The organism is Sphingomonas sp. Leaf4 (genome assembly GCF_920939515.1).
GTDB lineage: Bacteria > Pseudomonadota > Alphaproteobacteria > Sphingomonadales > Sphingomonadaceae > Sphingomonas.
Window position 1 is genome coordinate 276,821 of the sequence record NZ_CAKLBB010000006.1, and the last position, 55,433, is coordinate 332,253.

Sequence of the window (55,433 nt, forward strand, 5' to 3'; positions counted from 1 at the left end):
CCGCTCTACCGCCGCAACCCGTCGAGCACCTGATCGGGCGGGCGGTGGCCGTCGGCCCAGACGCGGATGTTGGTGATGACCTTTTCGCCCATCGCGATTCGGCCCTCTAATGTCGCCGACCCCATGTGCGGCGTCATCATGACGTTGGGCAGCGCCAGCAGCCGCGGATCGATCCGCGGTTCATGCGCCCATACGTCGAGCCCCGCGCCCGCCAGCCGCCCGGCCTCCAGCGCGTCGACCAGCGCCTCCTCGTCGACGATCCCGCCGCGCGAGGCGTTGATGAGATAGACATGGGCACCCAGCAGCGCGATCCGCCGCGCGTCGATCAGGTTCTCGCTGTCGGCGTTGCGCGGCGTGTGGATCGTCAGCAGGTCGACCGTGCGCAGCATCGCGTCGAGATCGTCGTGCCATATCGCGCCGAGGTCCGCCTCGACGACGGCGGGCAGGCGGTGGCGGTTGTGATAATGGATCGACAGGCCGAACGCGCGCGCCCGCCTGGCCACCGCCTGGCCGATGCGACCCATGCCGACGATGCCCAGCGCCTTGCCGCCGATGCGGTGGCCGAGCATGCCGCCGGGGCTCCACCCCTTCCACTCGCCCGATCGCACCAGCTTCTCGCCCTCGGCCAGCCGGCGCGGCACGGCGAGGATCAGCGCCATCACCATGTCGGCGGTGTCCTCGCTCAGCACGCCCGGCGTGTTGGTGACGGGAATGCGCCGCGCGCGGGCGGCGGCGAGGTCGATATGGTTGACCCCTGCGCCGTAGCTGGCGATCAGCCGCAGCCGGTCGGGCGCGGCCGCGATCAGCGCGGCGTCGATGCTGTCGGTGACGGCGGGGACCAGCACGTCGCAATCGGCCATCGCCGCCGCCAGCTCATCGCGCGAAAAACCATGGTCGTCGGCGTTCAGCACCGCATCGAACAAGGTCGTCATGCGTTCCTCGACGGCATGTGGCAATTGCCGCGTCACATACACGCGCGGACGGCGGAGCGGGGGCGAAGCGGCGACCATATCCACGGATTGGCGGCAAGCCGGGGAATCGTCAACGGGCTGTCCGATGCGCGGCCGTGACGATAGAGGCAGAATTTGGTTAAGGGGGACAGGAAATGAAGCGGTTCGGACGACAGGCGTTGCTGGCGAGTGCGGTGGCGACGCTGCTCACCACCCTTCCGGCCGACGCGCAGCGTCGCAAGCCGCCCTATTACGCCTCGGTCGCGGCGGGCGAGGCGCGGATGCGCAGCGGGCCGGGCAAGAATTATCCGACGCAATGGGTCTATCGCCGCGCCGACCTGCCGATCAAGGTGGTCGACGTGTATCAGGACTGGCGCCGGGTCGAGGACCCCGACGGTACGCGTGGCTGGTTTCAGGTCGGGCTCTTGAGCGACCGGCGCACCGCCTATGTCGCACAGGACATGGTCGAGCTGCGCGCCTCGCCGCAACCGGGCGCGGCGGTGGCGTGGCGCGCGGCGAAGGGCGTGGTCGGGCGGCTGTCGCGCTGCACCGGCGGCTGGTGCTATTTCGACGTGCGCGGGCGCGGCGGCTATGTCGAACAGGCGCGGCTGTGGGGCGTCGATCCGGGCGAGGCGATGTAGGCCGTTCTGCTCCCCTCCCTGGACAAGGGAGGGGCCGGGGATGAGTAGGCCCGTGGCAGGCGCGACATCCCCTCGCGGACCGACCCACCCCCGACCCCATCCCTTGTCAGGGAGGGGAGGAACAGCTCCAGCACGTTTTCCGCCATTTACTGCCCCGCCGTATCGGGCGATACCATCCGGCACTATCGGAGACGGGGCAGCATGGTGAAATGGTGGTTGGGCGTGGCGTTGCTGGCATTGGGACAGGCAGGCATGGCGAGTGAGGCACCGGTCCCGGCCAAACCGGGCGACCTGACGCTGGAGCGGGTCTTCGCCAGCCCCGACCTCAACGGATCGGCCCCGCAGAGCCTGAAACTCTCGCCCGACGGCAAATACGTCACGCTGCTGCGCAACCGTGCCGACGAGCGCGAGCGGTTCGATTTGTGGGCGATGGACACCACGACGCGCGAATGGCGGATGCTGGTCGACAGCAAGAAGGTCGGCACTGGCGCGGCGCTGTCCGAAGCCGAAAAGATGCAGCGCGAGCGCGACCGCTCGCTCACCGGCAAGCGCGGCATTCTCGCCTATGACTGGTCGCCCGACGGCAAGTCGATCCTCGTGCCGTTGGACGGCGACCTGTATCTCGCGACGATCAACGGCGACGTCCGCCGCCTGACCAACAGCGAGAGCGGCGAGCTGAATCCCGTGGTCAGCCCGGCGGGCGGCTATGTCAGCTTCGTGCGCGACCAGAATCTCGTCGCGCTCGACCTGAAGTCGGGGCGCGAGACGCCGCTGACGACCGAGGGCAGGGACACCGTCCACTTCGGTGAGGCGGAGTTCGTCGCGCAGGAGGAAATGGGCCGTCGTACCGGGTACTGGTGGTCGCCCGGCGACCGGCTGGTCGCGGTCGAACGCTTCGACGAGGCTCCGGTCGGCATCGTCACCCGCTCGGCGATCGGTGCCGAGGGGACGAGCATCTACCAGCAACGCTACCCGAAGGCGGGTACGCCCAATGTGCTGGTCGACCTCTACGTCATGAAGCCTGATGGTTCGGGCAAGGTGAAGGTCGATCTCGGCCCCGATCCCGACATCTATCTGGCGCGGGTCGACTGGACCCCCGATGGCAAGGCGCTGCTGGTCCAGCGGCAGAACCGCGCGCAGACCCGGCTCGACATGCTGCGCGTCGATCCGGCGACGGGCATGTCCACCGTGCTGTTCACCGAACAATCGGGGCCGGATAGCTGGATCAACCTGTCCGACGCCTATCAGCCGATGAAGGACGGCAGCATATTGTGGTGGTCCGAACGCGACGGCCACGGCCATCTCTATCGCTGGAAGGCGGGCAACTGGACGCAGTTGACCAAGGGCGACTGGGCGGTCGGCGATCTGGCCGGGGTGGATGAGGCGAAGGGCCGCGTCTATTTCCTCGGCAACAAGGACGATGTCCTCGAACGCCAGCTCTATTATGTCGACCTCGCGCGGCCGGGCACCGTCACCCGGCTGACCGAGCGCGGCTGGTCGTATGGCGCGTCGATGGACGGCAAGGCCAGCCGGCTGATCGTCACCCGCTCCAACCCCGATCAGCCCGCGCAAATCTATCTGGCGGACACCACCGCCAAACGGCTCGCGTGGATCAACGAGAATGCGTTGAAGGGCGATCACCCCTATGCGCCCTATGTCGCCAGCCACCGCCCGACGCAGTTCGGGACGGTGAAGGCAAAGGACGGATCGACGCTCCACTGGAACATGATTACGCCGGTGCTGGAACCGGGCAAGCGCTACCCGGTGTTCTTCTCGCACTATGGCGGCCCGCACAGCCAGGTCGTGCGCCGGGCGTGGGGCGGGGCGCTGCGGCAATATCTGGTCGATCGCGGCTGGATCTGGTTCGAGATCGACAATCGCGGCTCGCCGGATCGCGGCAAGGCGTTCGAGGATCAGATCCACCACGCGATGGGCAGCGTCGAGGTCGAGGATCAACTGGCCGGCGCGGACTATCTGAAATCGCTGCCGTTCGTCGCGTCCGACAAGATCGCGACCTATGGCTGGTCCTATGGCGGCTATATGACATTGAAGCTGCTAGAGAAGGCACCGGGCGTGTTCGCCGCCGGGGTCGCGGGTGCGCCGGTCAGCCGGTGGGAGTTGTACGACACCCATTATACCGAACGCTACATGGGCGATCCGCGTCAGGTGCCCGAGGCATACGCCGCGTCGGCGACCGTGGCGGATGCCGCGAAGATCACCGATCCGCTGCTGCTGATCCACGGCATGGCCGATGATAATGTGGTGCTCGAACATTCGACCGCGATGATGGCGGCGATGCAGAAGTCGAAGACGCCGTTCGAGCTGATGCTCTATCCGGGGCAGACCCACCGTGTCGGTGGTCCGGGGATCAGCGAACATCTGTGGGGAACGATCCTCGACTTCCTCGACGGGACCGTTGCTGCCAAGTAACGACCGCTTTTGATTGCGGGACGACTTGCCCCCGTGGTACGGTAACGTCCGTACTTCGGGGGGAGTCGGACATATGAGCGAAGCAGGGGTTTCCATCGCACCGGTCACGGGCCGTGCGCGGATCGATGTGCTGGACGTGCTGCGGGGCCTCGCGATCCTCGGCATCTTCTACATGAATGTCCCGACCCAGGCGTCGTCGGTGACGAAACTGTTCGCCGACCCGCGCCTGGTCGGCTGGACCCCGCTCGACAAAGGGGTGTGGGTCGCGGTCGACGTGTTCCTCGAAGGGACGCAGCGCGGCGTGCTCGAACTGTTGTTCGGCGCGGGGTTCATGGTGCTGACCGCGCGGGCGATGCGCCCCGACGGACCGGTGGCGATCGCCGACCTGTTCTTCCGTCGCACGCTCTGGCTGCTCGCCTTCGGCCTCGTCAACGTGTTCGTCGTGCTGTGGGTCGGCGATATTCTGACGGTCTATGCCATCGCCTCGCTGTTCCTGTTTCCCTTCCGCCTGCTGGGGCCAAAGGCACTGGTCGCGATCGGCAGCCTGTTCGCGCTGACCATGGGGGTGATGGGCACATTGGAGTATGTCGAGCGCGTGCCGATGGTCGCCAGGGTCGAACGCGCGCAGGCGGCACAGGCGGCGGGCCGCCCGGTCGCGGCGGCCGATGCCAAGGCGCTCGGCGAATGGAACGAGAAGATCGCCAAGCGCCAGCCGACCGAGAAGATGGCGAAGGATCTGGTCGAGGAACGCAAGGCGCATGCAGGCGGCTGGCTGCCCTATGCGCACTATATGTGGACGGCATGGCTGACCTTCATGGTCGGCAAGGGCTTCCTCGGCATCGCCATCGTCGAGGCGTTCTGCATGATGCTGATCGGCGTCGCGCTGTGGAAATGGGGCGTGACGCAGGGGCTGCGCAGCGCGCGCTTCTATCTGGGGCTGATGGTCGTCACCTATGGGCTGGGGCTGGGCGCGCGCATCGTCGGGGTAAGCGAATTCCTTGCCTTCCTGCCGATTCCCAAGACGCTGTGGATTACCGAGGAGGCGGGGCGCATCCTCACCTCGATCGGCCATGTCGCGGCGATCAACCTCGCGATGAAGTCGGTGGGCGGCATGGCGGTGTTGAAACCGTTCAAGGCGGTCGGACGGATGGCGTTCTCGGTCTATTTCCTCGAACAGATCATCGGGCTGCACATCCTCTTCGCGCCGTACGGTTTCGACCTGTGGGACCGGTACGGCCATGCCGCGCAGTTCGCCATCGGCACCGCGGTCATCGTCTTGTGCACTATCGTGGCGAACCTGTGGGCGCGGTCGTTCGTCAACGGGCCGCTGGAATGGGCATGGCGCAGCCTCGCCTATTGGGAATGGCAGCCGTTTCGCCATCCGCGGCTCCGCGAACCGCTGCCCGGCCCCACGCTGGGGGTGGCCTGACTTTACAATTCGGTCCGATTGGCTATGCCGCGCGCAAGATTTGATCGCGGAGTAGGCTAGTGGGTTATCGGGTAGTGGTCGCCGGCGCGACCGGCAATGTCGGTCGCGAAATGCTGAACATCCTCGCCGAGCGGGAATTCCCGATCGACGATCTGGCGGTGCTCGCCTCGTCGCGCTCGGCCGGCGAGATGGCCGACTTCGGCGAGACCGGCAAGCAGTACAAGATCCAGAACATCGAGCATTTCGATCCCGCCGGCTGGGACATGGCGCTGTTCGCGATCGGCAGCGACGCGACCAAAATCTATGCGCCCAAGTTCGCGGCGGCGGGCTGCGTGGTGATCGACAATTCGTCGCTCTACCGCATGGACCCCGACGTGCCGCTGATCGTGCCCGAGGTGAACCCGGAAGCGATCGACGGCTACAAGGTCAAGAACATCATCGCCAACCCCAATTGCTCGACCGCGCAGATGGTGGTGGCCCTGAAGCCGCTGCACGATGCCGCGACGATCAAGCGCGTCGTCGTCGCCACCTATCAATCGGTGTCGGGCGCGGGCAAGGCGGGGATGGACGAGCTGTTCGAACAGAGCCGCAACATCTTCGTCGGCGATTCGGCCGATCCGGTGAAGTTCACCAAGCAGATCGCGTTCAACGTGATCCCGCACATCGACAGCTTCCTCGACGACGGGTCGACCAAGGAAGAATGGAAGATGGTGGTCGAAACCAAGAAGATCCTCGATCCCAAGATCAAGGTCGTCGCCACCTGCGTCCGCGTGCCGGTGTTCGTCGGCCATAGCGAAGCGATCAACATCGAGCTGGAAAACGAACTGTCGGCGCAGGACGCGCAGAACATCCTGCGCGAAGCGCCCGGCATCATGCTGGTCGACAAGCGCGAGGACGGCGGATACGTTACGCCGATCGAATGCGTCGGCGAATTCGCGACCTATGTCAGCCGCGTGCGCGAGGATTCGACCGTCGAGAACGGCCTGGCGCTGTGGTGCGTGTCGGACAATCTGCGGAAAGGTGCCGCGCTGAACGCGGTGCAGATCGCCGAACTGCTGGGTCGTCGGCATCTGAAAAAGGACTGACCGGTACGGTATCGCACCGGGCCTGCGGCCCGGTGGCGAGCCACTCCTAAGCAAATCTTAAGTCCGCCAGCCGTATACCCTTTGCTATCGCAGGAGGGATGGATGGACGATTCCATCGGATATGTCGGGACGTGGGATGCGATCTGCCGGTCGCAGGCAGTGGTCGAATTCGGTCTGGACGGCGTGGTATTGTGGGCCAACGACCGCTTCCTCAAGGTGATGGAATACCGGCTCGACGAGGTGGCCGGGCGGCACCACCGCATGTTCTGCACCGTCCATGATACCGCCGAACCGGACTATGGCGATTTCTGGCGCAAGCTGGGCAGCGGCGCGTTCGACACCGGACTGTATCGCCGCGTCTCGCGCAGCGGCGAAGAACGCTGGTTGCAGGCGACCTATAACCCGATTCTCGACGAGCACGGCCGCCCGGTCAAGATCGTCAAGATCGCCACCGACCAGACGCGGCAGGTACGGCTCGAACTCGAAGTGCAGCAGCGTTTCGACGAAGGCATGCGCTATCACCGCGAGTTGCAGGACCAGCGCAACGAATTGCAGACGGCGGTGACGCAGCTTGCCGGCATCGTCGCGACGATCGGCGGCATCGCGTCGCAGACCCGGCTGGTGGCGCTCAACGCCGCGATCGAGGCGGCGCGCGCCGGCGATGCCGGGCGCGGCTTCGCGGTGGTCGCGACCGAGGTGCGCAAACTGGCCGACGACACCCGCAGCGCCACCGAACGCGCCTCGGCGATGCTGAAGGATCACGAAGGCGTGATGCTGGCGGCGTGAAGCCGGCAGCGTGATCCCCGCCCATCAATAACCGGTGTAACGCCCCGGCCGGTGCCACGCGATCAGGATGCCGCTGATCGCTGCCGCGCTCAGCGCCGACCACGCGATCAGCGTCGGCGTGACCACCGCGAACGAGGCGAGCAGGATGGCGATGTCGATCGCCACCTGCGTGCGGCCTGCATTCCACCCGCGCGTGCGTTGCAGCCACAACGTCACCACGCCGGTCCCGCCGACCCCGGCATCGTGCCGCGCGAGCGCGAGGATGCCCATGCCGATGACGGTTCCCCCGGCGATCGCGGCAAAGGCCGGATGCACCTCGACGATGCGAATGCCATAGCGCGCGAGGCTGGAGAACAGCGCGATCCCGCCGTTGACCGCGATCGTCCGCCACATGAAGCGGCTGCCCATCGCCGCGCGCGCGAACAGGAAGAACGGGATATTGAGGAGCGTGAACAACACTCCGGTCGGTAACGGCACCAGATAGCCGACCAGCAGCGCCACCCCGGCGATCCCGCCCGTCACCAGCCCGGCGGCGCGCAGCAGCGCAAGGCCGAGCGCGATCATCACGCAGCCGACGGTGATGGCATAGACATCCTCGGACCGGCTGTGCGGTACGGCGTGCGGGGGGACGGCTGGGGCGATGGCGGCGGACTCCGGCGAAGAAACCGGCACCCCCTCCCACATTGTTCTTTTGTTGCGTCGGCTGTAGCGGGGTGCGGCCCGGCGGGGAAGGGGGCGCGTCGCTCGACTTGGGGCCGCCACCCGCCTATCGCCCGGGACGACGATCCTTTTTTCGCGGAGCCGCTGCCTTGTCCGACGTCGCCACCCATCGCTTCGCCAGCTTCGACGGACAGGAAATCGTCTGGCACGAGGTCGGCGAAGGCCGGCCGGTGGTGCTGATCCACGGCTATTTCAGCGACGCGATGACCAACTGGATCCGCTACGGCCACGCCGCGAAGATCGCCGCCACCGGCCGCCGCGTCATCATGCCCGACCTGCGCGCGCACGGGGGCAGCGCCCGGCCGCACGATGCCGCCGCCTATCCGCCCGATGCGCTGGCCCGCGACGGCATGGCGCTGCTCGCGCATCTCGGGCTCACCGACTATGATCTCGGCGGTTATTCGCTGGGCGCGCGCACGGTGGTGCGGATGCTGACGATGGGCGCGGCCCCGGCCAGGGTCGTGCTGAGCGGCATGGGGCTGGAAGGGCTACTCGACACCGGCGCACGCGCGGCGCATTTCCGCAACATCCTCACCAACCTTGGCAGCTTCGAGCGCGGATCGCCCGAATGGATGGCGGAGGCGTTCCTCAAGACCACCGGCGGCGATGCGGTGGCGTTGCTCGGCATCCTCGACACGTTCGTCGATACGTCGCGCGACGAAGTGGCGGCGATTCGCCAACCGGTGCTGGTGCTGGCCGGAAAGGACGACGACGACAACGGCAGCCACGCCGCGCTCGCCGATCTGCTGCCCGACGCGCGGCTGGCCGAAACGCCCGGCAACCACATGAGCGCGGTGACGAAACGCGAACTGGGCGAGGCGATCGCGGGGTTTCTGGGCGAGTAAGCTCCCCTCCCTGGAAGGGAGGGGCCGGGGGTGGGTAGGGTCGCGAGGAAACGTTGCGCCAGCCAACCGGCCGACCCACCCTAACCCCTCCCTGTCAGGGAGGGGCTTTAAGACTATTCCCTGACCGGCCCGCCGATCGACCATGTGAACCCGAACGGGTCGGCGACCTGCCCATAGCGGTCGCCCCAGAACTGGTTGTCGAGCGGCATCGTCACCGTGGCACCCGCCGCCGTCGCCCGATCGAACGCGGCATCGGCGTCGGCCACCTGCAGATGCAGCGTCATCGCCGCCGGAGCGCCGGTGGGCCCGTGATATTCGGGGAAATCGTCGTTTAGCATCACCGACCCGCCGTTGATCTTCAGATGTGCGTGCATCACCCGCCCGTCCTCGGTCGGCATCCGCTGCACCAGCTCCGCGCCGAACGCCGCCTGATAGAAGGCGATCGCCTCGTCGGCACGGCGGTCCGCGATGGTCAGGTGGGGGATGACGCCGGGATAGTCGTCGGACATGGCTCGCTCCTTTCAGGTGACGGGTTGCTCGAACTTCTCCAGCACCCATTCCTCTTCCTGCGCGGCGGCGATCCAGTCCTGCAGCCACGGATGGTTGAGCAGGGTGATGATATAGCCCATCGCGAAACGCGGGCAGGGCAGCGAATAGGTGACGATGCGCGTCGCCACCGGCGCGAACATCGCATCGACCGCACCGAAGCCGCCGAACAGGAAATCGCCGCCATGGCCAAAGCGCGCCCGCGCCTGCGCCCATAGCTCGTAGATGCGCGACAGGTCGGCCAGCACGTCGTCGTCGGGCTGCACCGGGTCATACACCTGCCGCACGTTCATGCTGTGCTTGCGACGCAGCGCGGCGAAGCCCGAGTGCATTTCCGCCGCCATCGACCGCGCCATCGCCCGCGCCGCGGCGTCGGCGGGCCAGAAACGGTCGCCGCCCGACTTTTCGTTCAGATATTCGACGATCGCCAGACTGTCCCACACGACGATCTCGTCGCCGTCCCACAGGATCGGGACCTTGCCCGACGACGGGGCGAACTCGTCACCCTCGCGCCGCCGGTCCCAGTCGGCGTCGTAGAGCGGCACGACGACTTCCTCGAACGGCAGGCCCGACAGCTTGGCCGCCAGCCAGCCGCGCAGCGACCATGAGGAATAGGCCTTGTTCCCGATGATGAGCTTCAGCATGGGGCGGGTGGTGCCACGCCCTGCGGGACGTGTCGAGCGGTTGGAACTGACTGTTTGGCAGAACGATCAAGACAGCGACCCGCACAGCGTCGGCGGGCTGCCCGATCGGTCGTGCGAACTGGGCGCAGCGGCGATCATGGCGTTCGGCATCGCGCTGCAGCTGTCGGTGGGCGCGGGGTTGTTGGCGTCGCGGGGCGTCTGATCCCGGGGCACGAATCGTCATTCCGGCGCAGGCCGGAATGACGAGGTGGGTTCAGCCGAGCGACTCGATCACCGCCGCGCGCAACTCCGCGATCCCCATGCCCTTCTCGCTCGATGTCGAGATGACGTCGGGATGCGCCGCCGGGCGCTTGCGCACTTCCTCGGCCACCGCGGCATAGACCGCGTCCAGCTCGCTCGCCTTGATCTTGTCGGTCTTGGTCAGCACGATGCGATAGCTGGTCGCCGCCTTGTCGAGCATCGTGAAGACCTCGCGGTCTACATCCTTGATGCCGTGACGCGAATCGACCAGCACCAGCGTGCGTTTCAGCACCTGCCGCCCGCGCAGATAATCGTTCACCAGATAGCGCCACTTGCGCACCATGTCCTTGGGCGCCTTGGCGAAGCCATAGCCCGGCATGTCGACCAGCCGGAATTTCAGCGGCGTGCCGATGTCGAAGAAGTTCAGCTCCTGCGTCCGCCCCGGCGTGACCGAGGTCCGCGCCAGCGACGTGCGCCCGGTCAGCGCGTTGAGCAGCGACGACTTGCCGACGTTCGATCGCCCGGCAAAGGCGATCTCGGACACGTCGGGGCTGGGCAGATGTTCGAGCGACGGCGCGGATTTCAGGAACTGGATCGGCCCGGCAAAGATCTTGCGCGCCGATTCGATCAGTTCCTCGTCGAAGCGTGCGTCGCCTGGCGGGGCGGGGGGAGGCGTATCGCTCACTTCGCCGCCGCCTGCTTGAGCGCCGGATGCCGTGCGTACAGCAACTGCTGCTGCGCGATGGTCAGCAGATTCGACGTGATCCAGTAGACCTGCAGGCCCACCGCGAACGGGGCCATGACGAACATCAGCACCCATGGCATCAACCCGAAGACCTGCTTCTGCATGTCGTCCATCGGCGCCGGGTTCAGCTTGAATTGGAAGTACATCGAAATGCCCAGCAGCACCGGCACGATGCCGATCGCGAGGAAATGCGGCGGGGTGAAGTCGAGATAGCCGAACAGGTTCAGGATCGTCGCCGGATCGGGTGCCGACAGATCCTTGATCCACCCGACGAACGGCTGGTGCCGCATCTCGATGGTCAGCAGCAGCACCTTGTACAGCGCGTAGAAGATCGGAATCTGGATCAGCGTCGGCAGGCAGCCGGCAACCGGATTGACCTTTTCCTCCTTGTAGAGCTGCATCATCTTCTGCTGCAACTGCGCCTTGTCGTCCTTGTAGCGCTCCTGCAGCACCTTCAGCTTGGGCTGCACCGCGCGCATCGCCGCCATCGACGCGAACTGGCGCTGGGCGACCGGGAACATCAGGCCACGGATCGTCAGCGTCAGCAGGATGATCGCCACGCCGAAATTGCCGACGAGGCGGAACAGCCAGTCGAGATAGACGAAGATCGGCTCTTCGACGATGCGGAACCAGCCCCAGTCGATCGAGCGCGAGAAATAGGGCACGCCCTGCTCCTCATAGGCGTTGAGGAGCTTGTTCTCCTTGGCACCGGCGAAGAAGCGCGTCGTCTGCGACAGCGCCTGTCCTGGTGCTACCGCCGCCAGCGTCGGCGAACGATAGTCCGCCTGATGCCGCTGGTCGCCACCGCGCAGCGACAGCGTGTGCTGCACGCCCTGATCGGGGATCAGCGCGGTCATCCAATAATGGTCGGTAAAGCCGAGCCAGCCGCCCTTGGTGGCGAAGGTCTCGGGCTTCTCGTCGATGTCGGTATAGTTGACGTCGAACTTCACGCCGTTGCCGGCTTCATAGACCGGGCCGACCTGGATCGTCATCGTATCCTTGTCGACCGGCGCGCCGCGCCGGCTGAGCAGGCCATAGGTCGCGACCTGCACCGGCTGCGCCCCCGCATTCGCCACGCTCTGGCGGATGGTGAACATATAGCCGGTGTCGACCGCGATCTGCATTTGATACCGCTGGGTGCCGACCGTCGTCGACAGCGTCACCGGCGTCTGCGGGGTCAGCTTCGTCGCGCTCGCGGTCCACAGCGCGTCGGCGGGCGGCGCGGTGATGCCGGTGCCGCTCCAGCCGAACTGCGCGAAATACGCATCGGCGGTGCCCGACGGCGACAGGAGGCGGACCGGCGGCGAATCGGGGGCGATCGTCTCGTTGTGGCGCACCAGCACGAGGTCGTCGATCCGCCCGCCGCGCAGGTTGATCGACCCGCGCACGCTGGGCGTCTCGATCGCGATACGTGGGCTCTCGCGCAACACCAAAGTGCGGTCGCGGATCGCGTTCACGCTGTCGGCGGCGGGATCGGCCGATGGATTGGCGACGGCCTTGGCCTTGCCGTCCTCGACCTTCACGACCGGCGGATTGGCGGCCGGAAAGAAGCGGTTGGCGACATAGGGCCAGCCGAACAGCACCAGCGCCGCCAGCACCGCGAACAGCAGGAAATTCTTCTGATCGTCTTTCACGCGCTTGGTCCTTACGGCGTCAGTCTTTCAAGGCACCGGATCATGGCCGTGCCCACCCCAGGGATGGCAGCGCGCGATGCGTTTCGCGGCCAGCCAGCCCCCCTTGGCCGCGCCATAGCGGTGAAGGGCGGTGATTGCATAGGCCGAACACGACGGTTGATAGCGGCACGAGGGCGGCAGGATCAGCGACGGCCCCAATTGCCACCCGCGCGCGACGAGCATCAACGCGCGCGCGGCGATGCTCGGGGCAGGGGGGCGGGTGCCGTCGCTCACCGGCGGACCTTGCGCAACGCCTTGGTCAGTTCGACCTTGAGGTCGTCGAACGGGCGCTCGATCCCGCCGGCGCGGCCGATCAGCACATGATCGGCACCGGCCAGCCCGTGGTCGGGCAGCAGTTCGGCAGCGAGCGCGCGAAAGCGCCGTTTCATCCGGTTGCGGATGACGGCGTTGCCGACCTTCTTCGATACGGTGATGCCGATTCGCATCGCCCTGTCGGCTGTAGCGTCGGCGGTGGTGGCCAGCTCGCCCTCGCGGCGCTGGCGCACCAGCAGGACAAAGCCGGGCATCGGTGCCCGGCGTCCCGCATTCGCCGCCAGATAATCCTGGCGGCGCAGCATCTTGATTATGCCGACAGCTTCTTGCGGCCGCGCGAACGACGCGCGCGGATCACGTTGCGGCCGCCCGGCGTCGCCATGCGCGAACGGAAGCCGTGACGACGGGCCCGCACCAGGTTGCTCGGCTGAAAAGTCCGCTTCATCACTCATCCCCAGGTATTCGAACTGCAATAGAACGTAAAAAGCCGCCAGTTACGGCGGCCGCGTGGTTGGAGCCCTTAGCGATCGGTCGGTCGCAAGTCAACGGATCACCCGCGCAGGCGCCGCCGCTTCGCACTCGCGCGGCGCAGCACCCGGTCGACCAGCGCCGAGGTGCGCGGATACCGCCGCATCACCCGCGCGAACCGGCGCCTGGCCCATGGCGAATTGCGCAGGATCAGCGCCAGCCCGGCGGCAAAGGTGAACATGCCCCCCGGCCCCGGCAACAACGCCACCAGCGGCGTCGCGAGAATCAGCATCGAACCAAGGATCAGGAGCAGGATCTGCATGGCCACCATCCATGCCACCAGTGTGTTGCAGCCACAAGACGGCGTGCGCCGTGTTCCATCGGATGGCAAAGGCAGTCCGTCGGAAAACGCCTCTCCCTGACAAGGGAGGGGCCGGGGGTGGGTCGGCCGGCGAGGAAACGTCACGCCCGCCCCAGACCTGTGAATCCCCGATGCTGATCGAAATGCACAGCCGCATCGTCACCCCGGACTTGTTCCGGGGTCCACGGCGCGGCGATCGATGCCGCCTGATGCACGACCGACAACCTGCGCAGCCGGGTGGACCCCGGAACAAGTCCGGGGTGACGACGACAGGCAGCACTTCCGTTCAAGCACTGTACCGGATGCGAAAACCCGGCTCGACGCCCCATCGAACACCGCTTAAGCCCACAGATGGGGCAACAGGGCAGGGGGCTGGCTTTTGGTCGCGATCGTATCGACGGCGGCGTATCTCGGGCTGGAGGCGCGCCGGGTCGAGGTGCAGGTGCAACTTTCGCCCGGCATCCCCGCCTTCGTCGTCGTCGGGCTGGCCGACAAGGCGGTCGGCGAGAGCCGCGAACGGGTCCGCGCCGCGATCGCCGCGATCGGTCTTGCCCTTCCGCCCAAGCGGATCACCGTCAACCTCTCGCCCGCCGATCTACCCAAGGAAGGATCGCACTACGACCTGCCGATCGCGCTCGGGCTGCTGGCGGCGATGGGCGTGGTCGATGCCGAGGCGCTGGCCGAGTATCTGGTCGTCGGTGAACTGGGGCTCGACGGCCGCATCGCCGCTTCGCCCGGCGTGTTGCTGGCGGCGATGCTGGCGGCGGGCGAGGGCCTGTCGCTGATCTGCCCCGCCGCGCAAGGGTCCGACGCGGCATGGGCCGGCACGACCATCGCCGCCGCACCCGACCTGCTGGCGCTGCTGAATCATCTGAAGGGCGAACAACTGCTCGCCGGTCCGGTCGCCGGTCATGCGGAGGATATGCCGGTCGGCAATGATCTTGCCCAGGTAAAGGGGCAGGAAGTCGCCAAGCGCGCGCTGGAGATCGCCGCCGCCGGCGGCCACAATCTGCTGATGGTTTAACCGGCTACACTGGGTTAGGGCGGGCCTATGGATGCGGTGATCTACGCGCGCTGGTCATCGGCGGAGCAGGGCAAGGGCAGCACACTCTACCGGCAGGAAGGCGACTGCCGCCGGTATGCAGCGGCCAAGGGATGGAACGTCGTCGACATGATCGTCGACGACGGCGTCAGCGCCTTCCGAGGTCAGAACACGACGGATGGCGGCCTGGCGAAGTTCGTGGATGCCGTCGCGGCCGGCCGGTATCCCAGAGGCATCGTGCTGCTCGTGGAGAAGCTCGACCGGATATCGCGTCAGGACGTCAAGACCGTCTTCGGCTGGCTGTTCCGGATCACGGAGCTGGGCGTGGTCGTATGCACCGTGGAGGACGATCGACGGTACGATGCCGACAACCTCGACATGGTGGCGATCATCGAAGTGGCCGTGAAGGCCGGTCTGAACAACCTCGAATCGGACAAGAAGAGCCGGGCGGTCGGCACGGCTTGGGCCGCCAAGCGCCAGCGTCTCGCCGAAGGCGACCGGGCGGTGATGACGAAGCGGGCACCCGCCTGGCTCTCGGTCGAGGGTTCGCCGCCGACGTTCGTCGTCATCGAGGAAAGAGCAGCCACGGTCAGGCGGATCTTCGAATGGACCATCGCCGGGCTGGGGAAGCAGGTCATCGCTCGGCGGCTGAACCAGGAGGGCGTTCCTCCGTTCGGTCGGGCCACCGGATGGTACGGCAGTTACATCCAGAAGATACTGACCTCGCCGGCTGTCCTCGGCGAGTTCCAGCCGGGCACCAAGCCGAAGGGTGGCGTGCGCACCCTCGTCGGAGAGCCGATCCGGGACTATTATCCCGCGATCATTGATGCCGCCGTTCAGGCGCGCGCTCTCGCGGCCGTAGCCGGTCGCTCGCGGCGGGTCATGGGGCGGGGCCGACGCCTTCCGAACATGTTCGGCGGCCTGGCCCGATGCGAGTGCGGCGCCCGCATGTCGTTCGTGTCGAAGGGCAGGAAGATCAGGGCCGACGGTACGGAGGTCTGGGAGGACTACCTCGTCTGCGACGCCTACAAGCGCGGTCAGGGGTGCCGGAACGGAAACCACTACAACTACGCGATCGTGGAGCGCTGCGTACTGGATTCGGTTCTCGCTCAGGCCATCGAGGATCGACACTTCGAGGCGCCGGCCGAGGCGGGGCGGATCGAGGTGGAACTCGCCGAGCGGACCCGCGTCCTCGCGAACCTGCGTGAACGCGCGGAGACCGCAATGGAACTGGCCGTTGCCTCTATGCGGCCCGAGCCGCGAGCCCTCTACCTGCGTCTGGTGAGTGAAGCTGACGAGGAGGAGGTGGCCATTCAGGTCCTGCGGGAGGCGCTGGTGGCCGCGCGGGGTTCGGTTTCGCCGAGCGAACACGCGAAGCGGATCGAAGAGCTTCGTGATCGGATGCGCTGCGAGGACGAGGACGAGCGTCTGTCCGCGAGGATGAAGATCATCGGGGCGCTTCATGATCTCATCAGGGCCATGACGTTCGATCGCCGGACCCGTCTCGTCGGTCTCGAACTCGTGAACGACGCCTACGTTCTGGTGCATCCGTTCGGCGAAGGCATCGCGGCGGGGTACGTCGCTGATCGGCCCGGATCCGGCTGACCCTCCTTGCCGAGGGTTCTTCACCCCTCCGGAGGCTCTCGCATGTACGCCGCGGAATCCGATCAAGCATGGTTGGCATGGTTGCCGACCGTTCCTTCCGGCGTGCGTTGCCGGACCAGGTTCATCGACTTGTGACGAGCGCATTGACGCTCTACGGGCGGCCGCGCCGCATGTGCGGCGTTTCGAAGGGGGAATGATTTGAACAGGTTGTTGGGGATCGCGCTCGCCGCGGCCGCTTTCGGCTGCGCGGCTCCGGCCAGCGCGCAGGTCGTGCTGGAAGCGAACGGCGCACGGGCCGATGGACGCTGGGGCGGGGAGCTCGGCGTCGGCTACGACTTCTCGATCCTGCCGGGGCTGAGGGTCACTCCCGCGGTCGGCGCATTGATCTACGCCGAGGACAACGGTCGGTACTACTTCTACGACAACGGCGGGTCCGAAGCATGTAGGGACAGTACGAACGGGCGCTATGCGGACAAGGAACTGTGCAGCAATACCCGTCTTCGCGCGTATGGCCGTGTCGAAGCCACCTACTCCGTTCCCCTCGTCGCGACGTTCGGCGTAGGTGCGCGGATAAGCGACGAAGTGGTGCCCTATGGCACGGTGGCATTTCCGATCGCGCCGAAGATCAATCTGAAGGGCAACGTCGGCGACGGATACTACGCCGCAGGGCTTCGATTGTCCTTCTGATCATTGCACCGCGACCTGCCGGGGAGGCTGCTCCGGCAGGTCGGACCATCGGTGTGACCCGTCAGCTGTCTGCGGGGCGGCGTTCTGCAGGGGTGGTCGGTCCGCCTCATGCCACGAAACGTGCAGCGGTTCGCCCGAGACGACCAGACATGATAACTGGCGGCATCAACGGATCGGAGTCGGTACCCGAACGTCGTTACTCTCGCGTTCGGTGGCGTCTGCGCGCTTTTCAACGGGACATCGGGTCCGCTATCCCACCGGAATGGATGCGACCGGATTCGAACGCCTGACCGAAGGCCAGAAGGAATGCCTTCGACTGTTCCATGCACGGTTCGAGGTGAAGGACATCGCGAGGCGCATCGGTCGGTCGCCGGTCACGGTGCATCAACGACTGGCGGCCGCACGGAAGCACCTCGGCGTCGACCGTAGCGTCGAAGCAGCGCGTCTCCTGTTCGAGCACGAGCGTGACGAGCCGGATAGGGAGGGTCAGGCAACCCTCGTGGTCCATGCCGAAACGGATGGCTTCCCGACATCTCCGGACAATGGCCTCCCGCCAGCGCAGCATGACACCTCCCTCGTTCAGGATGGACAGAGGTCCGAAGGGTATCGTTCGCCCATATATGGTGCGACGATGATGGCCGAGCCGACGGTGAACAAGGCAGTGGAGGTCGCAGAGAAGCCGACCATCCAGGGCCTTCCACTGCCGATCCCGACCCGGGATCGTCCAGTGAACGACATGGGTCTCGGAGCGAAGCTGATCTACGTGGTCGTGCTGGCCGCGCTCATCGCACTCGTGTTCGGGGGCGTGGTCGCAGCCCTCAACGGGCTCTCCGAACTGTTCTGATCCGTCGGAACGCATGCAAGGTCGTGGCGCGGGAGCTCCACGAGGGGGATTTAGATGCCGGACATTCGCAAGGAAGCAGCTCGCAACGTAGTGACCAATCTGGCACCGTTCGAAACGTCGGTGGACATCGCACTGGCGCAGGCCGGCAGGTTCCTCGCGACGCTGGCCGAGGGGCGGCTCGAGGCACAGGTCGGTCCTTCGGTCGGCCACAAGGCGATCATGTCGATGATCGCGACGATGACGGCCCTGGGACAGGCTCGGGTCGGCATGGTCGACACGCGCCGCGAACTGGCGCTGACTCGCTGTCGGCTCGGTATGCGTGAAGTCGGGATTGGTAGTCTCGTGGGTTGTCCCGAGGAGGAGACCAAGGCGGCGACCTCGGGTTCGAACGTCCGATCGCTGGTCGATTGACGCGGGTTATATAGACCGCGCGCTTCGTGCAGAGAGGCACGGATGCTCAAGATCGTACCGTTCCTGTTCCTGATCATTCTGCTCGCATCGCTCGCGTACGTCGTTCGATGCGGGCGTTGGCCGGAGCGCAGCGGACTGGCGATCATCATGCTCGGATCGATCGCGACCGCTCTGGTCGGGCGCAGCGACCTGTGGCGGGGAACGGAGATTGGCATTTTGGCCGTCGACGTCGTCGTCCTGATGGCGTTCCTCGCGATCGTCGCACTTACCGACAGGTTCTGGCCTCTATGGGTATCGGCTTTCCAACTCGTCTCCGTGACGTCTCATCTGGCTCGCCTCCTGACGCCGTCGACGCTGCCTCTGGCGTATGCGTTCGCCGAGCAGGTCTGGAGCTACGCGATGATCGCGGTGGTGATCGGGAGCGTCGCTTGGCAGAGGCGTTACGCTCGATCCTCGTTCTCGTCGAAGGGGCCGTCGGCATAGAAGCCGCTCCGTCCGGGGCGGAAGGGATCGAAGTCGCTGCGCTGGAACGTGCCGTTCAGGCGTCCCGAACGAGGAAGGCCGAGCGGCTTCTTCGGGAGCGCGCCCTGCGTCACAGATTTCTGCCTGCGGAGATCCTGGGGGAGCCTGATTTTGACATGCTCCTCGATCTCTTCGTTCAAGCCGGTCTGGGTCGCGACGTGAGCGTCAGTTCGTTGTGTCTGGCCTCTCGAGCTCCTGCGACGACGGCGCTCCGTCACCTCGACGCGATGGAGGCCCTGAAGCTGGTCAGCCGCGAGCGGGATCCCAAGGATCGGCGGCGGTGGTTCGTTCGCCTGACGGAACGCGCCAATTCGGATCTGACGGAATGGCTCGACAACATCTAATGCGTCCGGCCGCCTGACGGCGGAACCGGAGGGACCGTGTCCCGCGGCTCCGTCCACGCAGTCATGCGACGTGTGTTGTCAAGGCGTGGTGATCTGTCGAACCGAGAATGGATCCAGAATGAACGTTCTTTTGAATTTGATCGCGGTGCTCGCTTCTTTAGGACTCTGCGGCTGTCACCCGGTCGTGGAATCGTCCTCGGAGAGCGGGAACGCGGCTGCGGGTCGGAATGAGATCTCGCTCGAGATGCAGAACTACATCGCGGCCGAACCCGGCTCGGATACCTTTAACAGGGGGAGGCGTCTGGAGGATTGTCGCGCGAACTATCATCAACCCTCCGAAGAATTCCGGAAGTGTACGGCATCGATCCCGATCGATGGGGACTGGGGTGTTCCTCCCGAAAATATTGAGGATGCCAGAAAAGATTAGTTGGCCGATATCGGCATTGCTGATGGGTGGTACCAGATCTTTAATAGCGCAATCGAGAAAGGCGGGGTGTTTGATCTTCAACGATCCCATCTGGAGCCTTAGATCCAAGGAGCACCTGCCTGTGAGCTGGTTTCGGAAGTTGTCATCCGTATCGAATGCGAATGGATCGAGTCGGGGCGAGAACAATGGACGATTCCGTTCATCGCGTGGCGGCAATGGCCGGATGCCGTTAGAACCCGGTGCGTCTTGAGTAGGGACGGCACCCGGTTGTTCCGTGAAGAGGTCCTTCGGGCACGAGGTGACCGGTTGCACGGTACGGTCGGCCTCGCGACGCCGCTCGCATGGCAGGCGATCGGACTTCTGCTTCTCGTCGCGTTGATCGCGACGATCGCATTCATGACGACGGCGTCCTATGCCCGCGTCGAGACGGTCGCGGGCACGGTGACGTTGGACAAGGGCGTCGCGACCATCATGCCGTCGCGTCCCGGCGTCGTCGCCGAACTGAAGGTGATGGAAGGGCAACGGGTCCGTGCGGGCGATCTGCTCGCCCGCATCCGCTCCGAAGAGGACATGATCGGTGGACAGACCGCACCGGCCCGGATGCGTCGAGCATTGGACGAGCAGGACTTCAGGCTCGCGGCACAAGGCGATCTGCTCGTGGCGGCGGCTGCTGCGGAACAGGCAAGACTGCGCGAGCAGATCGCAGGTCTGTCCGCCGAGATCCGGAGCCTGGACGGCCAGATCGTCGATCAGCGTCGCATGATGGAGATGGCGAGCGCCGACTACGAAAGAGCGGGGCACGTCGCCGCCAGCGGTTTCATCAGCCGACGCGACATGGAGGCCAGGGAGACTGCCATCCTCTCCCGTCGACAGCAGCTCGCACAGCTTCAACAGGCGCGCACCGCGAAGGTGGCGGCCGTCGCAGAAGCCCGTCGCGGCGTCGTCCAGGCCGACGCGGCAGCGCAGGCGCAACTGGCGGGTGCGCAGTCGGAGCGTGCGTCGCTCATGCAGCGAATGACGGAGGTCGATCTCGCGCGCGGGTACGGCATGACAGCCCCGATCAGCGGGGTCGTCACGGCGCTGACAGCCCGTCTCGGGCAGGCGGCGAACGCACAGCAGCAGTTGATGATGGTGATCCCGTCCGATGCGAACGCGCGTGTGGAACTGTATGTGCCGACCGCAGCCGCCGGGTTCCTGCGTCCCGGTCAGGAGGTGCGCGTCGCGGTCGATGCGTTCCCCTACCAGCAGTTCGGAACGGTGACCGCGCGTCTCATCGACGTCTCCGCCGCCGCGATCTCCCGGCAGGGACCGAACGGACCGATGCCGGTCTACCTCGTCACCGCGGCCCTGCCCGAACCCTGGATCGTGGCGTTCGGGCGACGCCAACCTCTGGTTCCGGGCATGACCTTGAGTGCTCGGATAGTCACGGAGAACCGCAGCCTCTTCGAATGGTTGTTCCAGCCCGTTTTCGCGGTGCGCAACAGGTGACCGCCACGGTTAAGCTCGAACTGGGCCTGCTGCGTCGGCAGCGAGTCCGTCTCATCCGTCAAGCGGAGGTCGCCGAGTGTGGCCTGGCATCGCTTGCGATGGTGGCGAACTATCATGGGATGGACGTAGATCTCGGCGTGCTTCGCCGTCGCTTCCAGCCTTCGTTGCGCGGTGCGGCTCTCAAGTCGCTGATCTCGATGGCCGATCGCCTCGGGCTCGCACCGCGAGCGGTCAAGCTGCCGCTCGAGAAGCTCGGCAGCCTGCAGCTGCCAGCCATACTGCATTGGGACATGAACCACTACGTGGTGCTCGAGGAGGTGCGGGGCGGGAAGGCGCTGATCCACAATCCCGAGGGCCGCAGCGTGCGGATGCCGCTGTCCGAGGTGTCTGAACACTTCACCGGGGTGGCATTGGAACTGCGCCCGACCGATGGGTTCGAGACGTCGAGCCAGCGCGTACGCTTACGCCTGTCCCAGTTGTGGAACCGCATCACCGGATTGAAGCGGGCGCTGGTCCAGACGTTCGTGCTCAGTCTGGTGATGCAGGCGTTCGTGCTGGCCTCCCCCTACTACATGCAGGTGGCTCTGGATTCGGCGCTGCCCGCGCTCGACCAGGATCTGCTGACCGTTCTGGCGTTGGGCTTCGGTCTCTTCACGCTCATCAACGCCGGTGCCGCTCTGCTGCGTTCGTTCGTGCTGCTTTCGGCGGGTACGTCGCTCGGATACGGCATTTCGGTGAACGTCGCTCGACGACTGTTCCGCCTGCCGGTCTCGTGGTTCGAGAAGCGTCACGTGGGCGACGTCCTGTCGCGGTTCCAATCGATCGCCCCGATACGCGAGTTCATGACCGAGGGTGCGATCGGTACCGTGCTGGACGGTACCCTGGCGCTGTTCACCCTCGCCGTCATGTTCTTCTACAGTCCGGTGCTCGCGCTGGTGGCTCTGGTCGCCTTCGCACTGTACGGGGTCGTCCGGCTGGTTTCGTTCGCGGCACAGCGCGATGCGCAAGAGGAGGCCATCGCGGCATCCGGCCGCGAACAGTCGATGATGATCGAATCGCTGCGCGGGATCGTCACGCTTCGCCTGTTCAACCGGGAATCCCAGCGTCATGCTCTCTGGCAGACGCGGCTGACCGACGCCACGAATGCGGGTGTCGGTCTGGCGCGCATCGGTGCATGGCAGCAGGCCGCCAACACGCTGATCTTCGGTCTGGAAGTGATCCTGTCCGTCTGGCTCGCCGTCGGCTTCGTGATCGATGGCGGCTTCAGCGTCGGCATGGTGTTCGCCTACGTCGCCTACAAGACCCAGTTCCTCCAGAAGGGCGCGTCGCTGATCGATCAGGCGATCGCCTTCCGCATGCTCGGACTGCACCTCGAGCGGCTCTCCGACATCGCGCTCGCGGATCAGGACCGGAGCTTCGGCCAGGAGTCCGAGAGGCGTGGCGGCGATCTGAAGGGCGGCATCGAACTGGACGGCGTACGCTTCCGCTACAGTCCGACGGATCCGCTCGTGCTGAACGGCGTCCATCTGAAGGTGGATCCGGGCGAACACATCGCGATAACCGGAGCGTCCGGGGGTGGGAAGTCGACGCTCATGAAGGTGCTGCTCGGTCTGGTCGAGCCCGATGAGGGTCAGGTTCTGATCGACGGCGTTCCTCTTGCGCGGTTCGGTCACAAGAACTTCCACGACCAGATCGGAGCCGTTCTCCAGGAGGACAGTCTCTTCGCCGGATCGCTGGCCGACAACATCGCCCTGTTCGACGAGGATCCCGACATGATGCGGATCGAGGAGGCCGCCGCGGCGGCGGCGATCCACGACGAGATACTGGGCATGCCGATGGGCTACGAGACGATGGTCGGGGACATGGGATCGGCCCTTTCGGGTGGTCAGAAGCAACGGCTGCTGCTTGCGCGCGCGCTGTATCGTCGACCACGGGTCCTGCTGATGGACGAAGGGACGTCGGCACTCGATCCGGCGCGTGAACAGGCGGTCAATGCCGCAGTGGCGCGCTTGGGCATCACCCGCATCATGATCGCTCACCGTCTGGAGACGATACTGTGCGCATCGCGCATCTATGCGGTGCAGGACGGTCTGGTTCAGGAGGTGACCGAACAATTCGCACCCATAAGGCACCAGCTTGCACGGCGATGACTCCATGACGGCTCCACGAACCCATGGACATCGCTCGCCGATGGGTACGGGCGGATCGAGTTCGTTGATGTCACCGATCGGGAAAGTTCGCTCGAGGCCGCAGTTCGCCGAGGTGGTGCCTTCGTTCGTCGATCCATGCCGTGGTGCGCTTCCTGACGAAGCCGCGCACGACCCCGAGGCTCCTTGCCACGTTTGAGTCCGCCCGGTCGAAATGCTGGCCAGTCCACGCGGTCAAGCACTGTGTCGGCAGGAGCAGCTGAACCGCGGCGCATGACGACCGTGTTTCGCCTGTTCCTGCTCGTTCGCACGTGCGTGGACAAGCCTTACGGAGACGGGTGATCTCGTCGCTGGCGTGGTAATTTGTTGCGTGGTGAGGAGATGCGACCGCACTGGTTGTAATGGCGGGCAAGCTTCTCCGAAGTGGAGGTGGTTGTCGCGTCGGACGTCTTGCCCGTTCCGCACGGTCGGATAGCCTTCGCGTGTGGTTGGAGCGGATCCAGCCGCGATGCGAAGGGGACTGAAGATGACGAACGCGAGCTTTGAGATTCAGGAGATGTCGCTCGATGAGATCGACGGCGTCGGGGGCGGGAAGGTAACCGCTTCGCAGGTTCTGGCCGCAGGCGCGGCAATCGCCGGCGTCGGTGCCGCGATCCTCGGTGCGCCGGCGATCGTCGGTGTCGCCGGTACGGCGTCCGCGGTATACTGGGGCGTTTCCGGCGTCATGGCGCTCGGTTCCGCCGTCGCCGCGATGAACGGCGAGTAACGACTGCATGGTGCCCCTCGCCGTTCCGGGCGGGGGCACCTGATGCCTTTGGAGCTGACGATGTACTATCTATCCCTAAAGAGTTTCGGTCGACGGAAGTTCGTGGGCGTCAGGTCCGAAAAGGTGGTTCCGATCCTGTACCAGACGTTTCTCGGGTCGTTCCTGGTGGCGTTCTGCATCATCGCGATGATGATGGTGAGCGGTAGCCGGACGCCTCCGCTTCCGCTCATGCTATCGACCGTTCTGGCGGTATCGTTCGCCATGATCGTCTCGGGACTGACGTTCACGTTCCTGCAGACCAGGAATGGTGCTGTGGGGAGGCTGAACAAGGAACCCGTCGTCGGAGAGATCAGACTGGAACTGGTCCTGCTGGCAGTGACCGCGATGGTCCTCGCGGGGTCGATGTTCGACAAAATATTCCAATAGTACGCGTCGCACGCACCGGTTTGGGGTCGCACCATAGAAGATTAAGAACACTCGGGACGTCAGGTCCTCTCGACGCGTTCCATGGTCATGATCGGCTTCCCGGAAGCAGTCGATGCGAGATGCCCGTGAAACGGCATCGTACGACCATAACGATGTGTTTTACCCGAAGATCCACCGGTGTGATTCTTCCGTAAGACGGGAAGGAGGCTGCATGGGGAGGGTATGTCACGGGTGAGCCGCGACGATGTTCCTCGGCCGCGACTATCGACGGACGGGCTCGCAGGCGATGCCGTCGCCATCTCCGTCCATGTGCGGCCCGTAGCCGGGAGTGCCGCGACGCAGGGGAGCAGCGCCCGCTCGCCTCGCCTCGGCACAGTTTCGATAGCTCCACCCGGTCGAGACGGACGGCGTAGAGCGAGCGGCGGGTCCACTGCGGGTACGGGGCGACGGTTGACGCATCGGCCTCGCCTCCGATGCCAGGTCGCATCCCGTCGCCACGAGCTGGAACTGGTCCCAATCGGGTTTGTAGATCGCATGTCCTCCTGCCATCTGCGAGCAGGACAGGTCGATCCCGTTGACCCGGACACGCGCGAGCGTACGCGAGTAGACGTCCTTCCCGATCCGCTCGACCGTCGCGTCGCCCTTCGCCGCGACCTGAAGGGCGGCCTTGGCTGCGAAGGGGTCGCCCGGGGCGCAGTCCCGACCTTCGCGACAGTGGCCGGGCAGTTCGGGGGCGTCGATCCCAAGAAGGCGGATGGTCTCTTCGCCGCAGCGGAGGGTGTCCCCGTCGATGGCGACGAGGGCGCAGGCGAGCACGATGAACGACATGCCCCAATGTTCGCCGTCAGCCGTGAAGAATCGGTTAGCGTGGATTGCTCATGAGACCAGGGGGCGATCGCTGACCTGACCGCTCCGATCAGTCCGGAAGAGGGTTGGCCTTCAGGGTCGATGCGGTGAACGGTCGTGTGTCCGTCTGGTAGGTTAGCCGGGATCGAGGGAGGACGCGGCGACGATCGACCGGAATTCCCGCAGTATGTCCGGGTGCCGGGAATCGAGATAGTTCGCTACCTGCGCGTTCTCGATCAGGCGCCCGAGATACCGCGACGCGAGCACGAGTTGAAGGACGTCGTCGCCGAACGTCGCCTCGATTCCTCGGTAGTCCTGGTTCAGCTTCTCGAGTTCGCGTTCCATCCGCGCCATCTGTTCGGTCGTGACGCCGGTCATGGTCTTCGGGCGGTCGGGTCTCGCCAGATCCTGCTGACGGGTGGCGGCTAGGATCGCCTTGGCGTAGTTCGCGGTGAAGCTGTTCATCGATGCCATCAGCTCGGCGGTCTCGACCTGACGGTATCCCTTCATCCGGCGCAGGACGTCGAAGACGACGGGATTCACCGGACGATCCTTCAGTATCTCCACGGCACCTTCGGCGATGCCGTCGAGCAGGTTGCGACGGCGCATGACGGCCTTCTCGTCCAGACCGAGCGCCGTCGCGATCATGTCCGGCGGAACCCCGCGGTCGATCGCACGGGTTATCATGTAGTGCTCCTGCACCGTGGCCAGCCGGTTCACGCGCTTGTTGTAGGTGAAGGCCTCGTCGTCATCGGAAACGATGCAGGCAGCGGTCGCCTCGCAGCGTTCGCACAGGGCATGGAACCGCAGGTGGCCATCCAGAAGCATGTGCCGGCCGTCCGCGTCCGCCCGGGTGACCGCCAAGGGTTCGATGACGCCGATCTCGCGTACCGAGACGGCGATCCGTGCATAGCGCTTCGAATCCAGTATCCGCTTGGTCATCGGCCTCAGCGGCAGGATCGACGGGACGGGGATGCGGAGCACCCTGCGTTCGAACGAGATGCGGACGGGGGGCGGGGCGTCAGGCATCGGTCATTCCCAACCGTTCGGCGATCGGCTGGGGCAGGCTGGCGAGCCTCTCCGCTCGCAGGAGGGTCACGAAGTGGTCGTCGGCGAGCAGCTTCGACATGGCGCCGACGACGAACGTCAGGCGGTCCTGCGTCAGACGGGCCTTCCTCACCAGCAGCTTCTGTCGGCCGACCTCCTTCTGGTAGGCCCGTATGAGGCCGCTGGCGGTCGGCTTCTGCTCGCGCTTCCCGCCTTGACGGATGGACCTGATGCCCTTGCCCGCCATGTTGCGCAGATCGACGATCCTGCGGATCGCGACCATCTGCTCCCCGGCCAGCGCGCCGCTCTCGTACGCCTCGGTCAGCGCCTTCTGCACGTCCGCGTCCTTGGCACGGGCGATCTCGGCGGCGACGGTGTGCGGGACGACGCCGCGCTCGACGGCGTCGAGCAGTCGCTCCTCGCCGTTCTCGAGCAGGAAGTTGATGGTGAACACGTACTCCGGACTGAATCCCACCTTCTCGGCGATCTGCGCGTTCGTGTAACCGCGCTGACGGAGTGCGCCGACCTCGCGGATCAGCTCCAACGGCGATTGGTTCCGACGGGCCATGTTCTCGACCAGACTCATGACGAAGCACTCCTCCCGCGTCGCATCGATGACGACGGCGGGAATCTGCTGCTGCCCGAGGCGCTGGAACGCCTCCATCCGCCCCTGGCCGCACACGAGTTCGTAGCGGTCGTGGTCGGGAACGCGCCGGACGGTGATCGGACGTTTGAGGCCGACCGTCCGGATGCTCTCGACCAGCTCGTCGAAGATCCGCCTGTTCCGCGTCCGGGGATTGAGAACCTCGATCTGGTCAATGCGAACCGTGACGATGACGGGCACGGGATCCTGCTGACGTCCCTTCATGCGGTTGGCTCCAGTGAGTGACGGCGCAGCATGTGGTAAAGGGGGCCCAGATCGTCGGTGCGGTAGGCGTCGAGGTCGAGGCCGTTGTCCTCGGTCATGCCGATCCGTCCACGAGGGCCGACGTCGATCCACGGGAGAAGGTAGTGGTCGCGGACCGTCCGGTCGTCGGCTTCCAATCTGACGACGACCGTGATGTCCGGCGCCAGGCCCGCGTCCAGACGTATCCGCCATCGCATGCTGCCGGCGGGGGTCGGTCGGCATCGACAGATGACGATCGCGATCGTGACTTCGCCGTTGACGGTCAACATGTCGGTCGTTCGATCGACCTGTACGCTGCCGCCGACGGCCTCTATTCCCTCGATCGTCCGGCGGACGACTTCCGGATGCATCAGCCGGAGCTGGCGGTTGGTCTCGACGTAGCGGTAGTCGCGGGACGGCTCATAGCCGATCAGCCGGTACGCGCGCAGCAGACTGCCGAAGCGGCTGCGATAGGCGGCGGACGAGGGCATCCCGTCGACTTCGTCGATGATCATGCCCGACAGGACGCCGCGCGAACCGAGCAGTTCGCGGAGCAGATGCAGTAGTTCGTCGTCGCTGAACCGTCGGGCGCGTTCCGCGAGGATGACCTGCGCCGCGTCGAACAGGGCGGGATCGACGATGGCCTCGAACGCACCGTCGCTGCGCACCCACATGTCGGGGGTGTTCACGACCCGCTTGCGCTTCAGCTTGAAGGAGACGCGATTGTACACGTTGTTGCCGACGTACTTCTCGTTGCCGAGGATCTGACGGATGGCCGCGCGGCTGAACGGTCTGTCCAGATCGTTCAGCACGCCCTCGGCCTGCAGAACGCTGGCGATCTCGCGTTCGGAGCGATGCTCGATCACGAACATGCGGTAGATGCGTCGAACGGTTTCGACTTCCTCCGGCGGTCCCGGAACGAGGATGACGCGGTCGGTCTGCAGGCTCTTGTGCTCGCCGCGCGCGAGCGGGGCCTTGGGTTCGTTCGCTTCGTTGACGAGAAAACGCCGCAGTCCGTAGCCGGCGGGCCCGCCCTGGCGGTAGCCGCGCGTGATCAGTCGGCATTGGCCGGCGAAGACCTTGCTCGATAGCTCGCGGCTGTATTCGCCGGCCATGACCCGCTTGATGCTCTTCATCACGCTGGAGGGGAGGCTGCCGTCGTTGTCGAACTGCTCGGCGCAGTAGTGGACGGCGATGCCGTGACTGCGGCAGATGAACTCGTAGTAGGCGCTCTCGTCGGCGTCCTGGAAACGTCCCCACCGGCTGATGTCGTAGACGAGCACGGCGTCATAGTCCGCACGACCGGCCTGGACGTCGGCGATGAGTTCGCGCAGCGAATCGCGGCCGGCGATGTTGAGGCCGCTTCGTCCCTCGTCGGCGTAGGTCCGGACGATCTCGAAGTCGCGCCGGGCGGCGTAGGCGGCGATCGCCTCGGCCTGGTTCTCTGTCGAGTAGCGCTGCAGATCCGTCGACATCCGCACGTACTGGGCGGCACGGGTCGGTCCTGAAGCCTCTGTACGCACCGCGATCCTCCGGCAGCCATCACGAGCGATTCACACGCCGCGTGCACAGGCGCTCCGTCTATCGAGGGAGTGACGGAATGTCGTTTTCCAGGAATGACCGAAATCTTCGCGTCGACGGTGGAAGAGGGTTTCCGATGGATCCGGGGGCGGATGTCGAGGCCGCTTTCGCCGCGGTGATCGCCGATGCGCTGCGCAAGGACTTCGGAGATGCCCCGACGCACGTGAAGCACATCGCGCGCCTGACGGGGGCGAACGCGCGCACGGTGCAGAACTGGCTTCAGGCGAGGAACGGCCCGAGCGGATCGGGACTCGTCGTGCTGATGCGCCATTCGGACGAGGTTACGGCGGCGGTCCTCGCGCTGGCCGACCGCGAGGATCTTCTGCGGCAGGCGGTGACGGCGGCACGCCTGGCGCGGCTTCGTGCAGCCATCATGTCCGTGCTGCCCCACCTGCCGGAAGGCTGATGTCTTCTACAGGCAGAAACGCGTGACGGCCCCGGTGAATCGAGAAGCCGCAGGGCGCATAACGCCTGGTATGCCGGATCCGGTCGAGGGTGACACGAGCGTCATCCTGGGGTGACACGCATGTCACCCTTAACAGAACACAGGATCACGTGTTGGATGAAGTCGGCCGGCTCGGCACGCGACATCGGTTCGTTGCTGCCCGCGACGTGCGCAGTCGTACGGAGCGGCATGCGGCCAGGCTTCGGAATGACGACCGGTTGGAGGGTTTGCTCCGGTCCGTGCATCAAGATCCCCCCGTCTGGTTGTCCCTTGGTTACAGGATGCGCGGCAGTGGCGATCCTGGGTCGTCCGACATCTAAACTTCGTCGATCGTCATCAACCCGATTGATCGTGCTGACACTTCGGGCGTAGAGCAGGAGCGTTCGCCGGCAGGCGGACCGAGGCGTGGAAACCTCGTCACTGAGTAGCCGAGCCCGGCCCGAACCAGTTTCGGCCGGGGAGCGGGCGTGCATGTCCAGGGCGCAAGCCTAAAGACGCTCGCGCCTGTCTCAGTGCAGGTTTCCAATCCCCGGCTCACGGGCCGGCACCGCCTCGTCAACAGAGGCGGTGCCGCCGGCTGGAGGAAGCCTGACGGTGCCGACGCGAACGGGGACACGCGCGTGGGTGCATCGGACGAACGCCGCAGGAGGCGGCTGACGATCTTCAGAAATTCCGTGGCCGCGTCGACGGCTGTGCTGCTGGCCGCGTGCGGCGGCGGCGGGACCAATTCGGCCGGGAGCGGCGCGCCGCCGACGGGTGGTTCGACGCCGACGCCCACGCCTCCGGCTACCCCGGCCCCGACGCCGGCACCTTCCCCCTCCGCGGCCGACACGGCCGAGTACAAGGCGTCCGCCGCGGTCGTGGCCGCCAAGGCTGCCTACGCCTACGACCGGGGGATCACGGGGAAGGGCGTGACGATCGCCATCGTCGACAGCGGCATCTCGCTCACGTCGTCGGAATTCGCCGGTCGCATCTCGCCGGGCAGCACGGGCTTCGACCAGCGCATCGCGCGGTGCGGAACCTGTCCCCCGGAAACGGTCCCGGCATTCCCCATCGCGGACCTCGACGGCCATGGGAGCCAGGTCGCCTCGGTCGCGGCGGCGGCGCGGGACGGGAACGGCGTGCACGGCATCGCGCCGGACGCGACCATCCTCGCGCTCAAGGTGTCGGGACCGGACCTCGAAGGCGTGACCGCCGGCAGCACGACGCCGATCCGCGAGAGCGGGCAGCCGAACGCCGCCCTGATCGCACCGGCGCTGCGGGAGGCAGTCTCCAAGGGTGCGTTCGTCACCGTCATGTCGCTGAATGGCTTTGCCGGAAGCGCGATCGCCATGGAGCAGCGTGCAGCGATGGACGCGGTTCGCGCCGCCGACCGCCTGCTGGTCCAGTCGGTTCCGAACGAGGCGGGCCGGGACGGCTTCGCGGGGCAGTTCGCGGAGAACCTCGTCGGCGCAGACCGCGCGAACGCCGACTGGTTCCTATTCGCGATCGGCGTCGATGCCAACGGGGGTCCTCGCGCCGCCAATGGCAACGCCGGGATCCTGGTCGATCGGATGATCGCGGCGGTGGGAACGAACGTTCAGGCGATCGACAAGGATGGTGGCATCGTCACGGTCACCGGCAACAGCTTTGCCGCTCCCGCCATCGGAGGTGCCGCCGCGCTCCTGAAGCAGCACTGGCCGCAGCTCGGTGGCAGGGCGATCGCCCGCATCCTCCTCGACACCGCCACCGACATGGGCACTCCGGGCACCGATCCGGTCTACGGGGTCGGCATGCTGAACGTCGAGAAGGCGATGCAGGCGCAGGCGCCGGCCGCCTCGTTCGTCGCCGCGCAGGCGGTGTTCGCCCACTACGCATCGGTGGAGGTTTCGGCGCCGTTCGGTGGCGCCGCGACCGCGGCGAGGATCGCGGCGTCCGCAGGCAGGATGACGGTGTTCGATCGGTACGGCCGGGACTTCACGATGGCGGGTGCTACCGGCGTCCGTGCCCGTTCTTCGGGCCTGCTGGCGGGGAGCATGCTGGGGAGCGGCGTGGCGCCTGTGCCGCGCCGCTGGTCGGCCGCCGAGGAGCGCGTGGGCTTCGCCGGACAGGACGTGATCGGTCCGTGGCAGGGCGTCACGGCGAACCGTCCTGCCATGGCAAGCCTTTCCCTCGGTTCTGGCCGGACGGTGACGATCGAAGCGAACTCCGTCGTCGGTGGCGGCACGGTCTCCCTTGCCGGTTCACCCCTGCGCGGCGTCGTGGGTCAGCCGGTAGGGATGCGGACGTCGTGGGCGGTGGGCGGCTGGTCGGCATCGTTCTCTTCGGGTGCGTCGCGGGATGACCGGTCGAACCTACGCGTCGCGTCGGTCTCGATGCCGTTCGGCTTGGGTCTGGAACTGACGGATCTGGTCGAGCGGAACCGGATTCTCGGCATGAGCGGCGGCGCAGGCGTCGCAGGGCTGATGGGCGGCAGGACCACGCTGGCGACGGCCGTCTTGCAGCGTGAGCTCGTGGGCATCGCATGGAGGATGCGGGCCACGGTGGGCAGTACGCGGGTGCTGGACGGCGGGGGCGACGCGTTCCGCTTCGAAGGCAGTGTGGCCGGGACCGCGTTCTCCATCGAAGGCGCACGTTCCCTGCTTGGCGGCCGTGCGTCCCTCGGTCTGTCGTCGCCGTTCCGGGTCGAACGGGCGCGGGCCTCGATGATGGTGCCGGTTTCGTATGACCTGATGTCCGGTGTGCTTTCGGAAGGTCGGCGTACGTTCGATCTCTCGCCGGACGCCAGGGAGCTGGACGTCGAATTCGGCTGGGCCTTCGCGCTCGCTCCCCAATCGACGCTGCGCGTGGGTCTCGCCCACGCTTTCGACGCCGGACACGTCCGCCGCGCGAGCGACACGGCCGCCTTCGTCAACGTCGCCATCCGCTGAACCCGAAGAGGAAAGAACCATGACATTCCAACGATTCCCTGCCGCGGCCCTGCTGCTCGTCGCATCCGGGACGCTGTACGGCTGTACCGATCCGAAGGAGCCAAGCGCCGAGGCGTTTCGTCCTGCGCTCGAGGCACAGGTGCGCGACCGGTTCTGCTCCGTCATCGACGTCATGCCGTACGAGGTCGAAGGGCAGGGCGGGGATGCGCCCTTTCCGATCGTGACCTCACCGAGGCGCGGGATGGCTGGACCGGGATCGGACGGCATGTCGGTCGCGATGCTTGATGCGTTCGCTCAGACCGGACTGGCGACGCGTACCGCCTTCGAGAAGCCGGCGCGGTGGAAGGGCGCGTCGGACAAGCCGTTCGTCAGCCCCTCCTGTCCTACGCGCCGACGGAGAAGGGTGCGGCATATCTACGCACCATCGAGCATCAGGCGACCAGGGAGAAGGTCGCGGTACCGTCGTTCTGCGTGGCGAAGGGCGAACTGGTCGACGTCGTCCGCTGGACCGAGCCGGTCGGCGTTCCGGGACGCACGGTTTCGCGCGTATCGTCCTGATGCAGGCCGCATTGAGCGACCGATCGGATCATCGGAACTTGGTGCGTGATCATCACCGCGAGGCAGCTGAACGTTCGTGGTCGATTGCGAACCTCAACCGGCTATGCGCAGGATCCGCCATCCGCCATCCGCCATCCGCCATCCGCCATCCGCCATCCGCCATCGCTCTGCTCGGGGAGAACATTACCCCTCGTGCCGCGCCTGTCGTCTCGAACGACGTGTTCTGCATCGAATGGTCCGAAACGGATCAGGATTGTTTTGTGCGATCCGAACGGATGGCAAATTCGTGCGACGAGAAACGGCGTCGAAGCATCGCGGAGATGGAATCGACAGTCCGGGATTTTCGGGCGGTCGGAGGTCGACGCTGCGTTTCGATGAGGCGAAGGGAGCGTGAATGGAAGACGTGGACGTCGATAGCATAAGAGCGACGGTCGAGGAGGGGCTGGAGACATTCCGCGGAACGCTGCGAAGCAGGCAGAAGCGCCGGTTCCTGCGCGACGTCGCCGGGCAACTGAGCGAGGATGAACGGGTATTGCCCCGCTTGGGGCGGAACCGCTTGGAAGCGCGACGGATGATGGTCACGTTCGATCGTCGCCGTCACGACAACCAGTTCTCCTACGGGCGGATGGATCTCATGCTGGAAGCCTTGGATGCGTTGGCCGGAGGGTCGGGTCTGCAGCGGCCGGTCAGTCAGTTGCGAGTTCTGTCCTGGAACGGTACCCGGCGCGATCTGCGCGGCGTCCTTCGCTTCCTTGCTCGGAACAACCGGGAACTCCGCTTTCGCCGCCTTCTGGTGATGACGTATCCCACGCCGGCGATCGGTCATCGACTGAAGTAATCGTGTCCGCGACCTTGCCGGTTCCATGGTCGGCGGGCCGTCTTCTTCCAAAGCGCGCGCGCCGTTCATCGGCGATGGCTGCAGCCTTGGCCCGTTCGTAACAGCGTCCCAGGCCGGGTTTTCCGAACTTCTGCTCTACTTCGAACTGGAAGTCCTCGTTGATCGCGTGTTCGTAATGGCCTGATTCCATCAGCTGGACCAGGAACGCGGTGACTTCGGCGACTTGCACGGCATAGTGGTCCGCAGGACGACGAAGTGCCCATCTGCCGAATTCGAGGAAGGCGATCGCGACGTATTCCTTGCGCTGGGCGTCGTAGATCGCGTTCTGCAGTCCTTCCCGTTCGACGAAGATGCGGTGGGTCGGTCGGGCATGCTCGTCGAACGGGGAGGAGGGGTCGATGGCGGCGGCCGCCATTCGTCGAACCGCCTGCTCCGGATCCATGTCCCACCATGTACGCCCGACGATCGGGATCCTGTCGCCGCCGCCGTTGATCGGACGCGCGTGGCATCGGATGCGCTCCTCGGCGGCGAGGCGCGCGATGATCGGTGCCAGCCCGTTCACGGCACGTCTGGCACCCTGTCCGAGATGCCAGAGGTCGTCGCCTGCGTCGCAGATCTCCTGCCATTCTGCGAACGTGATGACGTCGGATCTGGCGATCGCGATCTCCAGATCGTCGGCGTGCGCCCTCATGGTGGCGTCCAGGCGGCGATGGACGGAATGGATCGGTGTCCCGTCCGCGGCGAATGCGTCCTCGGCCTGGACGATGCGGCCGGGCGGCGTGTTGCCGGCGTGCGAGAGGAACAGATCGATCTCGGTCGGCCAGGGAGCGCATAGGTGCCGCGCGAACATCTCCGCCACGCCGGGGAGGAAGAATGCCTTGGAGACGTAGTCGGTGTGCGGCCTGCGGTACGCGGACCAGTCCAGCGTCGAGATCCAGTCGTTGTCGCCATCCACGTCGTGCAATGCCGTATTCCTCCTGTCCGAAGCGTGCCCTCGATCTCCTGGCCGCGCAACCGTGTCGACGTGGCGGACGTCAGGCGGCCTTCAGCACGCCGACGTATGTGACCTCCGGATGCTCGGGATCGATGGCGCGCCACGCGGCGTCCACGAGCCGGCGGGGCAGCGGGCCGCCGGCGATGCGCTCGCAGGCTTCGCGGACGTCGTCTGGCCACGGATTCCGCAGGATGACGCCGTCCTCGGCGGGTTGGACGGGGCCCAGCAGTTTCCACTGGTCGCGGATGCCGGTGACTGGCTGCCCTCGGTAGGTGCGGGGGGCCACGAGGGATCCGTCCGGAGCCAGCATGTCCGCTGCCGGATCCGGCAGTCCGGGCACCTCGGGCTCGTCGAAGTCCGCCAGGACCACGGGTTCGCCCGGTGAGATCTCCACTAGATCCCGGTCGATGCGACGCACGCAGATGTGGGACCATTCCGAACCCTGGGGGAGCGTGATCGTCCAGCAGTGCTCGATCCGTACGTCGTGGTCGCGTCCGATCCATGGGTCGGAGACGTGACCGTATGGCGGTACGCATCCGTTCCTCGTCCGACCGTCCCGCTCGAACCAGGTGCACTCCGTCGCTGACCAGACGACGCAGTACGAGGCCTTCGAAGTCCTGGCGAGGTGAGACAGGCGGGCGAGGATGGCGTCACGACCGTGCGGTGTGATGCCTCCATGCGCGTCGAGAAGGCCGCGTCCTTCGAAGACGAGGCTCCTCGCGGTCGACTGCCGTCCGACGGGTCCGTTCGACACCACGATGGCGGACCGCCGGTTTCCTCTGACGCCCTTGTGTATGAGGTGGGGATGTTCGCGGGCAGCGGACATGGGGGGCGTCGGTTTCATTCCATCACTCCGTTTTGGGCTGCTCCTTGAAATGTCCTTTAATTATATGCTGTTGACGGAGAACGCGTAACGCGGTGCGCAGTCGGCCGTGCCCTATAGTCGCCTTTCCACGGCGAGCGCTTCGGATGCGCTGGTAGCATTTTCCCGATAGGAGCCGGCTAGACCCCGATGATGACTACGCATCACGTGCAACAGGCGGGAGGTTCAACTGTCGGCGAAGGCTTCCTTCGTCGGATGCTGCGCTTGCCTGGACGATCATCGCACCGACGCGGACCCAGGCCTCTGGTTCCGATCGTGGCGGCATTGGGCCTTGCTCTGGTTTTTGTTCTTGCGACGAGCGCATGGAGCATCCGTGCATCAGTTTATGGCTGCGTGGATCGCGAACAGGGCTCCCAGCGCGCCAGCCAGATACAGAAGGGTCGCGTTGCGGCAATCCGACTTGGTCGAAGCGATTTGGCGAAGGTATACGCCAATGAAGAAGACCGTCAGCAGAAGTGGAATGCCGAGGCCGAACGCCGCTGCGATCAGCCCGGACTGCCCTTCGATCTGGCGATGCGGCGGATCGATGCGAAGCGCGACTTCTTCAATCTCCTTGCCGTGGCCGTATTCGGTTTCTGCACGCTGGGATCGGTCCTCATCGCCGTGACCCTTCGGGATGACGAGGCGGATGGGCGACTGCTCACGCCCGGCCGATCCGGCGGTGGACCGGCCGAGGAAATGGAAATCGACGGTTCGGTGAACGTACAAGAGCGGCCTTTCCTTAATCCTTCTGATTCGTCGCCGGTTTCAATTCCCACTATGTTGGAACCGCGGAAGGTCCGGGGTTCGAGAACGGGCTGGTTCGCGCGGGCGATGATGTTCGCGGTAGGGGCTGCTGCGGGTTATGCGCTGTGTTCGAAGGTCCGCCGCAAGTTTTCGAGCCAGACGGACGTCCAAGGAGTGTCTTGCCGAACGGTCTGACCTGAACGATGGTCAGGAGGCGGTGTCCAGGCGGAGCCGGTCAACGATCATCTCCATCCGCTCGAAGGCTTTTCGATCCGTCGTAGTCGCACACCCATGGTCGCTCGAACGTCTGCTGCCCCTTGCTATGCGCGGACGACGCCGATCACACCGATCGCGATCATTGCAACTCCCGCTAGAACGAGTTTTTTCATCATAAGGCGATCTGAACCATTCTGCGTCATCTGGACGCCCGCGATCGCGGAACCTGCGATGCTGGCCCCGAAGAGTGCGAGGAGCATATGAAGGATACGTTTGAAGGGATGGGGCGGATCGCTGCCGGTCTGACTTTCGACCAGGCCGCCGCCGCCGCCCTGTTGGGGGTGATCGTCGCCGGCATCGTCGGGTGGGGCAATTCGATCGTCACGTTCTGGGGTCTGAGACGGAACGCCGCCATCAGCGACGCTGGGCGCAGGGCCGCGGTGGACATTCGCGATCCGTCCCTCACTTCCATTGGTACCGGTACGGATGTCGTCCTCCGCGTCGTCAACGTCGGCAAGGGTGTGGCGGACGAGGTTTCGGTGGCGATCGTTGATGCCGCCGGAGATTTGGTTCCAATTGCCTGGTTTTTCCGCCTCGGCGTCGGCGAGGACCAGATGGTGGTGCACCGGTTCGACCCCGCCGTAGGAGAGGTCGTGGTCGCGATCGCCTACGACGACGGTGTTGGGAAGCCGGTCGATTCCCGTACTCGTCTCAAGACCCTGGCCAGTGGCGGTACTGCAAGGAGCAGGGTTGGCTGAAGCCAAAATGGTTTCGATCGGGCGCTTGGTCGTCTCCGTTGCAATCAGGCTTGGTTTGGGCGTCGATAGTTCTGCATGAACGAGGTTCGGGGTCGCCAGCATGGCGACCCCTGATACGAGCGTGAGCATTTCACTTCCCCAGGGTTTCACCCCTCGATCTTCTGCAATCACCTTTCTTCTCGCCTGCCGCCCGACTCTTGCATCGCGAGATGCGTTGCCGATCGTCGCGCTTGTTCAAGCGCGATGCGGGTGATTTTCCGAGCCGATGTCCGGCCGTATCCGCTTGCTCATTACTTGCGACATCGCTGCGTCCGCTAAGGAAATCTTCGCTTTTGCACGATCTCGCCTCTTTCTGACCGCTGCCGCCCCCGGGGATCCTGCGGAGGCCGGATCGGCGGCGGCGGCCTCCCGGGCCTTCTTCTGATCCGTCCGTTCCGGCCATCCGTTTCGAATGAGCGCGAGGCGTGCAGCACGTTCGGCGGGGGGCATCGGGGGCAGATGGCGTCCGCCCGGCCATGCGTCAGGACTCGAGGTGATCTCGTCCATCCGGTCGTTCCACGTCTGGAGCGCCTCGCCGACGTCTTCGACCATCTGGGTCAGGATGTATGTGTCGTCGATCTCGTCGCCGACGCGATGGAGCAGCATGGCGTTGATGATGTCCCGAGAGTAGCGGAACGGCGGCTCGCGGAGCGTCGTCGCCGGTACCTTGCGGGTGTCGTGAATGGTCCAGTGATCGAACGAGGGAACCATGCCGTCCGCTGCGCCGTGTTCGAGACGCCGGTGGACATGGGCGTCGATGAGGTCCTTCACCTGCGATCCCATCTCGACCGGGTTGATGCCGTCCAGTGTGAAGACGGGGCCGCGGCGCTTCGCGGGATCGGGCTGGATGCGGTGCAGGAGTTCGACGACCTGTCGGGGGAGAAGGATCAACTGGTTGCACCGGCTCTTGTTGCGCGCGGCTGGAAGCTTCCACTCGCCCTTCTCCAGATTGATCTCGTCCCACGGGAGCTCGGCAACCTCCTCCTTTCGTTTCGCCGTGCGCAGTATCATCTCGACGGCGTCCGAGCGGACGTCACCGATGTCGCGCGCTGCTTCATGGACGCGAGCGAACTCGTCCACTGACAGCCGGCGCTTCCTTCTGTTGACCTTGGGGAGGTCGAAGTCGTGCGCTTCGCACGGTTGGATGGTGCCGCGCTTTACCGCGTCGATGATCAGGGCCTTCAGGCAGCCGTACCCGATCCGTACGAGCGAGGGGCCGCGTTGAAGCAGTCGGACGCCGAAGTCCTCGACGATGTCGTTCGTCAGACGGTCGAGACGGACGTGGCCGAGAAGCGAGACCAGATCGCGCCGATATACGCGTTGCCGCTCGACCGAGACCGGCAGGTTCCTCATTGCCCGACGCACGACGTAGTCTTCGAAGTATCCGGCGATCGTGAGCCGGACCTGCGCGTCGGCGTCCTGCCTCCGTCGCCGACGCTCCTCGAAGGGATCGATGCCCAGCCTCCGTTCCCGCGCGTATCCCGCGGCGATGTCCCTGGCTTCGGCCACGGTCATCTCGCCTGCCTCGCCGATCTTACTGCTTGTGGTGCGACCATCCAGTGTCTTGTACTGGTAGACGAAGCAGATCCTGCCGGTGGACGTTTTGTAGGCTCCAAAGCCTCTGACCTGCAGATCCCACTTGAACTTCTTGGGCTCGCCGGTAGCAGTTCTCGGCATGGACCTGATGTTCGAATCGGTGAGTCTGATATTCCTCATGAAGCTCTCCTGCAGACAAGCGGTGAGCAATCTTCATGACGGAATCAGCAGGTCTCCACGACCTCAACCATCTACAAGTGAGATAAAATATTGTACGTCGCTGGTGCTATAATCTACCGCGATAGGCAACGGTAAATCATTCAACGTCTTTTGCCGATGAGTACGTTCGACATTGTGAAACTCCGCGATTGGGGTCTATACCTTCACCAAAAGACGTGATGTTGCAAGGGGTCGCCTGCTATCTGCCATAGAAGGCAACGCGAGCCGTGGACTGCCATCCTTGCCGAGCAATCCCGGAGCAATTTTGAGAATGTCGGGTTGAGCCGGCACGGGTGTCGGTCGAACCCGCAACATGGTGGACCCATCGCATCGGCGGCAAGGTGCAATCGACAGTCGTCTGCCGCTATGGAAAGCAGCAGCGGCATTCTACCTCATGACGGTGCCAGCAAGGTACGACGCTTCAACTTCGCGGCGAACGATGCGTCCGTGTCGTTCATCCTGCGAGGTCGGGCGATAGGCGCCCGAATCGTCATGCGACCAGCAGGTTCAGAAGCAGATGTGCGCCTACCATCACGACGTATGCCGGGACGTATCTCGCGTCGGACAGCAGTCTTGCCGCGCAGAGCAGGGTCATGGCGTGGCCGACTGTTCCAAGCAGAAACTTCGCGACGAATATCGTTGCTACGAGAACGCCTATCGATGCCGGATCGGACTCGGCGGGCAAAAGGTCCAGTGCCGCTATCATTCCGCTCAGGCGCAGAATGACGTTGATGAAGGCTTCGCCGAGCGACACCGCCGCCGCGATCAATGCAATCGGAACCGGAGCACGCATCTCGGCGATCCGCCGCCGATAGACGATGACGGCCATCAATTTGAAGAGCTCCTCGACGATCGGCGCGCGAAGCGGTCCGATGCCGGCGTAGGAGAATAATGGTATGAGTATGGGGCTCACGAACGCGAGATGCACGAGCACGAAGCTCAGCGTGGTGAACAGGAACGCTGTGGCTCGTGCTCGTGCTTTGGTCACCTGGCGGATTTCCACCCTATATGCCACCGCCCGGGCGTGCCATGCGCGCGTCGCACCGGCCAAATTCTTCCAGGTCCACGGACGTCATGTCCGCGATCTGAGCCGCGGTGAAGATGCGACCTGCGTAATCCAGTCCACGCCAGATCAGCGCACCGAAGCGCATGCCGCCAACGGTAGCGTCGATCTCGTCCATCGAGAGATCGACGATGGCGAAATCAGCTTCATTCGCAGGGAAGAGGATCAGTTCCATCGCGCTCGCTCCGAGTTTTCACACCGGCTTCCAGCCGACAACTTTCGGTAAGCGGATCGTTATTATCCAATAATCGCTGTTAATATGAAATATTGGATTGCACCATAAACTATTGGGTAAATATCCTAGAGATATTTATATCATCAGCGAAGATATGTTAACTAAAAGATGAGACATGGTTACCATGGTGAACGCATATAATTTGCGATCAACATGATAGTTTATAAACAACGAAAACATCAAAAATCCCGGAAAATAAGTAAGAGATTCAGTTCTTATCCCGTGCATCATGGCCAAAATTCCCGCCGCCACTACCGCCGCCGGGAGGCTGCTTTGTAGAAGTCTGCGGAATAGGGTTGTAGAAATGTAAACTAGAGCCGTTTCAATCACAGGGGACACGAGCAGTGCTGCTATCAAAAGCGCAGGTCCAGGAGTTCGCCGAGCGCCGTCAACGGAAGTGATATCTGCGCCAGCAATGTAGTAAACCACCAATCCTGCAAAAATGGTGGAAATTTTAACTGCCATGGTCAATCCGGTCAACGTAAACAACATCCGAATTGAATGTTTAAACAAGTTTTGCTCCTGCATCTTCGTATGATCCCACAATAGCTGCTATGCCTTCGTGCAGCAGCACAATTGCCTAGAAGGCGCGCTACTGCAGGCGTATTTTGGCGTTGCATTTGATTCGCGTTGACCTGCGCAAAATCGGTGATACCAATTATTGGCCAGTACGGCGAAAAGGGGTAAATGTCATGATGGATATCGTAGAACTGTCGCTTGAAGACGTTGAAGCCGTTGCCGGTGGCATGCGCCTATGGAACGCGATTGGTCATCTTTCGCGCGCCATCTTCGTTGCCGAAGCGGTTGAAGGATTTCTCGGCCTGTATGATGGTTCGGTAGAGAACGTCTACGTAGGTTGAGGCCTGCGATCTCTTAATCGTTAGAAGCGGGCTGCGGTTTGCAACCGTGGCCCGCTTCAGTCTTCGTTTGGAGTGTCCCGCCTGCCGGTCGCAATCTATCCGCCGCGGTGGCGGCTGGATTTGCGTGTGCGTCGGCGTTTCGGCCCAGTGAATTTACCGAACGGCTCACGTGCGCGCCTTCCGACTACCTGCCCAAATCGTCGTACCTTCAGGCATGTCTCCGTCATTAGCGATCTTCCCACGTCGCTGCGGGCACGTTGGGTTAGCCGGTGATGCTTTGCTCGGCTTGCTGGATCATGACCGTCGCAACGTTCGACGGATGCTTGCGGGAAGGAGACGAAGCTCGAACCCTACGTCATGTCGAACGAAGCAGCCGCGCCGAAAGCGTCCGCAGGCGCATCTCGATCAAGCCAAGTTCCTTCTGATCGAACGGGGTCAACAGCGTCAACCGATTTCCCCCGGCGCGATAGGAACCATGGATCTGGTTTCTGCGGTTTCCCAACGCGACGAATTCGATGGCCGCCGGGTCGTCGCTGGTCGCGATCAGCACGTTGTCCCTGTGCCTCAGCGGATCATGTACCGCGTGGGGATCGGGCAGGAACAGGATGCGCTTGGGCAGGTTCGGCTGCGGGGAAACGTCGACGAGTTCGCCGGTGCGTCGACGCCATACGCCGTGGTGCTCCGCCTCCAGGTAGACGCCCGGCGTGGTCCAGATCGCCCATCCGCTGACAACCGATCCTCCGGCGCGGGCGACCTTCCGCGCCACGTTGTCGAAGCATTCCGACGCGACCGCGTCGCGGTCGGGGCGGCAACGCACCCAGATCGGATCGTTTTCGGTGATGGTGCGACAGAACGTGCGTATCGCTGCGGTGATCGACTTCGGCACGGTGTCCGGCACCGACGGTCTCCCCTCTCGCATCGGTCGGCGATCAGCCGGCATGGGTCGTGGCCTCGATGCCGGTCCGTGCATCCGCGGCGTGACCTCTCGATGCCTGTTCGACAGCGAACTCCCTCGCCCAGCAGAGGCCGTCCACTAGTTCCATCTGCGCGATGGTCCGGCACGGTATCTCGAGCAGCCTAGGATTGGCGAAGACGACGGCGAGGCAGCGCGCCCGGCTGATCGCGACGTTCATCCTGTTGCGGCTGTATAGGAATTCGATGTTGCGCGGCAGATCGTCACCGGACGAGGTCGCCATCGAGACGAGGACGACCGGTGCCTCCTGTCCCTGGAACTTGTCCACCGTTCCGACACGGGCACCATCGGGAAGCGTGCGCTTCAGCAGTTCGACCTGCATGTTGTACGGCGACACGACGAGGATGTCTTCGGTGCCGATGCGGTGTCGGACGCCGTGGCGATCGATCCAGTGCGAACCGAGAAGTGCACGATAGGTCGTCGCGAGCCGTTCCGCCTCCTCCGGCGCCCGTTGCGTCCGGTCGGCATGATGCACGTCCACGAAGCGGAGCCCGAACGGCGCGAGCGCCTCGGGGTCTCGGGACGCGTCGATCTCCAGCCGCTGGACGGCCGTCGTCATCTCGGACTTCAATCGGCCTTCGTACACCGCCTCGGAGACGAAGCGGCAGAGGTCGGGGTGCATGCGGCGCGTGATCGGCAGGAACACGCCCTGATCGGCGGGAACGGTGGCGCGTCCCTCCAGAAGGTGTTCCAGCGCCGATTGCCCGCTGCCGCCGGGATGCGTGCCCTTGATGGGCTGCGACAGCTGCATCTGGTCGCCGACCAGCACGATGTTGCGCGCCGAGGTTCCCATCGCCAGGACGTTGGCCAGACTGACCTGGCCGGCTTCGTCGATGAAGAGGTGGTCGAACGCCTGGTCGAGCTCCTCGCGAGCGAACAGCCATGCCGTTCCCGCGACCAGCTCATGATGCGGCTGCACGCCGCTGCCGCTGCCGCCCACGACGTCCTCGATCCAGCCGCCGCCGTCGAACCTCTGGTCTTCCCGACTGGACTTCTTCATGCCGTGGCATCGTATGCCCTGCGCGAGGGCCATCGCCTGCACCTCCCGTAGGAGGTTGTTGATGGCCTTGTGCGAGTTCGACGCTACGCCGATCCGCTTGCCGGCGGCGAGCAGGGCGACGATCGCCTGCGCCGAGGTGTAGGTCTTGCCCGCGCCCGGGGGGCCTTGGACCAGCAGGTAGCTGTCATCCAGGACACGCAGTGCGGCTATCGCCGCCGCAGTCGGGTCCGCATCGTCCGGTACGATGGCCTGATCGGGCCGGCGACCTGTCAGCCGGGGGCGGTCCCGACGAAGGATCGAGGTGAGGGCAGGGTAGCGGGAGCCGCCCATCGCGACGTCGGCGGCGTAGCGGTGCACCGCGGCGCGGAGCGGCTTGTCGCCCACGGGGCCTTCAGGGATCAGCGCCGATCCGGGTACGATGGCTGATCGCGTGGGGCCGAGTTTCAGGGCCACGACCCGTTCGTCCTCGTCGAGCGACACGATCTCCCCCGCCGATTCCAGCGTACCCGACCGCAGCGGCTTGTCGCCGACCTTCATCTTGAAGTCCTGGGCCGGAAAGGTGAACGGATGAACGACCGACCTCTTGTCGTTCCATGGGCGGCGGGTCGGGTGCGGCTGCAGGCCGGCGATGCATTCGGCGTCGTCGAGCAGTTCGTCCGCGTCCATGTCCTGCCGGGCGAACATCGCCCACCAGGTCGGCTTGGCCTCTCGACGGTGGAACTCCAGCAGATCGACCAGCAGCCGTCGCCAAGGCTCGTGAACGCCTGTGAGAAGGCGATCGGCCAGCACGCGCGTGCGCTCGTCGGCCTCTTCCCGCTCGGCGACCTTGACCGGATCGGGTGGTGCGAGAGCGCGTCCGGTGAACCAGTCGGTCTCGGGCGGGCGGAGCGACAGCAGCCAGTCGCGGCAGAGGCGCGTCGACCGGCAGTCGATCTCGTTGTAGTCGGAGATCTCCTGCAGCAGCCTGCCGTCGCCGAGCTGCCGCCAGCGTTCGTAGAGGACGATGCTATCGCCGGCGGTCTTGACCTCGCCCTGCCTGCCGCCGGGCAGGTAGAAAGCCTCCATGTTCTTGATCGAGTAGCGGGGTTCGGACGTTCGAATGGCTTCGGCCACGACCTTGTACAGGTCGACCAGTCGGTCGCCTCGAAGCAGATCGTCCACCTCCTTCTCGCGGGTGCCGTGATACATCGCCAGACGTTTGAGGGCGGTCTCCTCGTAGGCCGCATAGTGGTACACGTGCGCCTCCGGATGTCGGGCGAGGCGATCGGTCACGAAATCCATGAACTGCTCGAAGGCGATCTTCTCCGCATCGCGGTCGTGCGCCCAGAAGGCGGTGAACCGGTCCTCGCCGGTGGCGTCGAACGCCACGACGCCGAAGAGGTATTCGAGACCGCCATCGAAGAGCGGATCCCCTTCCATGTCGAAGAACATGTCACCGACGTCCGGCCGCGGAAGGCGGCCGAAGCCCCGCTTGTCCGCGGGCGGCAGCAGTTCGACGCGCCGTTCGCCCGTCCGGCGATGGTGATGCTGGAGCCTGGCCTGTCCCGCCAGCTTGGCGACCGTCGCCGGCTGCATTCCAGGAATTCTGTCGCCGATCCTCATCGCCGCGAGGCCGCCGATGTCGTTCACTCCGAACGATCGGAGCGCCGCGATCTGGCTTCTGCCCATTCCCGCGACGATCGAAAGGTGGTCCGTCGCTTCCCATTCGGCATCGCAGCGGTCATTCCAGCGACAGAAGACGCAGTGGCCGCATGGATCCGTGGACGATACGACTGGTCCGCCATCGACGAACGCCTCGAACCTTTCGCGGGCGCGTCGGTGGTAGTGGAGGAACGATCTGGTCGCGAGCGACGCCATCTCCCCGGTTCCGAGCACGACGTGCATCTCGGCGGGCATGATGCCTTGTTCCGCCGCCAGCATCTCGGCGTACACGCATAGCTGCAGGACGTGCTTCGCCTTGGCCGATCTGGCGAGCTTCGTGTCGGCGACGTCGTAGGCGTACGCGCCGAACACGGAGACCACGTCGTCGCGCCGAAGGAGGAAGTCCGAATAGCCGTGCCACCGACCCACCAGGAACGCGCCCTGGTAGATGACGTGGTGGCCATCCCGCATCGCGCGTCTGGTCGCATCGACTCGCTCCTCGAGAGATCCTTCCGTCGAGATCTCCGCAACGTCGTACCCTTCGTCACGCAGACGGGCGAGAAAGGCGAGTTCGTGCTCTATGCCCTTCTGCTGGAGCAGCACCGCGCTGTCATCGTCGGGCGGGAAGGCCGTGGTTTCGATCAGGTTGGCCGTGTCGAAGGTCGTGGCGTGGACGCAACCCATGAAGTTCACGAGGTCGCTTGCCGAGAACAGCGTCCGTCCGTTGTACCGTAGCATCTGAATCACCCCCGTTCCGGATCTATCGTCCGCTGGACCGCATCATGCACGACCGGCATATTCATTCCAGACGACAGATCCTGTCGCATGGGAGATGTCGATGTCGTACCGGAACGCGATCGACCTTCTGACGATCGCGGCGATGGCCGCATCGGCGAGGGGCGTGGGTCTCGAAGAGATCGGACGGGTACTCGAACGCCATTACAGGACCGCACAGCGAGTGGTCGACGCGCTGAGGGAACGTTTCCCCGAACTCGAGGAGTTCAAGGACGAGGAGTCGGGGAGGACGAGATGGCGTCTTCCGCGTACCGCGATTGCCCCGCTCCTGACCCCTACGGCGGAGGAGCTGGCCGCGTTGTCGCTCGCCGAGGAGATGCTCGCGAACGGAGCCGGTACCGACCAGGTCAAGGCGCTGCGTCTGCTGCACGCCAAGATCCTGGCGCTGATCCCGGACGAGCGCAGTCGCCGGATCGAGGCGGATGAGGACGCGCTGTTGCTCGCTCTGGGACATGCGGCTCGGCCGGGACCGCGCCCGATCGGTCGCGACGCGATCGATGCCGCCATCTCGACCGCTCTCAAAGGAAGTTCCCCTTTGGGGATACGGTATTGCGGTTGGAAGGATGCCGTTGCAAGGGACAGGGTGATCGCTCCGCATGGACTGCTGCTCGGCGCTAGACGATACGTGGTCGCGGTCGATCTGGAGAAGGTCGGCGGTGGCATTCAGCATTTCAGGGTCGACGCGATCGAAGAGGCTACCGTCCTGCCGGGATCGTTCGTCCGCAAGGAGGGGTTCGATCTCGACGATCACGCGCAGCGGTGCTTCGGATCGTATCAGCAGGAAGGTGGCATCCACGATGTCGCGTGGCTGTTCTCCCCGAAGGCCGTGCCGAGAGCCGAGGGGTTCCAGTTCCATCCGAACCAGATGGTCGAGAAGCGGGCTGACGGATCGCTGCTCGTCCGTTTCCGTGCAGCGGGACTGCTGGAGATGTGCTGGCACCTCTACATGTGGGGCGACTCGGTGGAGGTGCTGTCTCCCCCTGAACTGGCGGACATGGTCGCCGGCCATCGTCGTGGAGATTTTCCGTCCATGCCTTGAGAAGACGGGGCCGGGGCGGAACCCCGGCCCAGGATGCCGATCAGCAGTTCGGCAGGTCGTCGAGATTGTTCCGCGACGTGGTGTCGCGGTCCGTCCTCAGATATTTGCCGGTCTGCCCCTGCACGACCCGGATCCTGGTCTCCGGCGCGTTGGACCAGTTGACCCAGTATTCGTGGCTGCCGGCCTCGATGTCGCTGATGGCGTCAGCCTTGCTGCGCGGCGACCAGGGCTGACCGGATTGGCAGAGCCTGGTGATGTCGCCCTGCGAGTTCTTGCCCGTGGCGGTGACGTAGCGCTTGGCCATGATCAGGACTCCTTGACGGTGGTGTGGGGGCTCGCCTTGCCATGAGCGGTCGTGACGTAACGTCCCGAGATCGCACTGCGATGATGCGAACCGGAACTGCCGCTCGATCCGCGGCTCTCGCGAACCGTGGTGTGGGGACTGGCGTTTCCATGCTTCGCGGTGACGTAGCGACCGCTGATCGCGCTGCGGAAGCTGCCCCCGCTCTTACTCTTGCTCATCTGATGCTCCATCGTTGCGGCGACTCGATGTCGCGGCTCGAACGATGATGAGCAGGTGATGCGACAGATGCCGTCGTATCGATCACGTCTGCCGCGAAAAGCGGGCTCCTGAAGGGGTAGGCCGATGCGGAAGATACGCGATGCCCTCGGCGTCATTCAGCTTAGTTCTAATCGCGATGCGGCGCGCCGCAAACTTGCTTCGCCCTCGTGAGAATGAATCTCGGGGTTGTGTCGTTCGAACAGACGACTCGCTGGACATCGTGGCCATCCTGGAAGCGCCAATCCGGTGTCAGTTCCGCCGGGAACCGCTTGTGGCGTGCGTCGATGCGGAACATACCTGTGCCATGAGCGGGGCGTCCGCTCACTCTTGGGGGAAGTCATGACTGACGATCTGCTGCGGCGAGCGCAGGGGGGAGATCTATATGCCGTGCTCGCTCTGAGCGCGAAGGACGAGCTTGATCCCCTGGTCGAGGTGATCACTTCCAGATCGTGGAACTTCCTGGACGCGAAGGACGAATACAGGCGGCACAGTCCAGATCACACCAAGTACCATGCCCTGATCGGGGACGAGCTGCGGCTTTATGGCGGCAACACGCTGAAGAACATCGGCCGAGGAGGGGAGGGACCGCCCTACGATGAACTCGTGGCGGATGTCTGTTGGAAGCTCAGCATACCATACGAGAAGGGTCGGACCGTCGAGAACGAGGGCAACCTGCTCGACATCTTCCTTGAGCAGCGCTGGCAGGCGCTTGAGCCCGCCGAGCGGGAGCGTCTGGCCGCGAACGCCCGGAAAACCGCGCTCGGGCAAACCTCGGAGAAGAACTGGTATCTGAAGGCGGGCGCCTCGTCGTTGATGATCCCCCTCTTCGCGACCGGTGGGTTGGCCGTTCTCGGCATCTCGATGCTCGATGCGAGCTACAAGGTGACGGTGCCGTGCGTCCTGCACGTGGCCTATCTGCGTCGCAAGATCGTCGGTGAGGGGCGGGGCACGGCCCAGTCGCGACCATCCGTTGCGGTCACCCGGCGCGAACCTCGGGTTCGTGAGTTGCCCGGACTCGAAATCCATGATGCCGACGGCGGACCCGTACTATCGCTGTGCGAAATCCGCGAGAGCGGCCTGCAGGCCTGGCATCCTATCGACAGAGCGGATCCGGGGATCTGCCGGCTCAATTCGATCGTGCAGGCGGTTCCTGCGATCGGTACGGCGGCCGAGATCGCCGGCGCGACCGGGACGAAGTACATGGAGGTCGTCTGCAGTGGCGACCTGATGAAGGCCAAGGGCGGCGGCTATCGCGCGATGTCCCGCGGGGCGAACGGCATCACTGAGCATGCTACCCTGTTCGGTCCGGACAAGCTGGCCGTTCTGGCGAACGTCTCGGCTTTTATGAACGTTGCTTCCATCGCGCTTGCGCAGAAGCACCTTGCCGACATCAGCGAGAAGCTGTCGGAACTCAAGAACGACGTCGGCAAGGTGGCGTCGTTCCAGAAGACGGCACGCCGCTCCGTTCTGACCGGCGCCATCCACTATTTCGAGCAGCAGGCCGCCGCGATCACGGCGGGAGAGCATTCCGCCAGCGTTCTCGGACAGATCGAGCGCCATGAAGCGGATCTCCTGCAGGTGCAGCATCATCTCGCAGAGGATCTGACCGCCGTGCTCCGCGAATTGCAGGAAACCAAGGACGGTGGCTTGTTCACCTCCAACGAGTTCGTAGACTCTGTCGAAGAACGTCAACGCGAACTCAACGACCTTCTTCGGCTGCTGCTGCAGTGTCTGCGGACCCGTGCGCTCGGTTGGCAGTTGCTGTCCCAATTTCCGGGAGGCGAACTCGGCAAGCGGCATCGCCGGGATGACATTCTGCGTTCGCTCGCGGAGCTTGATGACTGTGGAGCTCGTCTGGCCGAGATCGACGCGGCTCTCCGCGGCAAGCTCAAGGCAGCATCGTCCTTGTGGGCTGCGGGTAAGATGAACCAACGCAAGCTCGACATGCTCAGGCGCGGTGAAGAAGCACTGGAAGCGTTCTCGACGCAGCGATCCCGGATCGTGGTGGGGATCGAACAGGTGGATGTGATGCAGAACGCCGTGCAGGAGCCGTTCAGACTCTTGGTGAAGGTCGAGGAAGGGGAGATCACGGCCGTGCGGGGTTTCGATCGCCTGCAATCCTCCATTGCGGCAAGCGGTAGGCAGATTGCCGGGGCGGCGAGTTAGGCTTGAGAAGCGCTGCCGCTACGGGCGGCTATCCCGCTGGTCAACCCACGGCGGGCAGTTCACGCTATACTCGTTCCAGCGACGCTCGATCAGACGCGCGCGCGACTACCTTGCTCAGCGGAGATCTTGAATGAAGATACTGCACGGCCACGAACTCGCCGAGGCGATCCTCAATCTCTTCCTCGAACCGGGCCGCCTCCGCTGCGCCGTGGCGTTCTGGGGCCCGGAGCTGGGCGCGATCGCTCGCAAGCGGAAGATCGAAATCGTACTCGACATCTCGATGGGCGGCACGTCGCGCAACGCGCTTAAGGCCTTGGGTCTGCGCAGGAAGAACCTGCCGCATGCCGATGGGCTGGTGACACTGCTCGATGGCCTTCACGCCAAGATCTTCGTAGGCACGCGCTATGCCATCATCGGTTCCGCCAATGCTTCGCGCCGTGCGCTTGGACGGAAGGGCGTGCAGCCGAGTCTCCGAGAGGCAGGGGTTCTCTTCGATCGCGTGGAGGATCCGGACGGCTACGGCAAGCTGGAGGACCTCTACGCACACTATCGCGGTCTCTCGCGAGCCATTCTCCCGAGCGATCTGGACCGTGCGCCCCGCGTCGCATCCAATCCGGCGGCAAGGGACTTTCAAGCCGGTCGAAAGTCCACTCCGGCGTCCGTGTTGAGCGCCCTGCTGGCCGATTTCGATCGCTTCTCCAGGACCTGCTTCATCTTCGGGGACCACCGCATCAAGCATGGGGAATGGGTCAAGGCGAAGGACGCATACGAGGATGAGGTGGGAGAACCGCCCGAAGCCGGCGGTCGGACCCATATCTGCTCGGCCGATGACGATGAGGATACGGACGCCGTCCTTCGTGATACGGCCCATGTGTTCGTGTACTGGTTGGGAAGCCCCTTGGGTGTCTCGGCCTATCGCGATGTGGTGCGGATCGAGCACGGGGATGGGACCGTCAGCTACTTCGGCCGTCTCGGCTGGACGTCGGTGCGCGGCACCCACCGCCTCCCCGCAGCCACGAAGGCGGAAACGTGGCATGCGGATTCGAAGATCGCCGAGGCGATCGCGAACTCCGGTGGGGACAAGGTCAAGGAGCGTTTCGTCGTCCTTTCCTCCGGCGACCTCTTCGAGTTGCTGGAAAGCGATTTCGCCGGAGAATTGTGATGCGCGCCCTGCAAGTCGAACATGCATGGCCGACAAGCCGGGAAGGCCGTCCGAGCGCAGGCACCCGCCCGCCGCGACGTGGGCTTCCGCGATGGCCATCGATCCATGCTGGTTTCTGCTGCCCTTATGGCGGTCTGCCGAACCAGGGGATGCTGGACCTGAGGGACCGCGAATTGAACTGGCCCGTAGATCGGAGCCACTCAAGCCAAAAACCGGCTTTCGGTGTAGCCATACATAATTTGCTGATGGTCGGCCCACCCGGCGCGGGCAAGTCGCTGCTCGCTTCCTGCCTGCCCGGCATCCTGCCGCCGCTCGACGCCGCCGAGGCGCTGGAGGTGTCGATGGTCGCCTCGGTCGCCGGCACGCTGACCGGCGGGCGGATGACGCGCGCCCGCCCGTTCCGCTCGCCGCATCACTCCGCATCGATGGCGGCGCTCACCGGCGGCGGGCTGAAGGTGAAGCCCGGCGAGATCAGCATGGCGCATCTGGGCGTCCTGTTCCTCGACGAGCTGCCCGAATTTCAGCGCGCCGTGCTCGATTCGCTGCGCCAGCCGCTGGAGACTGGCGAGGTCAGCGTCGCGCGCGCCAACGCCCATGTCACCTTTCCGGCGCGGGTGCAGTTGATCGCGGCGATGAACCCGTGCCGCTGCGGCCATCTGGGCGACGCCGCGCTCGCCTGCGCCCGCGCGCCGCGCTGCGCCGCCGACTATCAGGCGAAGGTGTCGGGGCCTTTGCTCGACCGGATCGATCTGGTGATCGAGATGGCGGCGGTCAGCGCCGCCGACCTCGTCCTGCCGCCCCCGGCGGAAGGCTCGGCACAGGTCGCCGCCCGCGTCGCCCGCGCCCGAACGGTCCAGCGTACCCGCTATGGTGCCGACGGCCCGCGCACCAATGCCGAGGCCGACGGCGCGGTACTCGCGCAGGCGGCGGTGCTCGACGACGGTGCCCGCGCCCTGCTGGCGCAGGCGGCGGCGGCGATGCGGCTGTCGGCGCGTGGCTACACCCGCGTCCTGCGCGTCGCGCGCACCATCGCCGATCTGGCGGGGGTGGAAACGATCGGCCGCGCACATGTCGCCGAGGCGCTCGGCTATCGCCGGCGCGCGCCGGTCAACTGAACGAACCGCTCAAGGAGTCTCGACGATGTACTGGATGCTGCTGCCGCTCAAACGCTACGCCGATTTCCGTGGTCGGTCGCGTCGCAAGGAACTCTGGATGTTCGTCCTCGGCTATGTGCTGATCTTCGCCGTTCTCGGCACGATCCTCGGCACCCTCGGTGCCTTTTCGCTGCTGCAGGAAGATGCTCCCTCGCAGGACGTGAACGGTCCGATGCTGGGCGTTTTTGGCATCCTCGGGCTGATCGGCCTCGGGCTGTTCATCCCCTCGCTCGCGGTGCAGGTCCGCCGGCTGCATGACCGCGACATGAGCGGCTGGTGGCTGTTGCTGTTCTATGTCCTGAGCCTCGTGCCGCTCGTCGGCTTTTTCGTGTGGGTCGCGCAGATCGTGCTGATGATCCTGCCCGGCACGCCCGGCCCCAACCGCTTCGGCCCCGATCCCAAGGACCCCTATGGCCGGCTCGACGATACCGACGTCTTCGCCTAGTTGCAGCGGCGCGCGGCCTTTGCTAACGGAGCCCCGCGTGCCCCTGTGGTGAAATTGGTAGACGCGTCCGACTCAAAATCGGATTCCGCAAGGAGTGCTGGTTCGAGCCCGGCCAGGGGCACCAATTCCCAACCCATACCGGTCGTTACGCTGCGCGATTAACGCAGCTTTAGGACCCCCGGGGCGATACCGCGTAGCGATGACCGATCCCGCGAACGATGTCCCTGAACGCGAACGCCGCAGCAGCGTCATCCTGCGCGCGCTCGTCGAAACCAGCGACGCGGCGATCGAATGCCGCGTCCGCAACCTCTCCGCCTCGGGCGCCTGTATCGACAACGAGGCCGAACTGGCCACCGGTGCCCGCGTGCTGGTGTCGATGGGCACGCTCCACCATCTGCGCGGCCAAGTGGTGTGGGCGACCGAGCGGCTGGCCGGGCTGCGGTTCGACAAGGCGAACATCGACATCGATTCGGCCCGCAAACCCCGCGGCACGGTGGCCAAGACTTCACCGGCAGGGGCCGGCTGGCTGGCCCAGCTCGACGACCCGCACCGGCGGCGCCCGCGCTGACTGCACGTTGAATATCCGCATCTCGTCCTTTTCGGCAAAATGATATAAAGATTTTGTTATATCCTTATGTAATGCCGGATTTGACCTCCCGTGGTCAGATAAATAGGGTCTGTCAAAACAGCGGGGAGATGGCGGGATGACGGACGATCATACAGGCGGACTGACCCGCCGGGCCATGCTCGAAGCCTCGCTCGCCGCGTCGGCGGCACTGGCGCTGCCCGATGTCGCGGTCGCCAACGCGCCGCCGCTACGCCCCGACCGGCTGTGGTACGCCGCCCCTGCGACGAAGTGGACCGAGGCGCTGCCGGTCGGCAACGGCCGGATGGGCGCGATGGTGTTCGGCGGGACGGCGCGCGAACGGCTGCAACTGAACGAGGACACCTTTTATGCCGGCGGTCCGCACAACCCGCTGAATCCCAAGGCAAAAGCATCCCTGCCCGAAGTCCGCCGCCTGATCGCCGCCGGACGCTATGCCGAAGCGCAGGCATTGGCGCAGAGCGACCTGATGGGCGTGCCGATCAAGCAGATGCCGTATCAGACGATCGGCGACCTGCTGCTGACCATACCCGGTCTCGGCGCGGTGCGCGACTATCAGCGCGCGCTCGACCTCGACACCGCGCGCTGCACGACCGGTTTCATCGCCGGCGACGTCGCCTATCGGCGCGACGTGGTGGTATCGCCCGACGATCAGGTGATCGCCGTTCGCGTGAGTGCCGCCCGCAAGGGAGCACTCGACCTCGACATCGCGCTCACCACGCCGCAGTCCGCCGAAGTCACCGCGCAGAACAACGGGTTGCGCATGATTGGCAAGGGGCGGGCAGCCGAAGGAATCCCCGGCGCGCTGCGGTTCGCGACGCTGGTCCGCGTGCTGCCCTCGGGCGGGGCGACGCAGTCGGTCGGCGATGCCGTGCAGGTGCGCGGCGCCGACAGCGTCACGATCCTGATCGCGATGGCGACCAGCTACCGCCGCTTCGATGACATCACTGCCGACCCGGTGGCGATCGTCGAACGACATATCGCAAAGGCGGCGACCCGCTCGTTCGACCGTATCGCCGCCGACACCGCGACCAGCCACCAGCGGCTCTATCGTCGCGTCTCGATCGACCTCGGCGACAACGCGGGTGCCGACTTGCCGACTGACCGGCGGATCGTCGCCGGCGTGACCGCCGACGATCCGGGGCTGGCGGCGCTGTATTTCAACTATGCGCGCTACCTGCTCATCACCTCGTCGCGCGCCGGCACCCAGCCGGGCAATCTGCAAGGTATCTGGAACGACAGCGTCGATCCGCCATGGGGCTGCAAATTCACGATCAATATCAATACCCAGATGAATTACTGGCCGGCGCAACCGCTGGCGCTGGGCGAATGCGTCCAGCCATTGGTGGCGATGCTCAAGGACCTCGCGATCACCGGTGCCACGACCGCGCGCGAGATGTACGGCGCGCGCGGATGGGTGGTGCATCACAATACCGATCTGTGGCGGTCGACCGCGCCGGTCGACGGCGCGAAATGGGGCATGTGGCCGACCGGCGGGGCATGGCTGTGTACCCATTTGTGGGAGCATTACGACTATCACCGCGACACCGCGTTCCTGCGCGATGTCTATCCGGTGATGGCGGGGGCATGCCGCTTCTTCCTCGACACGCTCGTCACCGATCCGGCGACGGGCAGTCTGATGACCAGCCCGTCGCTCTCGCCCGAGAACGAGCATCGCCCCGGTATCGCGATCTGTGAAGGGCCGGCGATGGACCAGCAGATCCTGCGCGACCTGTTCGCCCAGACCGCCGAGGCCGCCGAAATCCTGAAGATCGACGGCGGCTTCGTCCGCGAACTGACGGCGGCGCGCGCCCGCCTCGCGCCCGACCGGATCGGCGCGCAGGGCCAGTTGCAGGAATGGCAGGCCGATTGGGACGCGACCGCGCCCGAACAGAACCACCGCCACGTCTCGCATCTCTACGCGCTGTTCCCGAGCGACCAGATCTCGCTCGACCGGACCCCGGCGTTGGCGGCCGCCGCGCGCAAGTCGCTGGAAGTACGCGGTGACGAGGCGACCGGCTGGGCGACGGCGTGGCGCATCAACCTGTGGGCGCGGCTGCGCGACGGCGAGCATGCGCACCGCATCCTGCGGTTTTTGCTCGGGCCGGAGCGGACCTATCCCAACATGTTCGACGCGCATCCGCCGTTCCAGATCGACGGCAATTTCGGCGGGGCGCGGGCGATCGGCGAGATGCTGATGCAGAGCGAGGGCGATACCATCCGCCTGTTGCCGGCGCTGCCCGGCGCGTGGAGCGGCGGCCGGATCGCAGGGCTGCGCGCGCGGGGCGGGTGCGGCGTCGATCTGCGCTGGCAGGGCGGGCGGCTGGTCGAGGCGACCTTGCGACCCGACCGCGCGGGTACGCGCACGCTGATCCTCGGGGATGTGCGCCGGCCGGTGACGCTGGTCGCCGGGCGGACGCTGCGGCTGGTCGGGCCAGATTTGCGTCTGGTGTAAAGGTCCGTTTTGCGGTGCCAGCCCGCTCCCCCTCCCGGCCACCCACAGCGTATCCTGAATTAGTGGTCGGGAGGGGGAGCGGGCTGGCACCGTCTGAAAACTTGCTCTTTCGCGAGTTTTCAAAGAGCGTAAGCGCGGCGTGGAGGCCGCAGATTATGCGGCTTGCGCGGTCGGCTGATCTGCCGGGGGCATCCAGTTCCACGGCATCAACTCACCCCAGCGACTGGCGGGCCAGTCGTCGGCGACCTTGCCG

Annotated in this window: 54 protein-coding genes, 1 tRNA gene and 3 pseudogenes; 32 read left to right on the plus strand and 26 right to left on the minus strand. The window is 65.1% G+C overall.

Annotation, left to right across the window (positions count from 1 at the left end; genetic code table 11):
• Window positions 1–5 precede the first annotated feature (5 nt).
• Complete coding sequence (locus LRA89_RS11200; RefSeq protein WP_443024965.1) at window positions 6–1,010, minus strand: 2-hydroxyacid dehydrogenase; 1,005 nt, start codon at window positions 1,008–1,010, stop codon at window positions 6–8.
• A 95-nt stretch (window positions 1,011–1,105) separates the two neighbouring features.
• Between LRA89_RS11200 and LRA89_RS11205 the strand changes: the two genes are divergently transcribed.
• From LRA89_RS11205 to LRA89_RS20550, 5 genes are all read left to right on the plus strand, one after another.
• Window positions 1,106–1,591 carry an SH3 domain-containing protein gene (locus LRA89_RS11205; RefSeq protein WP_055760324.1) on the plus strand — a complete coding sequence of 162 codons (486 nt, stop codon included), beginning with the start codon at window positions 1,106–1,108 and terminating at the stop codon, window positions 1,589–1,591.
• Window positions 1,592–1,792: 201 nt separating this feature from the next.
• The gene (locus LRA89_RS11210) at window positions 1,793–4,021 is read left to right on the plus strand and encodes a S9 family peptidase (RefSeq protein WP_443024966.1); all 2,229 of its coding nucleotides are present in this window, start codon (window positions 1,793–1,795) and stop codon (window positions 4,019–4,021) included.
• A 73-nt stretch (window positions 4,022–4,094) separates the two neighbouring features.
• A complete protein-coding gene (locus LRA89_RS11215; protein WP_230770203.1) occupies window positions 4,095–5,450 on the plus strand; it encodes a DUF418 domain-containing protein in 1,356 nt (451 codons plus the stop codon).
• A gap of 59 nt (window positions 5,451–5,509) precedes the next feature.
• Entirely contained in the window at window positions 5,510–6,535 is a 1,026-nt protein-coding gene (locus tag LRA89_RS11220) for an aspartate-semialdehyde dehydrogenase (protein ID WP_055760333.1), read from the plus strand.
• A gap of 102 nt (window positions 6,536–6,637) precedes the next feature.
• Entirely contained in the window at window positions 6,638–7,321 is a 684-nt protein-coding gene (locus LRA89_RS20550; protein ID WP_055760336.1) for a methyl-accepting chemotaxis protein, read from the plus strand.
• A 24-nt stretch (window positions 7,322–7,345) separates the two neighbouring features.
• On the opposite strand, the gene LRA89_RS11235 is transcribed toward LRA89_RS20550, so the two are convergent.
• Window positions 7,346–7,993, minus strand: a complete 648-nt coding sequence (locus tag LRA89_RS11235; RefSeq protein ID WP_055760338.1) for a YitT family protein — start codon at window positions 7,991–7,993, stop codon at window positions 7,346–7,348.
• 137 nt (window positions 7,994–8,130) lie between these two features.
• Here LRA89_RS11235 and LRA89_RS11240 point away from each other — a divergent pair, with 137 nt between their 5' ends.
• The gene (locus tag LRA89_RS11240; protein ID WP_230770204.1) at window positions 8,131–8,886 is read left to right on the plus strand and encodes an alpha/beta fold hydrolase; all 756 of its coding nucleotides are present in this window, start codon (window positions 8,131–8,133) and stop codon (window positions 8,884–8,886) included.
• A 113-nt stretch (window positions 8,887–8,999) separates the two neighbouring features.
• On the opposite strand, the gene LRA89_RS11245 is transcribed toward LRA89_RS11240, so the two are convergent.
• Both LRA89_RS11245 and LRA89_RS11250 read right to left on the minus strand, forming a co-directional pair.
• Window positions 9,000–9,395, minus strand: coding sequence for a VOC family protein (locus LRA89_RS11245; RefSeq protein ID WP_230770205.1), 396 nt, complete (start codon window positions 9,393–9,395; stop codon window positions 9,000–9,002).
• Window positions 9,396–9,407: 12 nt separating this feature from the next.
• Window positions 9,408–10,076, minus strand: a complete 669-nt coding sequence (locus tag LRA89_RS11250) for a glutathione S-transferase (RefSeq protein WP_230770206.1) — start codon at window positions 10,074–10,076, stop codon at window positions 9,408–9,410.
• Between LRA89_RS11250 and LRA89_RS11255 the strand changes: the two genes are divergently transcribed.
• A complete protein-coding gene (locus LRA89_RS11255) occupies window positions 10,051–10,278 on the plus strand; it encodes a hypothetical protein (RefSeq protein WP_230770207.1) in 228 nt (75 codons plus the stop codon). The two genes, LRA89_RS11250 and LRA89_RS11255, sit on opposite strands and share 26 nt — an antisense overlap.
• A 51-nt stretch (window positions 10,279–10,329) precedes the next feature.
• Here LRA89_RS11255 and yihA read toward each other — a convergent pair whose 3' ends face one another.
• The 6 genes from yihA to LRA89_RS11285 all read right to left on the minus strand — a co-directional run bounded on the left by yihA (window position 10,330) and on the right by LRA89_RS11285 (window position 13,797).
• A complete protein-coding gene (gene yihA, locus LRA89_RS11260) occupies window positions 10,330–11,001 on the minus strand; it encodes a ribosome biogenesis GTP-binding protein YihA/YsxC (RefSeq protein WP_230770208.1) in 672 nt (223 codons plus the stop codon).
• Window positions 10,998–12,695: a membrane protein insertase YidC gene (gene yidC / locus LRA89_RS11265; protein WP_230770209.1), complete on the minus strand. Its 1,698-nt coding sequence runs from the start codon at window positions 12,693–12,695 to the stop codon at window positions 10,998–11,000. Before yidC ends, yihA begins: the two co-directional genes overlap by 4 nt.
• A 27-nt stretch (window positions 12,696–12,722) precedes the next feature.
• Complete coding sequence (gene yidD, locus LRA89_RS11270; RefSeq protein WP_055760623.1) at window positions 12,723–12,935, minus strand: membrane protein insertion efficiency factor YidD; 213 nt, start codon at window positions 12,933–12,935, stop codon at window positions 12,723–12,725.
• A gap of 29 nt (window positions 12,936–12,964) precedes the next feature.
• Entirely contained in the window at window positions 12,965–13,312 is a 348-nt protein-coding gene (gene rnpA, locus LRA89_RS11275) for a ribonuclease P protein component (protein WP_055760356.1), read from the minus strand.
• A 5-nt stretch (window positions 13,313–13,317) separates the two neighbouring features.
• Window positions 13,318–13,452, minus strand: a complete 135-nt coding sequence (gene rpmH, locus LRA89_RS11280) for a 50S ribosomal protein L34 (protein ID WP_055760361.1) — start codon at window positions 13,450–13,452, stop codon at window positions 13,318–13,320.
• Window positions 13,453–13,557: 105 nt separating this feature from the next.
• Window positions 13,558–13,797 (minus strand): hypothetical protein, encoded by a 240-nt coding sequence (locus LRA89_RS11285; RefSeq protein WP_055760626.1) that lies wholly within the window; start codon window positions 13,795–13,797, stop codon window positions 13,558–13,560.
• A gap of 418 nt (window positions 13,798–14,215) precedes the next feature.
• On the opposite strand from LRA89_RS11285, the pseudogene LRA89_RS11290 reads away from it, so the two are divergent.
• The 13 genes and pseudogenes from LRA89_RS11290 to LRA89_RS11350 form a co-directional block, all read left to right on the plus strand.
• Window positions 14,216–14,857 (plus strand): annotated as a pseudogene (locus LRA89_RS11290) (magnesium chelatase domain-containing protein); the annotation flags it as partial.
• A gap of 30 nt (window positions 14,858–14,887) precedes the next feature.
• Window positions 14,888–16,483 carry a recombinase family protein gene (locus LRA89_RS11295; protein WP_230770210.1) on the plus strand — a complete coding sequence of 532 codons (1,596 nt, stop codon included), beginning with the start codon at window positions 14,888–14,890 and terminating at the stop codon, window positions 16,481–16,483.
• Between the two features lie 198 nt (window positions 16,484–16,681).
• Window positions 16,682–17,170, plus strand: coding sequence for a hypothetical protein (locus LRA89_RS11300; protein WP_230770211.1), 489 nt, complete (start codon window positions 16,682–16,684; stop codon window positions 17,168–17,170).
• A gap of 262 nt (window positions 17,171–17,432) precedes the next feature.
• A pseudogene (locus LRA89_RS20625) lies at window positions 17,433–17,525 on the plus strand (hypothetical protein); the annotation flags it as partial.
• A 279-nt stretch (window positions 17,526–17,804) separates the two neighbouring features.
• Window positions 17,805–18,014, plus strand: coding sequence for a hypothetical protein (locus tag LRA89_RS11310; RefSeq protein WP_230770213.1), 210 nt, complete (start codon window positions 17,805–17,807; stop codon window positions 18,012–18,014).
• Window positions 18,015–18,068: 54 nt separating this feature from the next.
• A complete protein-coding gene (locus LRA89_RS11315) occupies window positions 18,069–18,425 on the plus strand; it encodes a hypothetical protein (protein ID WP_230770214.1) in 357 nt (118 codons plus the stop codon).
• 42 nt (window positions 18,426–18,467) lie between these two features.
• Window positions 18,468–18,908, plus strand: a complete 441-nt coding sequence (locus tag LRA89_RS11320; RefSeq protein WP_230770215.1) for a hypothetical protein — start codon at window positions 18,468–18,470, stop codon at window positions 18,906–18,908.
• Window positions 18,854–19,291, plus strand: a complete 438-nt coding sequence (locus LRA89_RS11325) for a winged helix DNA-binding protein (RefSeq protein WP_230770216.1) — start codon at window positions 18,854–18,856, stop codon at window positions 19,289–19,291. The genes LRA89_RS11320 and LRA89_RS11325 overlap by 55 nt, the downstream gene beginning before the upstream one ends.
• Before the next feature lie 118 nt (window positions 19,292–19,409).
• Complete coding sequence (locus LRA89_RS11330) at window positions 19,410–19,718, plus strand: hypothetical protein (protein WP_230770217.1); 309 nt, start codon at window positions 19,410–19,412, stop codon at window positions 19,716–19,718.
• Window positions 19,719–20,024: 306 nt separating this feature from the next.
• Complete coding sequence (locus LRA89_RS11335; RefSeq protein WP_230770218.1) at window positions 20,025–21,206, plus strand: HlyD family secretion protein; 1,182 nt, start codon at window positions 20,025–20,027, stop codon at window positions 21,204–21,206.
• Complete coding sequence (locus tag LRA89_RS11340) at window positions 21,203–23,356, plus strand: peptidase domain-containing ABC transporter (protein ID WP_230770219.1); 2,154 nt, start codon at window positions 21,203–21,205, stop codon at window positions 23,354–23,356. The genes LRA89_RS11335 and LRA89_RS11340 overlap by 4 nt, the downstream gene beginning before the upstream one ends.
• 523 nt (window positions 23,357–23,879) lie before the next feature.
• Complete coding sequence (locus LRA89_RS11345) at window positions 23,880–24,119, plus strand: hypothetical protein (protein WP_230770220.1); 240 nt, start codon at window positions 23,880–23,882, stop codon at window positions 24,117–24,119.
• Window positions 24,120–24,179: 60 nt separating this feature from the next.
• Window positions 24,180–24,545: a hypothetical protein gene (locus LRA89_RS11350; protein WP_230770221.1), complete on the plus strand. Its 366-nt coding sequence runs from the start codon at window positions 24,180–24,182 to the stop codon at window positions 24,543–24,545.
• 261 nt (window positions 24,546–24,806) lie between these two features.
• On the opposite strand, the gene LRA89_RS11355 is transcribed toward LRA89_RS11350, so the two are convergent.
• The 4 genes from LRA89_RS11355 to LRA89_RS11370 all read right to left on the minus strand — a co-directional run bounded on the left by LRA89_RS11355 (window position 24,807) and on the right by LRA89_RS11370 (window position 28,847).
• Entirely contained in the window at window positions 24,807–25,373 is a 567-nt protein-coding gene (locus LRA89_RS11355; RefSeq protein ID WP_230770222.1) for a thermonuclease family protein, read from the minus strand.
• A 153-nt stretch (window positions 25,374–25,526) separates the two neighbouring features.
• Window positions 25,527–26,420, minus strand: coding sequence for a plasmid partitioning protein RepB C-terminal domain-containing protein (locus tag LRA89_RS11360; protein WP_230770223.1), 894 nt, complete (start codon window positions 26,418–26,420; stop codon window positions 25,527–25,529).
• The gene (locus tag LRA89_RS11365) at window positions 26,413–27,306 is read right to left on the minus strand and encodes a plasmid partitioning protein RepB C-terminal domain-containing protein (RefSeq protein ID WP_230770224.1); all 894 of its coding nucleotides are present in this window, start codon (window positions 27,304–27,306) and stop codon (window positions 26,413–26,415) included. Before LRA89_RS11365 ends, LRA89_RS11360 begins: the two co-directional genes overlap by 8 nt.
• Window positions 27,303–28,847, minus strand: a complete 1,545-nt coding sequence (locus LRA89_RS11370; RefSeq protein WP_268934914.1) for a recombinase family protein — start codon at window positions 28,845–28,847, stop codon at window positions 27,303–27,305. The genes LRA89_RS11365 and LRA89_RS11370 overlap by 4 nt, the downstream gene beginning before the upstream one ends.
• A 134-nt stretch (window positions 28,848–28,981) precedes the next feature.
• On the opposite strand from LRA89_RS11370, the gene LRA89_RS11375 reads away from it, so the two are divergent.
• Both LRA89_RS11375 and LRA89_RS11380 read left to right on the plus strand, forming a co-directional pair.
• Window positions 28,982–29,311 (plus strand): hypothetical protein, encoded by a 330-nt coding sequence (locus tag LRA89_RS11375; protein WP_230770226.1) that lies wholly within the window; start codon window positions 28,982–28,984, stop codon window positions 29,309–29,311.
• Window positions 29,312–29,970: 659 nt separating this feature from the next.
• Window positions 29,971–32,259 carry a S8 family serine peptidase gene (locus LRA89_RS11380; RefSeq protein ID WP_230770227.1) on the plus strand — a complete coding sequence of 763 codons (2,289 nt, stop codon included), beginning with the start codon at window positions 29,971–29,973 and terminating at the stop codon, window positions 32,257–32,259.
• Between the two features lie 431 nt (window positions 32,260–32,690).
• Here LRA89_RS11380 and LRA89_RS11385 read toward each other — a convergent pair whose 3' ends face one another.
• From LRA89_RS11385 to LRA89_RS11400, 4 genes are all read right to left on the minus strand, one after another.
• Entirely contained in the window at window positions 32,691–32,849 is a 159-nt protein-coding gene (locus tag LRA89_RS11385; RefSeq protein ID WP_230770228.1) for a hypothetical protein, read from the minus strand.
• 654 nt (window positions 32,850–33,503) lie between these two features.
• Window positions 33,504–34,619: a hypothetical protein gene (locus LRA89_RS11390; RefSeq protein ID WP_230770229.1), complete on the minus strand. Its 1,116-nt coding sequence runs from the start codon at window positions 34,617–34,619 to the stop codon at window positions 33,504–33,506.
• A gap of 70 nt (window positions 34,620–34,689) precedes the next feature.
• Complete coding sequence (locus LRA89_RS11395; protein WP_230770230.1) at window positions 34,690–35,493, minus strand: hypothetical protein; 804 nt, start codon at window positions 35,491–35,493, stop codon at window positions 34,690–34,692.
• 357 nt (window positions 35,494–35,850) lie between these two features.
• Window positions 35,851–36,240 (minus strand): hypothetical protein, encoded by a 390-nt coding sequence (locus LRA89_RS11400; protein WP_230770231.1) that lies wholly within the window; start codon window positions 36,238–36,240, stop codon window positions 35,851–35,853.
• 494 nt (window positions 36,241–36,734) lie between these two features.
• Here LRA89_RS11400 and LRA89_RS11405 point away from each other — a divergent pair, with 494 nt between their 5' ends.
• A complete protein-coding gene (locus LRA89_RS11405; RefSeq protein ID WP_230770232.1) occupies window positions 36,735–37,232 on the plus strand; it encodes a hypothetical protein in 498 nt (165 codons plus the stop codon).
• Between the two features lie 234 nt (window positions 37,233–37,466).
• Here LRA89_RS11405 and LRA89_RS11410 read toward each other — a convergent pair whose 3' ends face one another.
• The 4 genes from LRA89_RS11410 to LRA89_RS11425 form a co-directional block, all read right to left on the minus strand.
• Window positions 37,467–38,987 (minus strand): tyrosine-type recombinase/integrase, encoded by a 1,521-nt coding sequence (locus tag LRA89_RS11410; protein ID WP_230770233.1) that lies wholly within the window; start codon window positions 38,985–38,987, stop codon window positions 37,467–37,469.
• Window positions 38,988–39,516: 529 nt separating this feature from the next.
• Entirely contained in the window at window positions 39,517–40,029 is a 513-nt protein-coding gene (locus tag LRA89_RS11415; protein ID WP_230770234.1) for a hypothetical protein, read from the minus strand.
• Between the two features lies 1 nt (window position 40,030).
• The gene (locus LRA89_RS11420; RefSeq protein WP_230770235.1) at window positions 40,031–40,264 is read right to left on the minus strand and encodes a hypothetical protein; all 234 of its coding nucleotides are present in this window, start codon (window positions 40,262–40,264) and stop codon (window positions 40,031–40,033) included.
• Between the two features lie 135 nt (window positions 40,265–40,399).
• A complete protein-coding gene (locus LRA89_RS11425) occupies window positions 40,400–40,852 on the minus strand; it encodes a hypothetical protein (protein ID WP_230770236.1) in 453 nt (150 codons plus the stop codon).
• Window positions 40,853–41,016: 164 nt separating this feature from the next.
• Here LRA89_RS11425 and LRA89_RS11430 point away from each other — a divergent pair, with 164 nt between their 5' ends.
• On the plus strand, window positions 41,017–41,184 hold the full coding sequence (locus tag LRA89_RS11430; protein ID WP_230770237.1) for a hypothetical protein: 168 nt from the start codon (window positions 41,017–41,019) through the stop codon (window positions 41,182–41,184).
• A 355-nt stretch (window positions 41,185–41,539) separates the two neighbouring features.
• Here the strand turns inward: LRA89_RS11430 and LRA89_RS11435 are convergent, their stop codons facing one another.
• Window positions 41,540–42,082, minus strand: coding sequence for a hypothetical protein (locus tag LRA89_RS11435; protein WP_230770238.1), 543 nt, complete (start codon window positions 42,080–42,082; stop codon window positions 41,540–41,542).
• Between the two features lie 31 nt (window positions 42,083–42,113).
• The gene (locus LRA89_RS11440) at window positions 42,114–45,536 is read right to left on the minus strand and encodes a TM0106 family RecB-like putative nuclease (protein ID WP_230770261.1); all 3,423 of its coding nucleotides are present in this window, start codon (window positions 45,534–45,536) and stop codon (window positions 42,114–42,116) included.
• A 100-nt stretch (window positions 45,537–45,636) separates the two neighbouring features.
• Between LRA89_RS11440 and LRA89_RS11445 the strand changes: the two genes are divergently transcribed.
• On the plus strand, window positions 45,637–46,632 hold the full coding sequence (locus tag LRA89_RS11445; RefSeq protein WP_230770239.1) for a helix-turn-helix transcriptional regulator: 996 nt from the start codon (window positions 45,637–45,639) through the stop codon (window positions 46,630–46,632).
• 40 nt (window positions 46,633–46,672) lie between these two features.
• Here LRA89_RS11445 and LRA89_RS11450 read toward each other — a convergent pair whose 3' ends face one another.
• Both LRA89_RS11450 and LRA89_RS11455 read right to left on the minus strand, forming a co-directional pair.
• Window positions 46,673–46,936: a DUF3892 domain-containing protein gene (locus LRA89_RS11450; RefSeq protein WP_230770240.1), complete on the minus strand. Its 264-nt coding sequence runs from the start codon at window positions 46,934–46,936 to the stop codon at window positions 46,673–46,675.
• A gap of 2 nt (window positions 46,937–46,938) precedes the next feature.
• On the minus strand, window positions 46,939–47,154 hold the full coding sequence (locus LRA89_RS11455) for a hypothetical protein (RefSeq protein WP_230770241.1): 216 nt from the start codon (window positions 47,152–47,154) through the stop codon (window positions 46,939–46,941).
• A 379-nt stretch (window positions 47,155–47,533) separates the two neighbouring features.
• On the opposite strand from LRA89_RS11455, the gene LRA89_RS11460 reads away from it, so the two are divergent.
• The 7 genes and pseudogenes from LRA89_RS11460 to LRA89_RS11490 all read left to right on the plus strand — a co-directional run bounded on the left by LRA89_RS11460 (window position 47,534) and on the right by LRA89_RS11490 (window position 55,180).
• The gene (locus LRA89_RS11460) at window positions 47,534–49,360 is read left to right on the plus strand and encodes a hypothetical protein (RefSeq protein WP_230770242.1); all 1,827 of its coding nucleotides are present in this window, start codon (window positions 47,534–47,536) and stop codon (window positions 49,358–49,360) included.
• Between the two features lie 130 nt (window positions 49,361–49,490).
• Window positions 49,491–50,522: a phospholipase D family protein gene (locus tag LRA89_RS11465; RefSeq protein ID WP_230770243.1), complete on the plus strand. Its 1,032-nt coding sequence runs from the start codon at window positions 49,491–49,493 to the stop codon at window positions 50,520–50,522.
• A 233-nt stretch (window positions 50,523–50,755) separates the two neighbouring features.
• A pseudogene (locus LRA89_RS11470) lies at window positions 50,756–51,637 on the plus strand (YifB family Mg chelatase-like AAA ATPase); the annotation flags it as partial.
• Between the two features lie 25 nt (window positions 51,638–51,662).
• A complete protein-coding gene (locus LRA89_RS11475; RefSeq protein WP_055760364.1) occupies window positions 51,663–52,121 on the plus strand; it encodes a DUF805 domain-containing protein in 459 nt (152 codons plus the stop codon).
• A gap of 39 nt (window positions 52,122–52,160) precedes the next feature.
• Window positions 52,161–52,245, plus strand: a tRNA-Leu gene (locus LRA89_RS11480).
• 75 nt (window positions 52,246–52,320) lie between these two features.
• Window positions 52,321–52,689: a PilZ domain-containing protein gene (locus LRA89_RS11485; protein WP_230770244.1), complete on the plus strand. Its 369-nt coding sequence runs from the start codon at window positions 52,321–52,323 to the stop codon at window positions 52,687–52,689.
• A gap of 136 nt (window positions 52,690–52,825) precedes the next feature.
• Complete coding sequence (locus LRA89_RS11490; RefSeq protein ID WP_230770245.1) at window positions 52,826–55,180, plus strand: glycoside hydrolase family 95 protein; 2,355 nt, start codon at window positions 52,826–52,828, stop codon at window positions 55,178–55,180.
• Window positions 55,181–55,433 lie beyond the last annotated feature (253 nt).

Bases quoted from the DNA above. Each gene is read 5' to 3' on its own strand.
- LRA89_RS11200 (WP_443024965.1), bottom strand. From the start codon at position 1,010: ATGGTCGCCGCTTCGCCCCCGCTCCGCCGTCCGCGCGTGTATGTGACG.
- LRA89_RS11205 (WP_055760324.1), top strand. From the start codon at position 1,106: ATGAAGCGGTTCGGACGACAGGCGTTGCTGGCGAGTGCGGTGGCGACG.
- LRA89_RS11210 (WP_443024966.1), top strand. From the start codon at position 1,793: ATGGTGAAATGGTGGTTGGGCGTGGCGTTGCTGGCATTGGGACAGGCA.
- LRA89_RS11215 (WP_230770203.1), top strand. From the start codon at position 4,095: ATGAGCGAAGCAGGGGTTTCCATCGCACCGGTCACGGGCCGTGCGCGG.
- LRA89_RS20550 (WP_055760336.1), top strand. From the start codon at position 6,638: ATGGACGATTCCATCGGATATGTCGGGACGTGGGATGCGATCTGCCGG.
- LRA89_RS11245 (WP_230770205.1), bottom strand. From the start codon at position 9,395: ATGTCCGACGACTATCCCGGCGTCATCCCCCACCTGACCATCGCGGAC.
- LRA89_RS11250 (WP_230770206.1), bottom strand. From the start codon at position 10,076: ATGCTGAAGCTCATCATCGGGAACAAGGCCTATTCCTCATGGTCGCTG.
- rnpA (WP_055760356.1), bottom strand. From the start codon at position 13,312: ATGCTGCGCCGCCAGGATTATCTGGCGGCGAATGCGGGACGCCGGGCA.
- rpmH (WP_055760361.1), bottom strand. From the start codon at position 13,452: ATGAAGCGGACTTTTCAGCCGAGCAACCTGGTGCGGGCCCGTCGTCAC.
- LRA89_RS11285 (WP_055760626.1), bottom strand. From the start codon at position 13,797: ATGCAGATCCTGCTCCTGATCCTTGGTTCGATGCTGATTCTCGCGACG.
- LRA89_RS11295 (WP_230770210.1), top strand. From the start codon at position 14,888: ATGGATGCGGTGATCTACGCGCGCTGGTCATCGGCGGAGCAGGGCAAG.
- LRA89_RS11310 (WP_230770213.1), top strand. From the start codon at position 17,805: ATGGCCGAGCCGACGGTGAACAAGGCAGTGGAGGTCGCAGAGAAGCCG.
- LRA89_RS11315 (WP_230770214.1), top strand. From the start codon at position 18,069: ATGCCGGACATTCGCAAGGAAGCAGCTCGCAACGTAGTGACCAATCTG.
- LRA89_RS11320 (WP_230770215.1), top strand. From the start codon at position 18,468: ATGCTCAAGATCGTACCGTTCCTGTTCCTGATCATTCTGCTCGCATCG.
- LRA89_RS11330 (WP_230770217.1), top strand. From the start codon at position 19,410: ATGAACGTTCTTTTGAATTTGATCGCGGTGCTCGCTTCTTTAGGACTC.
- LRA89_RS11345 (WP_230770220.1), top strand. From the start codon at position 23,880: ATGACGAACGCGAGCTTTGAGATTCAGGAGATGTCGCTCGATGAGATC.
- LRA89_RS11350 (WP_230770221.1), top strand. From the start codon at position 24,180: ATGTACTATCTATCCCTAAAGAGTTTCGGTCGACGGAAGTTCGTGGGC.
- LRA89_RS11355 (WP_230770222.1), bottom strand. From the start codon at position 25,373: ATGTCGTTCATCGTGCTCGCCTGCGCCCTCGTCGCCATCGACGGGGAC.
- LRA89_RS11360 (WP_230770223.1), bottom strand. From the start codon at position 26,420: ATGCCTGACGCCCCGCCCCCCGTCCGCATCTCGTTCGAACGCAGGGTG.
- LRA89_RS11365 (WP_230770224.1), bottom strand. From the start codon at position 27,306: ATGAAGGGACGTCAGCAGGATCCCGTGCCCGTCATCGTCACGGTTCGC.
- LRA89_RS11375 (WP_230770226.1), top strand. From the start codon at position 28,982: ATGGATCCGGGGGCGGATGTCGAGGCCGCTTTCGCCGCGGTGATCGCC.
- LRA89_RS11385 (WP_230770228.1), bottom strand. From the start codon at position 32,849: ATGATCCGATCGGTCGCTCAATGCGGCCTGCATCAGGACGATACGCGC.
- LRA89_RS11395 (WP_230770230.1), bottom strand. From the start codon at position 35,493: ATGAAACCGACGCCCCCCATGTCCGCTGCCCGCGAACATCCCCACCTC.
- LRA89_RS11405 (WP_230770232.1), top strand. From the start codon at position 36,735: ATGAAGGATACGTTTGAAGGGATGGGGCGGATCGCTGCCGGTCTGACT.
- LRA89_RS11410 (WP_230770233.1), bottom strand. From the start codon at position 38,987: ATGAGGAATATCAGACTCACCGATTCGAACATCAGGTCCATGCCGAGA.
- LRA89_RS11420 (WP_230770235.1), bottom strand. From the start codon at position 40,264: ATGGAACTGATCCTCTTCCCTGCGAATGAAGCTGATTTCGCCATCGTC.
- LRA89_RS11425 (WP_230770236.1), bottom strand. From the start codon at position 40,852: ATGCAGGAGCAAAACTTGTTTAAACATTCAATTCGGATGTTGTTTACG.
- LRA89_RS11430 (WP_230770237.1), top strand. From the start codon at position 41,017: ATGATGGATATCGTAGAACTGTCGCTTGAAGACGTTGAAGCCGTTGCC.
- LRA89_RS11440 (WP_230770261.1), bottom strand. From the start codon at position 45,536: ATGCTACGGTACAACGGACGGACGCTGTTCTCGGCAAGCGACCTCGTG.
- LRA89_RS11445 (WP_230770239.1), top strand. From the start codon at position 45,637: ATGTCGTACCGGAACGCGATCGACCTTCTGACGATCGCGGCGATGGCC.
- LRA89_RS11450 (WP_230770240.1), bottom strand. From the start codon at position 46,936: ATGGCCAAGCGCTACGTCACCGCCACGGGCAAGAACTCGCAGGGCGAC.
- LRA89_RS11455 (WP_230770241.1), bottom strand. From the start codon at position 47,154: ATGAGCAAGAGTAAGAGCGGGGGCAGCTTCCGCAGCGCGATCAGCGGT.
- LRA89_RS11460 (WP_230770242.1), top strand. From the start codon at position 47,534: ATGACTGACGATCTGCTGCGGCGAGCGCAGGGGGGAGATCTATATGCC.
- LRA89_RS11465 (WP_230770243.1), top strand. From the start codon at position 49,491: ATGAAGATACTGCACGGCCACGAACTCGCCGAGGCGATCCTCAATCTC.
- LRA89_RS11475 (WP_055760364.1), top strand. From the start codon at position 51,663: ATGTACTGGATGCTGCTGCCGCTCAAACGCTACGCCGATTTCCGTGGT.
- LRA89_RS11485 (WP_230770244.1), top strand. From the start codon at position 52,321: ATGACCGATCCCGCGAACGATGTCCCTGAACGCGAACGCCGCAGCAGC.
- LRA89_RS11490 (WP_230770245.1), top strand. From the start codon at position 52,826: ATGACGGACGATCATACAGGCGGACTGACCCGCCGGGCCATGCTCGAA.